The organism is Flavobacterium psychraerolatum, assembly GCF_025960985.1.
GTDB lineage: Bacteria > Bacteroidota > Bacteroidia > Flavobacteriales > Flavobacteriaceae > Flavobacterium.
In genome coordinates this window covers 1-50,994 of record NZ_JAOQMX010000035.1, presented here as the reverse complement: position 1 = coordinate 50,994, position 50,994 = coordinate 1, and the positions used below count along the sequence as shown (strand labels likewise).

The window sequence follows — 50,994 nt, the reverse complement described above, 5'->3', positions numbered from 1 at the left end:
TCTTCATGAACAATAGTCATATCTTGTGTTACATTGGTCAAAATAGTTGGTTCAAACCAATATCCTTTTTCAAATCCAGGACCTGTTGGTTTGTTACCTCCAGTCGCAACTGTTGCACCTTCTTTTACACTTACAGCTACCAAATGCTCCATCGCTTTCAATTCGGCGGCGTTTACTTTTGGTCCCATATCTGTATCTTCCAACATTGGGTCACCAACTTTTAATGCTTTTACTTTTGGAATAAATTTTTCCATGAAAACATCATAAATATCTTCGTGTAAGTACATACGTTCGTTGCAGGTACACACTTGACCACAATTGTCAAAACGAGAATGCAAAGCAGCATCTACAGCAGCGTCAATATCAGCGTCTGCAAAAACGATAAAAGGGGCTTTACCACCTAATTCTAATTGTACATGCGTTAAATTTTCGGCAGCATTACGAGCAATATCTTGCCCAACCGGGGTAGAACCTGTCATAGTAACCATTTTGGTTATTGGACTTTTTACCAAAGCATTCCCCATAGCTCTACCAGGACCTGTAAGGATATTGATTACTCCGGCAGGAATCCCTACTTTGTTCGCTATGTTTCCTAACTCTAAAGTAGATAATGGCGTTTCGGATGTTGGTTTGATTACAATACTATTTCCCGCAATCAAAGCTGGTCCTAGTTTACGTGCCGCTAGTGCAAATGGAAAGTTCCAAGCAGTAATCGCTACAATTACGCCACGAGGTACTTTTTGAATCCAAATTTGCTCGTTTGCATTGTCTGAAGGGATAATATCTCCTTCAATTCGACGTGCACCTTCACAAGCATACTCAATAAAAGAAGAGGCAACTGCTACTTCAAAACGAGCTACTTTTAGTAATTTACCTTGTTCTTTTACGATTAATTGCGCTAAATATTCAGAGTTAGCTTTAATTTCGTTAGAGAACTTATACATTAAATCAGCTCTTTCTCTAGCTGGTTTCTTTTTCCATTCTTTTTGTGCTTTATCCGCATGCGCTAATGTTTCAAGAGCTTCTTCAGCCGTTCCATTTTGTACTCTTGCCACAATCTCTTCAGTAGAAGGACTTAAAACATCAATTGTAGCACCAGAAGTAGAAGTTCTCCACTCGCCGTTTATAAATAATTGGTATTCTTTAATTTCTGCCATTTTTATAAGTTTAAATTATTTTTTATTTTTAAATCCTCTTGCTATTACAGTATCGGTTTCACTTTCATATTCTTCACCATTTTCACGCGTTAATTTATCGTAGAATTGGTTGTAATTAGAATATTTATAGATTCCGTTTCTTTTTCTAATTTCAGCACCCATTTCTTTGAATTCTTTGGCTGCTTGGTCATGGTCTCCAATCAAAAATTGGTATTTATTGGTTGAAATAACCACACCATTTTGATCTTTCAATTCTAATTTGACATAAAAATTAGATTTCACTTTTTTAAGATTATCTGTTTTTATATCAAAGAATTTTTGGGAACTGTTTTCGCCAACTTTCGAAACTTCAAAAGATCCTTTTTCTATGGTTTTTCCTTTGTCATTTTCTATTGTGAAATTGGCAACACAATTGCTGTATTCTTTATAAAAATCGTTTACAATCCAAATTTGACCTTGGAATGTTTCGTCGTTGTGCCATCTTCTTTTAGCAAAATCCAAATTGACTAAAAGTGGTTGATAGGCTGTTTTTACAAATTCGTAGGAACGTTTTGTTTGTTGGTAATTATCTACAATTCCCCATTTCATATCAGGCCAGTAGGTAATAAAGTGACAAAGCGCAACACCACTATTTTTGGGTTTGTTACGTCTAAAATGTTCGATTCCTAATTGAAAGATAATCCCTTGAGAATCTTGTGTCGCATCTACAAATTCTTGTAATGAACCTGTTTTTTCGCTGCCAAAAGCATCAAAATTTTGCGCTCTCAATCGGTCCAAATCTGCCCAATGATGTCCCCAACTTGGTCCCGGAGGCCAGATTTCATTTGCTGGAATGAATTTCTTCAAACTTTCGATATTGGGAACAGAGGTGATTGCAAACTCAGGTACAATCGGAAAATCTATTTTTTTGTACCAATCTTCCATAGGCAAATGCCCCATTCCGTAGAAATAAGCAAGTGCATGAATGGCTTCTTTTGGTTTAAAACCTGCTTCTTGCGAAGGTTCATCGGTCATAGGTGAATCGGGAACGTAAGGTAAATCTACTTCTGCTTGCAATGCTTTTCCAAGACGCTCCAAGAACATTCTAGTAAATGCAGGATCGGCAGAACGCAACATCATTTCTTCGCCACCTTCCATCATAATTAAGGATGGGTTGTTGCGTCGTTCTCTAATTACGGCAACTCCTTCGGCAATTGTGGTTGCTATAAATTCCTCATCTCTAGCCAAATTTCCAGTTCCTAGTGGAATAATATCATTCCAAACTGTAATTCCAGCTTCGCTACACAATTCGTAAAAAATAGGTAACTCAGAGGGGTGCCATCCAAATATTCGAATATTATTCATGTTTGCTTCTTTGGCAAGCTGAATTAATTTTCGGTATTTTTCGTCAGAGGTACGACCAGTAAAAATGTCTGGAGGTCCGCCCCAACAAGCCGATCGGATATATATTTTTTTACCATTAATGAGCGTAGTTCTAGGAAAACTCACTTCATCTCTAGTAAAACCAGGATTCCATTCCATTTTTACTTCACGAATACCAAAAGTTGTTTCTTTGTAATCGTGGTTGATTTTGTTTTCTGCCAAGGACAGTTTATTGATGTACAAATTGGGTTTTCCTAAATCCCAAGGCCACCATAGTTGTGCATTTTTTATAAAAATGTCTTTCTTGATTGTTTGTTTTCCGGGAGCAATGGTCTCGGTAAATTCTGTTTTGATTACTTCAGACTCAAAGTTTTTACCTTGAATAGTCGAAGTAAACGTCATTTGTTTGGGTTGCGAATCTGTATTTTCAACTTCAACCTCTAGCGTTACTTTTGCATTGTTGTTGTCCTCGATTTTTGGTCGTAGGTAAACATCTTTAATTCTTGTTTTTCCAGTATAAACCATTTTGATTGGTCTATAAATTCCAAACGGAATTAAATCTCTCCAATAATCGCCAAACCAAGGTGTTTTTCTACCTGCAACTTTGGCGTTGACTTGTGGGGGAGGAGCCAATCTAATCATTAACATATTAGTACTAGCTAAGTTTTTTTTGCTGCTGCGAATGTATTTATTTACATCGAATGAAAAACGTGAAAAAGCACCTTCGTGACTTCCCAAGTAATTTCCGTTCAACCAAATATCGCACGCATAATCAATTCCGTCAAAATCAATTCGAACCAATTGATCTTTTAAATCTTGAGTAACATTGAATTGTAGTGCATACCACCATTCGTAGTGCATTACCCATTGTGCTTTTACGCTATTACGTCCAAAGTACGGATCCTCAATAGCACCTATTTTCCATAAGTCAGTGTACACATCTCCTGGCACTTGTGCAGAATTCCACACTAGTGTCTCAATATCTTCTGGTGGTAATTGGTGTAATCCTGCCTTGACACCTTCGCCAGGCAACATCATTTTCATTTTCCATTTAAAACCACTCAAATCTTGTGATAACTGGCTGTTGTCTTTATGAGAAACTTCAGACCCGGGTTGCGCCAGGACTGAAGTTGTCATAAAAAATAGAATGCTTAGAGCTATAAAGGCTATTCTTTGTAATAATATCATTTTTTGTTATTTGATTAACGTCCCATCCATCCACCGTCAACAAGCATCGTAGTACCGTGCATGTAAGAAGCAGCCTCTGAACATAAGAATACTGTTGGTCCTGCAAAATCTTCAGGTTTTCCCCAACGACCTGCTGGAATTCTTCCTAAGATTGAAGCCGAACGAACTGGGTCATTACGCAATGCTTCTGTATTATCGGTGTTGATATATCCAGGTGCAATTGCATTTACGTTAACCCCTTTTCCTGCCCATTCGTTAGCAAAAGCCATAGTCAATTGACCAATTGCACCTTTACTAGCAGCATAACCAGGAACAGTTATTCCTCCTTGGAACGTTAATAATGAAGCCGTGAAAACTACTTTCCCACTTCCTCTAGCGATCATTTCTTTCCCGATTTCTCTAGTTAAAATGAACTGTGCGTTTTGATTTACTTCAATCACTTGATCCCACATTTCGTCTGGGTGTTCAGCAGCTGGAGCTCTTAAGATTGTTCCTGCGTTGTTTACCAAAATATCGATGGTAGGGAAGTCTTTTTTCACTGCTTCGATGAAAGCGTATAATGCTTTTCTGTCGCCGAAATCGCAAGTATATCCTTTGAATTTTCTACCCAAAGCCGTTACTTCTTTTTCAACTGCACTTCCTTCTGTTTCTAATGAAGCACTTACACCAATAATATCAGCACCTGCTTGTGCCAACCCCATTGCCATCGCTTTACCAATTCCTCTTTTGCAACCTGTAACCAAGGCTACTTTTCCTTTTAAACTAAATGTATCTAAAACGCTCATATTTATTTATTTTATTAACCAGATGAGTTATTTAAGAATTTATATGTCGTTTTCGCCTTTTACATATCCGAAATTTGCTAAAATTCCTCCATCAACGTATAAAACCTGACCATTTACGAAATCTGCTGCTTTTGAAGCTAAAAATAAAGAAGCATTTCCAACATCTTCTGGTTCTCCCCAACGGTTTGCAGGTGTACGAGTCATTACTAAATCGTTAAAAGGATGCCCACCAACACGAATCGGCGCTGTTTGTTCAGTTGCTATATAACCAGGTCCAATCCCATTTATTTGTAGACCATATTTTGCCCATTCACAACACATATTGGCTGTTAATAATTTTAAACCACCTTTTGCTGCTGCATAAGCTGAAACATTTTGACGACCATAAACACTCATCATAGAACACATATTAATGATTTTACCGTGTCTTCTTTTAATCATTCCTGGAGCTACACGTTTTGCTAAAATTAATGGTGCAACTAAATCAACATTAAGTACTAATTCGAAATCAGCTATTGGCATATCTAAAATGGGTACACGCTTGATAATTCCTGCATTATTAACTAGAATATCAATAGGTCCAACTTCTGCTTCAATTGTACTAATTCCTTTATCTACACCATCTTCACTACATACATTGAAATTAATCGTGTAAACCTCAATACCTTCTTTAGCGTATTCAGCCTTACAAGATTCTAATTTTGCGTCATCAATATCGTTTACACATAATTTTGCACCCGCTTTTGCTAGTGCTTTTCCACATGCCATTCCAATTCCGTGAGTTCCACCTGTTACAAGTGCAACTTTACCTGATAAATCAAATAATTCTTTCATATTTTACTTTTTATTTTTTTTTAAAGTTGACAATCCATCAATACTTTCAATCCTTCTGGGTTTTTGTCAATGTTTTCAAAAACTTGTTGGATGTTGGATAAAGGCTGAACGTCTGTAATCATTTGTTCGAAAGGCAATTCGTTTGCTGTGATTAATTCGATTGCTTTTTCGTAATCTTCTTTTTCGTACACTCGCGCACCGATTAAGCTTAATTCTTTCCAGAAAAATTTGAATAAATCCACTGGTTTTTTCTCTCCGTGTATTGCTACCATTAAGATTCTACCACGAATTCCTGCTACTTCACACATAATGTCAAGTGCTGGTTGAACACCTGCAACTTCAAAAACAACATCGGCTTTACGACCTTCTGTTTTTCCTTTTACATATTCAACTAAGTCAATTTTGATAGGGTTTACAGCATCAAAACCTAATTCTTTAGCTTTTGCAATACGGTTTTCGTTAACTTCAGAGATGATAACCTGTGCTCCAGCATCTTTGGCAACCATAGCGACTAATAAACCGATTGGACCACCACCTAAAACCACAGCAGTTTCACCTTTTACCAAGCCACTACGACGTACATCGTGAGTTGCAACAGAAAGAGGCTCAATTAAAGCAGCTAATTTTAAGTCGGTATTGTCTTTTAATTTGTGAAGTGTAAAAGCTGGAACATTCCAGTATTCTTGCATAGCACCTGGGCTATCGATTCCGATGAATTTTAATTCCTCACAAATGTGATTAAATCCTTTATCAGATGCTTTTGCTTTGCGGTCATCCAAAGGGCGAACAACAACTTTATCTCCAACAGCATATCCTGTTACGCCTTCACCTACAGCATCAATCGTACCTGACATTTCGTGTCCAATGGTTTCTGGAATACTCACACGTTTGTCCATCATTCCATGGTAGATATGCACGTCAGTTCCACATACACCTACGTAGGCTACTTTGATTCGTACTTCTCCATTTGCTGGATTTTCAATTTCTTTGTTAATTACAGTGAAGGTTTTATTCCCTTCATAAATAGTTGCTTTCATCTTTATATTTGTTTCAAATAGTAAACTTGTTTCTTATTTGAACAAATATAAGACTTATGAACGAAAGTAACTTACTTTAAAAGTGATTTTTTATTCACATTTGAAACAAGTTTCGTTAATAAAAAAAGGAAATAAAAAAAGTACCTAAAAATCTTAGGTACTTTTTACTAATTGGTTTGTAGTTGTTTACCTTTCGATATAACCAAGTTTAGTAGATATTTCTAAAGCATACTTAGCGATTATCTTTCCTTTTTCCTCAAATTCCGAATGGGGTAACCGACCATGAGGAGCTGTTATCCAAAGACAGGCAACAGGACTACCTTGCTCATTAAAAACAGGAGCGCCAATGCAATGGATTCCTTGAATATCTTCGCCGTTATCAATGGCATATCCTAATTCTCGAACAGATTTTAATTGTTCTTTAAATTCTTTTTTGGAAGTAATGGTATTCTTGGTGAATTTTTCAAATTTAACCGAACTCAAAATGGCATCTACTTCTTCGTCTGGAAGAAAGGCTAAAATTGATTTTCCACCAACCGAGCTGTGCAAATGGAAACGCGTTCCCAATTCAACAAAAAGTTTTACAGGATAGGAGGAGGAGACTTGTTCTAAGATAGTACCGCTATTACCAAGAACTACGCCCAGCATTACTGATTCTTTCAACTCGTCACGTAACGCTCTCATGATATCAATCGACAATTCGACAATACTTTGCTCATTCATTGAAGAAATCCCCAAGGTTAACATCTTTCTCGAAAGCGTGATTTTTTTGGTGGTTTCGTTCTTTTGAAGATAGTTTTTAAAAATCAAAGTATTGGTTATACGAAAGGCACTAGATTTGGTTACGTCCAAAGTCTGAAGGATTTCAGACAAAGTAAGTCCTTTTGGGTGCATTGCTAATAATTCTATGATTTGTAATCCTCTTTCTAAATTTGGAACGTTATAGTTTGATTTTAAATCTTCTTTTTCTTGAGTCATTTGATTGTGTACTAGATAGTGTGCAAAAATAGTTTTATTTATTTGACTTTGAAAAAAAAATATATTTATAAAATAAGTTTGATTTTAACTAGTTTATGTATCCTCTATTCTGGTTTATAAACTCTAATCCAGTCTACGCGCATGGTTGATCGAGCATCATCCAACACGGATGGATCAGTAAAGTAATTTATGCCTTGTGATTGTCTCCAGGGTTGGGATGCGGCCGAAATAATTAAATACATATCCTTGGTAAGTCCAGTTCCACCAGCATAATTATTAGGGTCAATTTGGTTGATTGGCGTTGTTCTTACTAGTACACCATCTACATAATATTTTAATGTAAAAGGATCTAACCATAATACTCCATAATTATGGTAATCGTTTGCCCATTGTGTTCCCTTGCCATCAGCATAATAGGTTTCCAAACCAGATGGCTGGTAATCCTGAAATGGTGTTCTTATGAAGACATGATGACTTAAGTGTAAACGTTTGAAGTAGTAATCATTCGTTTTATCGCCATAAGCTTCTAGATTGTCAATTTCCTGAGTTGAGTCTTCGCTGAGCATCCAAACAGCTGAAGCTAATGACGATTCGCTAATTTTCACTCGTGCTTCCATATACATTGGATAGCCGACTTTAGTTTTAGAAGTAACTATTCCTGTTCGAATTATATCTCCAGTTGATTTTTTTTCGATGGTAGCTTTGTAGACTAATTCTCCACCAGTAATGGTTGATTGAGAAGCAGAATATACAGTTGGAAGAGCTCCTGTCCATCCATTAAAGAAACGGTCTTGCCAGTTGGTGGTAAAATCGGCTGTTTTTCCATCATAATTAAACTCATTGGAGAAAACAGGTTGAATAACCCAACTTTTATTGTTTCCAGCACTTGGTAGAAAACTAACTTCGCTTGGTTTTTTGGCAGTTGTCAGTTGTTTTTGATCACCATAAAAAGTTACGGAACCAGCTACAAAATAGGCTTTTAGGTAATAGATTTGGTTTTCTTTTAATCCTGTCAAAGTGAGATCAAATGTATTGGAAGTACTAGTAGTTATTTTTTTATTGGTTGCTGTAGTTGGGTTGGTGGTTTCTCCCCAGCAGATTCCTCTTTCGGTAATTGTTAAATTGTCATTTCCTAAAGTAATGGTTCCTCCTGTTTCAATTTCAGAATATAAAGTTGCGCCCACAGGAGTCTTGGTGCTAATGGAAGTAGCTTTGGGAGTCGGCGCTGGTGCTTCGTCTTTTGTACATGCAGCCGCTATGACAATAGAAAAAGTAATGAACATTAGTGTTTTGAAAAATTTCATAGTTTGGTGGTATTGGTGTTAATACATATTAGTACATACAAATGTAGTTTAAGTAGCTATGATTGTGATAAAAAGCAACTAGATATAAACTAAACAATAAAGCGGAAACTGTTTTTAAGTTGTTTTTTGTTAGTGGTTTATGTTTTTTTTTTTAACATTAAAGGTATGGATTGATTCATGTTGTTAAAAACAATACTGCATCACTACACTTCCCTAAAAGATAACTCCTCTTTTTGAATTTACTTTTAAAGTATATCCAAAAAGAGGAGTTATTGGTGAATAATTGAATTATTCTATTTATGCATGTTCTCTGCTTTCTCTGTTTTTCCGTTTACTGATTTTTCACCAGCAGCAACGTGCGTTGTTTTTCTTTCAGAAGAGAAACGCATGATGCTTTGGTAATTCCAGTTATTGTAAATATGCGTTAATCCCCATCTCAAAATCTCAGTTGGCTCTTTTTCATTATCTGCTGTTCTGTTCAATCCAATTGCATGGGGTGCATCTTTGATAGAAGCTTTTATTTCGAAATTAATTCCATCAGGAGACCATTGAATGGTATTTTTTTCAGGTCCGTCGGTTGTGATTAACGAAGCGATTCCGCCGTTGTAAGGCCAAACGCAAATTTCGTGTCCACTATTACTGATAGGGTTATATGGGGACTTAACATAAGGTCCAAGTGGGTTATCTGCTATGGCAACACCATGACGGATTTGGCGACCACCAAAAGTCATTTCTTCACCCATTTGCTCTCCTTTGTAATACAAATAAAATTTCCCTTTAAAAGGCAATATACATGGGTCATGTGTTTTATGGCTGTCAAAATCTCCTTTTTTCTCGACCATGAAACGATTGTCTTCTGTACCTTTCCATACACCATTTTGAGCAGGTGCAATTACGGGAGCATCCAATTTTTCCCAAGGACCGTTTGGTGAATTAGACCAAGCCATACCTACTTTTTCTTGAACACGTACATTGTAGATTCCTTCAACTGTTTGGTAGCACAGGTAATATTTACCATCCCATTTCATGATTTCAACTGTAAAAACAGAACGGTCGTCATAAGAACCTTTTTTTCCTCTAGGAATTGCAATTCCTTCTTCTTTCCAAGTCCAACCATCTTGTGAAGTTGCGTACCAAATATCGCAACGATCCCATGGGAAAACTTTTTCGTTCGCCATATCGCCACCAAATCCCTGTGTTGGACCAGTACTTTTTGTGTACCAAACATAGTATTTTCCGTTTTCTTGGATAATAGCACTAGGATCTCTTCTAACGACACCTTCTTCGTAGGCTAAATCACCTTTTAGGGGTTGTAAGCCACCAAATTCGATAAACCATTCGTTACCTAAATCTTTAGGCCACTTTAGTGCTCTTTTGGATGCTGCACTTAAGTGATTTACATCCATAATACCTAGTTTATCTTTATATTTTATGGCATCAGCCTTTAGCTGTTTTTCTTCCTCTTTTTTACATTCTACAGATTGACCTACTGCCGATAGTGTCATTCCAATTGTGAGTAGTCCAAAGACACTTTTCTTAATTGTATTCATAATTGAAGTTTGATTAGTATTACAATATTACTTAATTTTTACTAGTTAATTTGATTTTACTGGTGAAATTAGTTTTTTCTGTGAAATTTATTTTATTGTTTTCGAAAAGAACCTCTTTTAGCTCGACTGTTGCGTTTGTAGGTGCTCCTTTTTTCGATTGAACAATAAGCAAACATCTTCCTTTTGAGGTGGTTATAGTATTTGATTGAAAATCCTGAACATTATCGACTTCTCCATTATCTACTCCAAGTATTTTTACGTTTCCATCAATCGAAAATGTGATTGTTGGATTCACTGTTTTTACAGGGTTATTGTCTTTATCAACTACTTGTGCTACGATATGTGCTACATCATATCCATCTGCGGAGAGACTAGTCTTGTCTGTTGTCAATTGAACACGGTAAGCTTCTGTTGGCGTAATTCTTTCAAAGGTAATTTGCTTCCCTGACTTGCTACCTTTGGCAGTTAACTTTCCAGCTTGAAAAGGAACGGCCCATTTATAAATACGATCATCAAAATCGTTTAGTCTTTTCTTTCCTAATGATTTATCATTCAAAAACAATTCGACTTCATCACAATTCGAGTAGATTTCGACAATTGTCTTGTCTCCAGATTGGTACTCCCAATGTTCGTTGACATCATGCCAAACCCAAAGCGCAGTTTCCCATCCATTTTTCTTTTTTTCTACAGGCTCTCCTGTTTGTTCATCAATTTTATAGATTGATTTATTCAGTCTTTGTGTGGCAATATATAATTCAGGAGCATCATTCCATAATGATTTCATCATGTGGTAGGATGGTTTTTCGAATCCAGCATAATCTAATATTCCACTATCTATTCCTTTTTTAGGCCATTGTTTATTGGCTTCGCCCAAATAATCAATACCTGTCCATAAATAAGTTCCAGAAATAAAAGGACGTTCAATAATGGCTTTCCATTCGTGCCATTGTGCTACGTTTTCAGTACCCATTATTGGTAATTCAGGATAGTTTTTATGTCCATAATCGTAAACTACTCTGCGGTAGCTGTAACCAATCATGTCTAATGCATCTGCATATCCTGATTCATAACTTGATGACGGAAGGATACAGTTAGCAATAACATATCTAGTGGTGTCCATTTCCTTAGTCCACTTTGCCAGTTTTTTAGCAGTTTCACCAATGTCGTATTTCTCCCTAGGAAGGGTGCGCAAGTTTTCTTGAATTTTCTCAATAGAATTAGGTGGAAGTGACCAGAAATAATTTCCGCTCCAATCCATATTATCAAAGAAACCAGTGGCTTTTGCATTTCGTTCGTATGTCCATTCAATTTCATTTCCAATACTCCATTGGATGATGCTTGGGTGGTTTCTATGTGCTAACATGGTATTTTTTAAATCACGTTCTGCCCATTCTTGAAAATGTTCACCGTATCCGCGGGTAATCGCGTCTACTGATTGTTCTTTCATGTTTTTACGTTTGTCTTTTGGATTGTCCCATTCATCAAAAAACTCATCTTGAACCATTATTCCCATTTCGTCACAAAGCGAAATAAATTCATCTGAACCTGGATTGTGAGAGATTCTGATTGCATTTACTCCAGCTTCCTTAAGTTTTTCAAAGCGTCTTCTCCAAACTCCTTCTGGTACAGCAGCTCCTACAAGACCAGCGTCATGATGCAAACAAACCCCTTTGATTTTCATGTTTTGACCATTTAGGTAAAAACCAGTATTCGCATCAAATTTGATAGTTCGGATTCCAAATTTAGTCTGATTCTCATCGACTGTTTTTCCGTTTTGTACAATTTTAAATTGTGCCGTGTACATACTAGGACTCACTACATCCCATAATTTTGGATTTTTTACAGTGGTATCGATGTTGAATTTTGTTTCTTTCTTGGAACTAACTTTTCCTTTTGTGGTTTGTTCGGCTACTTTTTGCCCTTTACCATCAAGTATTGTTATGATGATGTCAAAAGTCTCATCCTTATCAAAGTTGTTTTTAACCTTAACTTCTAAGTGAACTTTGCTTTCTTGCAAAGACACTTGTGGAGTTGTGATATAAGTTCCCCAAATAGGAATATGTAGGTTGTTTTTGGTTACTAACTTTACATTTCTGTAAATACCAGATCCAGTGTACCAGCGGCTATCTACATATCTTGAATGGTCTACTTTTACCTTAATTTGATTGCTGTTATTGTTTAAATAAGCACTTAAATCATAAAAAAATGGAGAATATCCGTATGGGTGTTCGCCCAATTTTTTATCATTTAGCCAAAGTGTACTGTTATTATATATTCCGTCAAATAGAATATAGGTAGTTTCATTTTTGCTAGGTTTTACTTTAAAATCTTTTTTGTACCAACCAATACCTCCTAAAAGATATCCTGTTGCACCTTCTCCTTTTATAGAGTCAAAAGAAAAACCAACACTCCAATCATGTGGGAGGTTTACATTTTTCCAACTGTCATTGGTTGTGTTTTCTAACTTGAAATTCCAGTCAAAATTAAAATCTTGAGTGTTATTTTGAGCACAAGCACAAACCGTAATTAAATTAAGAATGCCGAGCTGAACTATTTTTTTTACGGAATATTTGGACTTTTTTTTCTTCATGATGATAAGTATATAATTTGTAATTGTTGGGTCTAATGTTTAGTTCTTATGATTGTTTTTATATGTTTAAAAAGGAGTTCTAAACTGAATCATTAATTGTTTTTTATGTTCCTAAACGAACTGAGCTTATTATAATTTTGTTCCAGATAAACTTAAAGTTTCTAGTAAAAAGGGGTTTATGGTAAATTGATTATTATGTTTATAACTGAGATTTTGATATAAAAAAGGATTTTAAAATAGTAAATATGAAATTGTGTATCATAATTAATGCGAATATTTCTGTGATACAAATATCTTATAAATATGGTTCTTGGTTTTTAATATCGACTAGACATAAACTGAACATTGGTGTTTTTTGGCAATTTTTTACTTTTATTAACTAGACTGTAACTATATTGTACTCTTTTAGAATTGTTCTCGTATCGTTCGGTTCAAAATCATTGACTATTTATAAACCAAATTCCAAACCAACTAAATATTATTTAATATGAATAGAAATACTTTTTATAAGTTTTTGAATAAATTTTGTATTTCAACAAATACAAAGTTTATTCTATTGACAGTCTTTTTATTTACGTCTTTTCATTTTTACAGTCAGGAGCATAGTGCTACCAATCCTTACCTAGAGAAGGCAAATGAAATTAAATATACTAATTATAAAGGGGCTATTTATCATTATAAAAAAAGTATCGAATACAATACTGAAAATAAGGACACCGTAAATATTATTTTAAACTTACGTGATATGTCCGACTTGTACGCCCACAGATTAGATTATGGTAAAGCTTATGATGGCTATTGGAAAGCACTTTTTTTAGCGGATGCTTCCAAAGATGATTATTCGAAAGCAATGATTTACCAAGGTTTAGGTTGGTTGTTTAGTTACTATGATAGGGATATGGAAGCACTCCGTTATTACAATAATTCATTAAATCTTACTAAGAATAATAAAGGCTTAGGGGAAGTGAAGAAATTTGAATTAATGATTCAAGATTATTTTTCTATTTTGAATTTATATCGTGTTAATGGGGATTATGTAAAATCAAAAATATATTTGGATAGTTGTCAAATTATACACAATAAACTTAATAGAGGGGATAAAAATTATTTCGTGCGAGTCGAAGCGGCTTTTCTGAAGGCAGTTGATAAAAAATATGATTCAGCTTTGGAGGGTTTACAAGAATCCAATCTGTATTTTGAAAAAAACGATCCATCGTATTTAATCATTATTAACTATTTGATTGCTGAAGTACACCGACTAAAAGGTGATGTAAGTCAAAGTATATTGTATTATGAAAAATCGTTGACTTTCTCTGGGAAATATCACAGCCATGAGAATTATATCATCATGGATCATGAGGCTTTGTCTAAAACGTATGCAAAAACTGGAAATTTCCAAAAAGCTTACCAGCATTCTAACTTAGCTAGCCAATTAAATGCGGAAGTTTTTGGGAAAGGGAGTAAAAATAGTCAACATTTGTTTGAGATTAATGATAAATATAGGGTTCAAAAACAAAAGGAACAAGAGATTTTAAACAAGCAACGTATTGAGCAATTAGAAAGTGAAGAAAAAGTGTGGTTCTTGAAATCCATCTTATATACTATAATAATACTCTCATTAGTTTTATATGGATATTTGTTTGTAAGAAGTATAAGAAGAAAGCATAAGGCAGAGAACAAATCTATTGCCGAGAAGCAGGAAATGGAATTAGTGAAAAGTAAAGCCATTTTAGAATTAAAGAATAAGGAATTAACTAGTTCTGCTTTACAATTAATAGAGAAAGAAGAGTTTATAGAAAGGTTGAAACTTAATTTGACAGATGATAAGGATGTTGATGTGCGGACAATTAACAAAATGCTGAAAACAATTCAAGGATCACCTAGTAGCAACTGGAAAGAATTTGAAGCCCGATTTACGGCTGTTAATCAAAGTTTTTATACCAATCTAAAAGAGAAATATCCCGAATTAGGACAAACAGATTTAAAGATTTGTGCACTTATAAAATTAAATTTTTCAAGTAAAGATATGGCTTCACTTCTAGGCATTTCATTTGAAAGTGTGCATACGTCACGTTATCGACTTCGCAAGAAATTTAAGTTGGATAGGAATGATAATTTAAATGAATTCATAGCTGATTTTTGATCCCTATAAAAGTCCTTATTTGCAAAAAGCTTCGATTTACTGTCAGTAAGTCGGAGCTTTTTTTATTACATATGTTTTTTTAAATACCAGAATTTGGTTTTAAGTCGAGATCACTTTAGTGCATCAATAAAATATTTAAAATATAGTTTGTTGTCACGTCTAGTTGTGTGAGTTTAACTGTTTTTTAAGGGACTTTAGCTCATTTTTGTTAGTTGTGTACAGTTTTAATCAAGTTGGTTTTTAGTTGTGTTTGGTGTTGAATATATAATTTTGCGATGTAATAATTGCGATATCAGGAATATATATTGGTTTTGATTGAGTAATTGTTAGAACAACTAAAGACAAATTAATTAACCTATTTAAAAATTTTTTATGAAAAAAAAGAATGGATTTTGGAAAAAAACATTTCCAATAATGTTTTTTCTTCTATGCTTTTGTGTAATGAATGCACAAAGAAAGGTGTCTGGACAAGTTAAAGATGATACGGGATTCCCATTACCAGGAGTTTCGGTATTGGTTTCTGGGACTAAGATTGGTGTGATTTCAGATATTGACGGTAAGTATGCTATTATGGCAAAAGATACCGATGCATTAAGTTTTTCTTATGTTGGTTTTAAAACACAAAAGAAAATAGTGGGTTCGGCTACCCAAATCAATATAGTATTAGCGACAGACTCCAAAGTACTTGATGAAGTAGTAATCAATGTTGGTTATGGTAAGCAAAAGGTAAAAGAAGTAACTGGAGCTGTAGTCCAAGTAAAATCTGATATTATTGATCGCGCTCCTGTTTCGGATATTAGTGAAGCAATTCAAGGTCGTGTTGCTGGGGTAAATGTACAAGCAGCGAGTGGACGACCAGGAGAAGCAGCAAATATTCAAATACGTGGTGTAGGTTCCTTGTTAGGAAAATTAGAGCCTTTATATGTAGTTGATGGTGTGCCTTATGAATCAAATCCGAACATTGCTCCTGATCAAGTTGAGACAATGGACATTTTAAAGGATGGTGCGGCTGCGGCTGTTTATGGTGTTAGAGCATCTAATGGTGTAATATTAATAACAACCAAAAGAGGAAAACCTGGTAATGTATCAGTGAATTTGTCTACTTATACTGGAATTCAAAATATTTATTCAGGTACGCCATTAATGAATACGCAACAACAATTGTTTGCAGATTTTACGGTACAACCGGTATTGAATGGTGGTAATCTTCCGGGGTATTTTATATTAACCCCTGAGTTATTGAACTATGATACCAATTTTGTGAAGGATGTGCAGAATAACAATGCGATTCTTAGAAATTATAATTTAGGAATCTCAGGTGGTACCAAAGATTTGTCTTTGAATTTTAATACTAGTTATAACGATCAAGATGGAGTTTTAATTAATTCTGGATTTGACAGATTAAGTTCTAGACTGAATGCTCAATTTACTAAAGGAAAATTTAAAGCATTCGCTACTATAGGCTTGACTGAAGAAAATAGACAACAAGAGCCTTTCGGTTTGTATGAATATAGTATAGGTCAAAAACCTTGGCAACTGCCTTTAGGTGACTTGAGTATTAGTGGAGATAATGTGGTAACCATTCCTGTTGACAATACTATTTATTTTGGATTTTTAGCAAAACAATTGCAAAACACCGATGAAAGAAAAGTATCCTCTTCAAATATTGCAGTAAATTTAGAATATGAATTTTTAAAAGGGTTGACTTATAAAATAAGTTTAAGTAAAAATAAATATGATTATCAAAGAAAATTCTTTATTCCATCGTATTTAATTTATGGATTGGATGGAAAGTTAAATGCTACGGCATCAACTCTTCAAGCGCAACTTACAGAAGAGTATACGTTTACTGAGAGAAATGTGATTGAGAATATGTTGAACTATAATGTAAAATTTGGAAAACATAGTCTAACAGCAACTGCGGTTTCTTCTTATGAAGATTTTAATTCGAAGCAATTAACAATTGGTGCTATTGGTTTCCCTACAAACGATACCCAAGAAATTGGGCAAGGTCAACAATTTAAATCGCCAACTAGTTTTGTAAACACTTATACTTTGGCAGGATTATTAGGTAGATTTCAATATAGTTATGATGAACGTTATTTATTCTCAGCTAGTATGCGTAGAGATGGTTCTTCAAAATTCTTAAACAATCGTTATGCTACTTTTCCTTCCGTATCTGCAGGATGGAATATTTCTGAAGAAAAGTTCTTTAAAAATTCATTTTTAGGGAAAAATGTTGGAAGCCTAAAATTAAGAGCTAGTTATGCACAATTAGGAAATCAAGACGTTCAACCTTATACGGCAACTTCTCAAATTGAAACGGGTGTTAATTATTTATTTGGTTTGAATGAAACACTTTCTTCTGGATTAATTCAAAGAAGATATTCTAACCCAGATTTAAAATGGGAGACCAGTACTTCTAAAAACATCGGTATTGACTTGGCAATGTTTAGAAACAAATTGACATTCAATGCAGATATTTATAGTAATGACAAACAAGATATGTTATTACCATACCAGACACCACCTTCTGCGGGTACATCACAACCAAATGCGGAAACTGTTTACAATCCTATTTTTATCAATGCTGGTAAAATGACAAACAAGGGTATTGAGATCGCATTAGGATATAAAAATCAGCTAAATAATGGATTGAAATATGATATCTCATCCACATTTACTAAAAACGTAAATAATATTGTTGATTTGAACGGGATTGACAGAGGGTACCCAAATGGTAGACCAACAGTTTCTTTAGGAGACGGAATCGATCAAACTACTTTTTTTGCTGTAGGTCATGAAGCGGGAGCTTTCTTCTTATTACAAAATGATGGTGTAATTAAAACGAATGAGCAATTAACGGAGTACAAAAAAATTAATCCAACTGCTGTCAAAGGAGATATGATGTATAAAGATGTTAGCGGTGCAAATGGTGTTGCAGATGGTAAGATCGATGAAAATGACCGTGTATATTCAGGTTCAGGTCAAGCTGCCTTTGAAGCTGGTTTGAATATTGACTTAAAATATAAAAACTTTGATTTATCGGTACAGTCTTATTTATCCTATGGTGCTGAATTATTTAATGGTGCGCGTTTCTTTGCTTATACACAAGGAAGACATTTAGACCAATTTTCACAATGGTCTCCACAAAACCCAAACTCTGATATTCCAAGTTTTAAAAATAGTCAATCCTCTGAAAGTATTAGAGCTAGATCAGATTTTTGGTTAGAAGATGGAACTTATTTGAGAATTCGAAATATAACAATTGGTTATTCATTACCTAAAGAATTACTAGAAAAAGTTAAAATTGGAAGTTTAAGGTTTTATGTGACTGGATTTAATCCTTTTACATTTACTAAATATACTGGTTATGATCCTGAAGTGGGGGGTAACGGGATAAGTACAAGAGGTGTTGATAAAGGAAATTATCCTGTGGCTAGAAGATTCGTTCTAGGAGCTCAAGTTAAGTTTTAACAACTAATTAAAAAAAAATGATACAATTTAAAATAAAACAAAAAGCATTGTTCATTACCATAATGACATGCTCCATTTTATCACTATCTAGTTGTGATGAGAAAGATTTTCTAACGGTAAATAACCCTAACTCGGTAACTGAGGCTACATTTTGGAAAACGCCTACACAGTTTAATAGTGCCTTGACAACTGTATATGCTGCTTTGCAATTTCAATCAATAAGTGGTAGTGGTTTGCCGGATGAAGAAGTAAGAGCGGATATTGCAGATACCTTTACTTTTTTCAGGCCATTGATTTATAGACAATTAACGTATACGGATAATAGTCCACAAGTGGTAAGTAAATGGAGTGAATTATATATTGGGATTTTCAGAGCCAATCAAGTAATTGGTCAGATCGAAAAGGTTGATACTTCGACTTTTGCGCCAAATGAAAAGGAAAATATTTTAGCTCAAGCTAAATGTTTAAGAGCTTTTTTCTATTTTCAATTAATTCACACTTATGGTAAAGCGGTGATTCGTACAGAGGTTTCTACTACCGATTTTAATAAAAAATTGAGTAGTATTGAAGAAGTTACAAATACAATAATTATTCCAGATTTGAATTATGCTAGACTAAATTTACCACCATCATGGACTGGTTTAAATATTGGAAGAGTAACTTCTGGTACAGCTACTTCCTTACGCGGAAAAGTATATTTATACGATAAAAAATGGGATCTTGCTGCCACAGATTTTAAAGAAGTAATTGACTCGAATGTTTATACTTTAACGCCTAAAATTTTAGACAATTTTACAGATCAAAATGAATTTAACTCAGAATCAATTCTTGAAGTAGCTTATAGTTCTACAGCAAGTCCAGGTGCTAGTGGAAACAATGTTGATGATACTCCATTTGCATCAGGTGCTGAGGCAAATGCTGTTGGTTCACAATATGCATCCATCGGAGGATTTGGAGGCTTTAATACGGTTATCTCCAATTATTATTTACATGAATTATTTTTAAGTGACGAAGTAGACACCAATAATGCTGTGAATGCACCTGTTGGAGGAGTTACCAACAAGCAGTCTAAAAGACTTACCGCTTCTATAGCTCCAAAAGATTTTGAAGGAACCTATTTTGGTGTAACCAATACCAATACTCAAGTACATACTTACAGAGGTTTAGGATTGACTGCTATAGTAAAAAAATATACCAACTGGTATCAAGGAACGGCTGAAATAGCATTAAATCGTAGTGGTATTAATTTTAGACATATCCGTTTGGCAGATGTTTATTTGATGTATGCAGAGGCTGTATTAAATGCAAGTACGCTACCTGCTGGTGTATCTGATCCTATTGCAGAATCAATAAAATATATTGATTTGGTGAGAGAAAGAGCTGGGGTTAAAACTTTAAAACAATATTTAGCCGCTAACAGCAATACGTTTCCTCAACTTAATATTAGTAAACAAAGGTATATAACTCAACCTATGGTGGCTCCTACAAAACAAAATTTAATGACGCATCTTCAAATGGTGGAAAGACCATTGGAACTATGTTTTGAAGGACATCGTTGGAAGGATTTAGTACGTTGGGGAATTGTAAAAGATGTGTTTACAACTCTGGGATCTAACTTGAGTTGGAGAAGAGATAATTTTGCTACCATTGTAGGGAAAGCACCATTGACAATTGAGGGGTCGGTTAATTTATTAGCATTAACAGCTGTGGCAAATTATCAGTCTTCATTTCATGACTATTTCCCGATTCCTGCAACTGAATTGCAATCAAATAAAGGGTTATAAATAATTTTTATAAAATAAAAGATATGAAAACAAATTTCAAAATAGTTATAGCGGTTTGCATTGCCATATTTGGTTTGCATTCTTGTAGTGACATATACGATACAATCAATTTAAATGAGGCTAATAGTAGAGTAATCGCAACCTCACAAATGAATTTTGCAAATACTATTAGAATAGGAACTAGTATTACTCTTGGGGACCTTTCTTCTGGGGTAGAATCTAGATTGTGGACTTTACCAACTGGAGTTGCTGATATTGTTGATTCAGATAATGATGTTACTTCAACTGCTGCAAATGTCAAAGCAATATTCAATGTGGTAGGTGTGCATGATGTTAGATTACAACAAGTTTTTAGCGATAATGCCTTCACTGTATTAGAAAATACTGCCAAAGGGAAAGAGTTAGATACCATTTTTCAGGTTACTGTTCTTCCTCAGATTAAAACGGTCCTAAAAGTGAATGTTTTGAATTCGAATGGAACTGTGGGAGCTCCATTAAATTTGAGTAATGGTGCGAAGAATCAAGTTACAGCAGGAAGTGTTGTTCGATATGTAGTAGAATCTGCAGAAGGTGCTCCTGCAAGTTTTACTTGGACTACAGGTGCTACAGTGGTAACTTTATCTAATGATAAAAGAACTTTAGATGTTCGATACAATAAAGTAGGAAATTATAATTTTGACCTTCTGGCTAATACGGCTAGACCATTTGGCGAAGAAAAAACTAGTTTTTCGGACTTAATTACGATTATCCCTTCTACTGCTCCAGTAACGCTTCTTGAAGTTAAAAAGAAAGATGGTAAAATTTCTCTTGTTTTTAGTAGAGAAATTGATCCCGTTTCAATTAAAGCGAATGAGTTCTCGGTTACGTTAACAGATAAGAATAATGCGAGTCTTTCATCTACAATCGCTTCTGTTACCCGTGATGCAGTAGATACGAACATACTTATTATTACTTTGAACGGTCGTACCGTTTATGATGATGATAAGGCTTTTGTTTCTTACTCAGGAATAAATTCATTAGTAACAAGTGATGGTGTTTTTTCTGCTACTTTTTCAGCAAGAGAAGCAGCTGCTAGTGGTGTGAATGTATTAATAGGAACAAATTATGACTATAGCTATGAAACAATTGGAATAGCAAGTACTAACTGGAGACAAAACATCACTTTTTGTGGTCCGTGTACAGCAGCCAATAGTAGTTATTTGTACTCTACAGAGCAAGTACATTCAGGAAATAAGTCATTAAAACTAACGGTTAAAAACGGTGGTGTAGCTGCTTTGTTGAATACCAGTGACGGAACTGATGTTGGGGATATTACCTTTCCTGTAGTAGCTGGAGGAACATACGAAGTGGGAGCGTGGACGTACCTTCCTTCGACTAATACTTTTGGAACTAGTTCTGTTGAAATGAGAACATTTATAATAAGTGGAGCAACTCAAGTAGATCCAGCATTAGAATTTGCTACATTTAATTCAAGTTCTCCAACTAATCAATGGGTTTACGGAAAAGTAAACGTAGTGATCCCAAATGGAACGGGTAAACTTGTATTCAGAACCAGAAATAATATAGGGGGAACAACTCCTGTAACAGTTTATATGGACGATATTACAGTGAAAAAATTGAATTTAAGACCATAATTGTTTTTAGTTTAAGTTAGTTTGAAAAGGCGGTTACATTACAAAATGTACCGCCTTTTTTATGTCTTATTTTTTTCGAATAGAAGAAGCTCGAATATTCAACTCCCCATTCAAAGTAATTGTCCGCGGTTTAAAACTGCTGGTTCTTCGCCTAAATTAGTGGAAATTAAAATTGGGTACAGCGACATTACAAGAAATGCTATTGCAATTAAAATAAGAAATCCAGAGCGTATAAATATTTAGGTACATTTAAAAATTAGTAAAATGAGTATTAAAATTAACAAATTAACAACACTGCTTTTTATAGCAATAGGACTTTTTACCGCAATAGGTATAGCACAGAAAAAACCGAATATAGTTCTCATTGTTTCTGATGATGCAGGCTATTCCGATTTTGGTTTTCAAGGCAGCAAAGTCATGAAAACACCTTATTTAGATCAATTAGCAAAACAAGGAGTGAGATTTGAGCAAGCTTATGTTACCGCTGCAGTTTGTGGCCCTTCAAGAGCTGGATTGTTAACTGGAAAGTACCAAGAGCGCTTTGGTTTTGAAGAAAATAATGTGCCAGGTTATATGGTTAAATCATGCCTAGCGGATGATGATATGGGATTGCCATTAGATCAAAAAACTATTGGAAATTATATGAAAGACTTGGGCTATACAACCGCTATTTTTGGTAAGTGGCATATGGGAAGTAATGATGAATTTCATCCTTTAAAACGTGGTTTTGATACTTTTGTTGGTTTTAGAGGCGGGGCTCGTAGTTACTACAAATACGATCCCGATGATAAAAATGTAAAGACCGAAAATCGGTTGGAACGTGGTTTTGGAAACTTCCAAGAATCGAATGAATACATGACCGATGTTTTGGCAGATGCCTCTATTGCCTTTATAGAAAAAAACAAAAACAATCCGTTTTTCGTCTATCTCGCCTTCAATGCTGTTCATGCACCATTGGAAGCAGACAAAAAAGATTTGGTCAATTTTCCGGAATTAACGGGTAAACGCAAATCCTTGGCCGCTATGACACTTTCTCTTGACCGTGCCTGTGGTCGAGTTTTTGAAACATTAAAAAAATTAGGATTAGACAAGAATACGATTGTTATTTTTACCAATGATAATGGTGGTCCAACCGATTCTACAACCGCAGATAATTTACCTTTGAGTGGTATGAAGGCGACTTTGTTGGAAGGCGGAATCAGAGTGCCTTTTATTATGAGCTGGCCAGGCGTCTTACCCGAAAATATAGTTTATAACAAACCCATTTCTACTTTTGATTTATTGCCAACTTTTTACAAAATAGGAGGCGGTAAAATTATGGATTTAAAAGATATTGACGGAGTGGATTTATTGCCTTTTGTTTTAGGTAAAAACACCAATTTACCTCACCAAGAATTATTCTGGAAAGGCGAAGTTGGATCAGCAATGCGAGATGGAAATTGGAAATTACTTCGTTTTCCAGATCGTCCTGCAGAATTATTTGACGTAGAAAAAGATATTTCAGAGATGCACAATCTAGCCGATCAAAACCCAGAAAGAGTAAAAGAAATGTACAAGAAAATATTTTCTTGGGAACAAACTTTAGAACGTCCCTTGTGGATGCTCAAACGCAAATACGAGGGAGATGCTATCAAAAGAATGGACGTTTACTGGAAAAAAACTGAATGAAAATCTGATAAAAATGAAGACTGATTTTACATTAAAAAATAAAGCAATAGTAGTTACTGGAGCAGCTGGAGTTCTAGGGGGAGCATTTGCACAAGGAATACATGAAGCAGGTGGAATAGTCTGTATTCTAGGGAGAAACAAAATAGTTGCAACACAAAGAGCCAAATCAATTGTAGATGCTGGAGGAACAGCGATTGCTCTGATAGCTGACGTAACCATTGAGAGCGATTTGATTCGAGCACGCGATCTAGTACTTTCTAAATTTGGAAAAATTGATGGCTTAGTAAATGCAGCTGGTGGAAATATGCCAGATGCCGTGATTCAACCAGAACAGGATATTTTTAAAATGAATATGGGCGCTTTGCAAGAAGTCATGTACCTTAACTTATTTGGAACCGTTTTACCTACTCAGCTATTTGGCGAAGCAATAAAAAATAGTGCTAAAACTGGGAGTATTGTCAATATTTCATCAGTGTCAACCGTTCAAGCTTTGACAAACCTATTATCGATGTCAGTCCAAATACTGAAGCTCTTGATCCCTTGATGGTTAGTAATCCGTCTATTACGCAAAGACCCGACGGAACCTATTTGATGGTCTATAAAGCAGTAGGGAAAAAGAAACCCGGGATTATGGGTGGTCCCGTAGTGCATTGCATAGCTACATCCCAAACGCCAACAGGTCCTTTTAAAAAATATGACAAACCAGTTTTTGTTACTGAAGGATATGATTTTCCTGTCGAAGACCCTTTTATCTGGTACCAAAACGGAAAATACAGAGCCATTCTCAAAGACATGCATGGCGCTTTTACAACAGCAGGTAGGGGATTGGTTTTATTCGAATCGAATGATGGTTTTGATTGGTAATTATCTAAGAACGCTTTGGTTTCTACGCTAGAAATTAAATGGGAAAACGGCACAGTTCAAAAATTAGAGCACCTAGAAAGACCACAATTGTATATCGAAAAAGGAAAACCAGTCGCCATACTATGTGCAGCTGATATCGTTGATGATAAAGGCGTTTTGCAATCATATAATGTTCAGATTCCGATAAAGTAATTTTACTTAAACGATAAAATCGTATCATTTTCGAAGCATTAATTCAAAAATGGAGCACCAAATAGAGGTGGAAGTTATAACAAAAAAAAAACCAAGATGTGAGTCTTGGTTTTTTTTTGTTTAATCTATAGAAAGTACTTATGAGGATAGAGTAGTAAACCATGCCCTCATTAAAGCTACTTATTTTTTTAGCATTGCTTTGAACCAACCACTTCCCCAAGCAGCGCTCCAAATAATATTTTCATTGACTGGGTCTGGTTTTACATCCACCATTTTATTTGGCTGTCCGATGCCTTTATTGATTTTTGACCAGTTTTTTCCAGCGTCTTTGGTTAAATAAATTCCAGGATTTCTAAATTGGCTTTCTCTATTACCCACTTGTGCAGGAACCGTTACCAAAATAATATTGGAATTTGCAGGAGAAACTTCTGTTTGCCATACATAAGGTGCAATAAAGAATTTGCTCCATTTTTTACCATTATCGGTACTTTTCCAAACACCACCAGTTTCAGCATCACCATTGCGATACCCTGCAGACAAGAACATATCGCTTGTCTTTCTATCAATAAACAAATTGTTTACCCCTTGAATTTCTGATGGGATATTCATTTTTTTCCAACTTTCGGCTTTATCTGTTGAAACGTATAAACCATCTGGCTCATTTCCTGAAAACTTGTTCAAACAAGCATAAAGAACATTGGAGTTTTTAGGATCCATAATAATTCTTCTAACGCTTCCTTTTTCTGGTAATCCATTATTATGTGGTTCCCATGTGTAACCTGCATCAGTGGATTTGTAAACACCAAAACCACCTTTTGTCAAAACTTTTTCGTTTACCGAATTACCAACTTCAGAAATTGTTCTTCTAATCGAACAGAAATACATGTTGTTTGGGTCTTTTGGGTCGATAGTCAATGAATAAGTCATTGCAAGACCTTCGTACGAATTATTTTTTCCTTCGAAAATGGTTGAAATATCCTCCCAAGTTTTTCCGCCATTCATTGTTCTTCTTAATTTTCCTCTATGTTCTTGTCTCCAAGCTATAAAGTAAATAATATCCGGATTATTTGGATGCACCGCAACAGTTGATATGGAATGTGCTCCATCATTTCCGCTATGATCGTGAACTTGTCCTTCAATTTGTTTCACTGCTACAGCATCTTTGTCTGGATAATCGCCAAGATCTGCAGTCTCCCACAAACCATGTTCACCACTACATAATAAGTATCTGTCTTTTTTTCCAGTTTCTAGCAACATAAATCTTCCTGGTAAATCACTATCACCACGACCTACCCACGCATTGCTACCTGGTTTGGTTTCATAATCATCAATTTGTTGCCAGCTTTTTCCGTGGTCTGTAGAGCGTTGTGTTTGTTGACCAATTCCAATAAATACATCACCAACAGAATTTATAGCCAATAATCTATTTCCGAATGCAGTTTCGCTTAGTTCTTCATACGAACGAGCAACATGAGAAAATTCTACATTGGCACCAGTTGGATTCCCTTTGTCTTCCCAGTATTTTTTGTCCTTATTTGTTAACCAATATTGTCCGGCACGAGCACAAATCACCCATGTTTTTCCACCATCAACCGTTTTCCAAGCATCACCAGGTCCAAAAGTTTTATCATGACGTTGGTTTTCAACTAGGTAAATTTCGTCTTTATTGATAGGATTTACCACGATTCTATTAAATGCAGAATAAGTGTTTTCTGGAAGTTCAGGATATAAATTTTTGGCATTTACACCCAAAAAGAAACCTATGTTTTTAAAATAGTTATTCAGGTGAGCACCGTAGGTTATTTTATTGAAGTTCACACCAAGATCACCTGTAATGTTGTTCCAACTTTTACCGCTATCTGTACTTTTATACACGCCACCTTTAGTAGAAATACTTTTACCGTTCGGTTCATAAACGGTTTGTTCCACCATATATAATACAAATTCTTTGGTTTTTGCATTGTAATAGGAAGTTAAATCTCTTGGTAATTTATTTGGCAGCCCTTTATTTGCGGCTTTCCAATCATCTCCACCATTAGCACTTGTAAAAACGCCAAAATTGGTAGCAATAATCATTTCATCTGGCTTACTTGGATTGATGATAATACGAGCAACATCTAATTTTTCATTAATATTATTTGCTATTTTATCCCAACTTTTACCACCGTTTTTAGTTCTTAAAATATAACCATATTGAGCTCTATCGTGATATTTACCGTGAAGATTTTTCAGTGATCTGTGGTTATCTTTTACATTCCATAAATCTCCTGCTCCAATAAACCAAATAGCATCATTTGTTGGATGGATGGCCAATTTAGTATGTGCATTGCTTCCTGATTTTTTTTCTCCAGGTATGGTATAAATTAATTTCCAAGTTCTTCCTCTGTCTTTTGTCTCAAAAAGCTTTCCAGCACGTTCTAAAGCCAAACCAAAATCTGGATTTTTGGTAGAAAAAGTAATATCGTGAACGCGTTCTAAATCACTACCATCACCATCACTATCTTTTATGGTTTGCCAAGATTTTCCGTTATCCCATGAACCATAAGCGACATGCATATCAGGGCCCATGAACATAACATTTTTATCTGTTGGATGGCACCAAAACTCTTCATTGTAACCTGACATTCCTGGTCCAAAATTCTTCCATTCGACAGAAGGATCGGATATAACTTTTTCCTCTTTTAATTTTTTAAAATATTTTTTATCAATTTGGGCCATTGATAAAAACGGAATTAAGAAAATAAAACAAACTTTTTTTTCATTATTTTACAAATTTATTTAGAGGTGCAAGGTAGGATATTAGTGGTCTGCGTACTGATAGTTATGTGCTAATAACTATAACAAAAGATTTTTATTCCTATGAATGGACCTGTTTTTGAGCTTAACTTATAGAAAAATAATCCAAAATATAGCATCAGTTTTTCGAACCTTTAGAAATTTAAACTGACGAAATAGTTTCTGTTTTACCAATAAAATAGGATTATTTATTCACCATAAATGCATTCCCACTAGATATTAACTGAACAAAGAGACCAAATAGTGTGCTTTGTCATTTTGTAAGTTGGTATTGAAGGATAATAGTTTGATATTTGTTATGTAGTGGTTGTATATTATAGGAATGATTAACAATTTAATTTCAGTCAAAAAGCGCCAGAATAACGAAATTTGAACATTTGTAGTACTTATAAAACCATTTGGAGCTACTTTGCTGCCTTTTAATAACAATCTTTGCAATGTTAGTTTTAGTTAGTTTATTATAATACTCGTCCACTCATAAGGGGCGAGTATTACTTTTTTTAATTTAAAACGATATCATGAGATTTAGCTATTTTACTTTATTTGCAGTGTTATTTGTTTTAAACTCAAATAGTATAACTGGTCAAAAGAACATCAGTAATAAACCCAATATCGTTTTCATTTTTACAGACGATCAAACTTATACATCAATTCACGCACTTGGTAACAAAGAAATCCAAACTCCTAGTATGGATGCTTTGGTTCAAAACGGAACCACTTTTACAAATGCTTATAATATGGGCTCCTGGAGTGGTGCCATCTGTGTTGCTTCGAGAGCGATGTTGATTACGGGTTGTTCGGTATGGAAAGCAAATGAATTTATCGAAAAAAATAAAAAAGCAGATACAGCACCCGAAACGTGGGGGAAGCTCATGGAGAAACAAGGATACGAAACGTACTTAACAGGTAAATGGCATGTCGAAATTCCTGTTGGAAAAGTATTTACACACACCAAAGATGTTCGTGGCGGAATGCCAGCAGACGCTTGGGAACATGGGAAAATGGTTCGTCAATTTGATTCGATTTCCAAAATACCCGGAGCCAATGCTAGAGCGTTGATGCCTAACGGTTACAGCCGTCCAGAGAGTAAAAACGACCATTCGTGGTTGCCTTACGATACTTTAAAAGGAGGACATTGGAAAGGTGGAACGCACTGGAGTGTTGTTTTAAAAGACGATGCGATTGCGTTTATTGATCAAGCAAAAACCAAAAAAGATCCTTTCTTTATGTATTTGGCATTTAGCGCACCACACGATCCACGCCAAGCACCAAAGGAATACCAAGAAAAATATCCTTTAAACAAATTAACGATTCCGAAAAGTTATTTACCAGAATATCCTTTTAAAGACGCAATTGGTAATGGACCAAGTTTAAGAGACGAAGCGTTAGCTCCTTTTCCAAGAACCGAATTTGCGATTAAAACACATATGCAAGAGTATTATGCAAGCATTACTTATGCCGATGAGCAAATAGGACTTATACTTGATGCCTTGAAAAAATCGGGAAAAATGGACAATACCTATATCATTTTTACCGCCGATCACGGTTTGGCAATGGGACGACACGGTTTAATAGGAAAACAGAGTTTGTTTGATCATAGTATCCGAGCTCCTTTTGTGGTGGTAGGGCCAAACATTCCTAAAAATAAAAGAATAGACGAAGATATTTACCTTCAAGATGCTATGGCAACGTCATTGGAATTGGCTGGAGCGGTAAAACCAAGTTATATTGATTTTCATAGTTTCTTAGATTTGGCAACTGGTAAAACCAAAAAAAGTCATTACAAAGAAATTTACGGAGCTTATCTAGATTTGCAACGTATGATTCGAAAAGATGGATACAAATTATTGGTCTATCCAAAAATCAATAAAGTATTGTTATTCGACTTGAACAAAGACCCAGAAGAAATGAACGATATCGCTGGACTTCCTGCGAACAAAAGTAAAGTGAGGGCTTTGTTCCAAGATTTACTCAAAGTACAAAAAGAAATGGAAGATCCTTTGGATATTTCCCCAATTTATAAAACATTATAACTAAAATTAAAACCATTGAAAACGAAAATCCTTTTAGTAGTCCTATTTTTAAGTGTTGGGTTGTTTGCGCAACAAAATGATTGGGAAAATCCCGCTGTGAATCATATTAATAAACTCGAAGCGAGAGCTACATTCTATTCGTATGAAAATGAAGCTTTGGCTAAGCAAAATCTTAGAGAAAAATCAGTTTGGTTCAAATCATTGAATGGTGATTGGAAGTTCAATTGGGTACCAAAACCCGCTGATGCTTCAACAACTTTTCAAGAGTTAAATTTTAATACTTCTTCATGGAAAACCATTGATGTGCCTTCGAACTGGGAAATGCGTGGGTACGGAATTCCGATTTATACGAATTCGACTTATCCATTTTTTAGTGATTTTCCGTTTATCAATCACAACGATAATCCTGTTGGCCATTATGTGAAATCTTTCGAAATGAATGATACTTGGAAAGACAAGGATGTGATTCTACATTTTGGAGGGGTTTCTTCTGCTTTTTACGTTTGGGTAAATGGAGAATTTGTAGGCTATAGCGAAGACACTCGTTTGCCATCTGAATTTGATATTACCAAACATTTGAAAAAGGGACAAAATAAAATTGCCGTAAAAGTGTACCGCTGGTCAGACGGTAGCTATTTGGAAGCACAAGATCATTGGCGTATGAGCGGAATAGAGCGTGAAGTGTTCTTGCAAGCAGTGCCAAAAGTGAGACTGTCTAATTTTGTTGTTCGAACAGACCTTGATGATAAATATGAAAATGCTACGTTGCAAATTCGTCCAACGTTTGAAGCTAATATTGTCAATAAGTACATTGAGAAAGTAGGACATTTTGGCGACGATCCGTTGCACACTACGGTTGATGACTGGACTTTATCGACACAATTATTAGATGCAAACGGGCAAGTTGTAGGCGGTAAAAAAACAATCAAATTAAAAGAATATTTTGGGGAAAATTATCCACAAAGAGACAATGTAAATTTTGCTATGATCGAAACAGAGGTAAAATCACCTCGGAAATGGTCTGCAGAAGATCCATACTTGTACACCTTGTTATTTTCTGTTCAAGATGACAAAGGGAATGCGATACAGTTTACCAGTACCAAAGTAGGTTTTAGAGAAGTTAAAATTGATGGCAGAGGTCGTTTTTTGGTGAATGGAAATCCAGTAAAAATGATTGGAGTGAACCGTCACGACCATAATATGATCAATGGTAAAGCGGTTTCTAGAGCCGATATGGAAAAAGATGTGCAATTGTTGAAGCAGTTTAATTTTAATGCCGTTCGTACTTCGCATTATCCAAACGATCCTTATTTTTATGATTTGTGTGACCAATACGGAATCTATGTTATGGACGAAGCCAATCTAGAATCTCATGGTATTCGAGGAAAATTAGCCAACCAACCTCTTTGGGCAGCGGCTTATTTAGAAAGAGCGATTAAAATGGTACAACGCGATGTAAATCATCCGTCGGTGGTGATTTGGTCGTTAGGTAACGAATCGGGGATGGGACCAAACCATGCTGCTATGTCGGCTTGGATTAAGGAATTTGACCCAACACGCTACGTACATTATGAAGGAGCACAAGGAGACCATACAGATCCTCGTTACCAAAAGAAGTTTAATTCAAAAATGGCCAATCCTACAGATCCAAAATGGGTTGATATGTTGAGTAGAATGTACCCGACACCTCAGGAATTGCAGGATTTAATGGATCAAACCAGTTTTGATACTCGACCAGTGGTGATGTGTGAATACGCACACTCAATGGGGAATTCAACTGGAAATATGAAAGAATATTGGGATGTGATTTATAAAAATGACAGAGCTTTGGGAGGTTATATTTGGGACTGGATTGATCAAGGTGTAGTAAAGAAAGACAAAAACGGTAAAGAATTTTTTGCCTATGGTGGCGATTTTGGAGATACACCCAATTCTGGTAGTTTTTGCATAAACGGAATTATTACTGCCGATAGAAAACCAAAACCAGCTACTTTCGAATGTAAATATGTAAATCAACCTGTGGTGATTTCAGCAACAGATGCTTCAAAAGGGAATTTCACTATTTTGAACCGTCATCATGCTGTCGATTTATCTCAATATGATTTGGTTTGGACTATTACCGAAAATGGACAATCAATTCAAGTTGGAACGATTCCAAGCTTGAATACCAAACCGTTTGCTACGGAAGCATTTGCTGTTAATTTCAAGAACATAAAATTCAAAGAAGGTGCAGAATACTTTATTACCATTCAAGGAAAACTAAAAAACAATACAGTTTGGGAGTCGAAAGGCTATGTTGTTTTCGAAGAGCAATTCGAAATTAATAATCCTAAGAAAAACGAATCGGATAAAGAAGTAAAAGCATTTTCTTTAGATACCAAAGAAACGGCTCTAGAAGTGGTTGTTCAAAACAAATCGATTGAAGTGGTTGTGAATAAAAAATCAGGTTTCGTAACCAAATTAAATACCAATGGAGTAGAAGTATTGGCAAGTCCATTAAAGCCAAATTTTTGGAGAGCGGAAACTGAAAATGATGAAGCCTATCGTAATGCCAAGAAATTGAAATCGGAATTGGACTGGATGAAAGCAGGAGAACGTTTTGAAGTACAAAATGTAAAAGTAAATACTAACGATGATAAGAATGTCGTGGTAACGGTAAAAGGTGCTATTGCCAATCCAAAATCGGACTTAACATTAACCTACACTATTCAAGGAAACGGAAAACTAAAAGTAGATTACACCGTATCAATTGATACTAAAGCGCCAAATGTTCCTAAAATTGGGATGCAGTTTGATACCAATAATCAATTGGCAAACCTTACTTATTTTGGAAAAGGGCCTTTCGAAAATTATCAAGATAGAAACGTCGGGTCAAAAGTAGGCTTGTATTCTGGTAAGGTGAATACTCTGGACCAATCCTATATTTACGTAGAAGATTATGGTAATCGCACAGACACAAGATGGTTTCAATTAGTAAATAAAGCAGGTAAAGGATTCATGGTAAATCAAGGGGATAAACTACTTAATTTTAGTGTTCAGCCATATGCTACAATGAATTTACAAGAAGCCAAACATACTAATGAATTGATCGAAAGAAATGTATTTACAGTTAATGTTGATTTAATTCAAATGGGAGTTGGAGGAGATGATACTTGGTCGAAAAGAGCAGAATCTCACCCTCAGTTTTTAGTTAAACCAAACACCTATAGTTATTCCTTTTATATTAGTTCAAAATAAAAAATTATGTCAAAATCACATTTTCTAGTTGCCTCTTTATTTGCATGCAGTGCTGTTTTTACAGTCAATATGTATGCGCAGAAACAAAGCAATCAAAAGCCAAATATCATTGTTGTTTTAACAGATGATCAAGGTTGGGCTGATGTTGGTTTTAATGGAGCCACAGATATTCCAACACCCAATTTAGATCGAATAGCCAAAGAAGGAGTGATTTTTTCTAACGGTTATGTGTCGCATCCGTATTGTAGTCCTTCCCGTGCGGGATTAATTACAGGGCGTTACCAAGCCCGTTTTGGTCACGACTGTAACATTGCAGAAGATGGTTTGAATAACCCAACGGTAGGAACGCCTTTGTCAGAGAAAATGATTCCAGAGGCTTTAAAGGAGCAAGGATATAGAACAAGTGCGATCGGAAAATGGCATTTGGGAGATCATCCCTCTCTTTATCCAAACAACCAAGGGTTTGATTATTGGTTTGGTTTTCCTGGTGGAGCAATGAACTATTGGGGAGAAGCCAAAAATGAGATTCAAACGATTTATCGCAATGGTGTAAAAGTTCCTGAAAATGAATTGACCTATTTGACCGATGACTTTACAAATGAAACAATCAAATTCATCAATCAAAAAGACAAAAAACCATTCTTTATTTATTTAGCTTACAATGCACCTCACGCACCAGATCATGCGACAAAACAATATTTAGAAAACACCAAACATATTGAATTTGGTGGGCGTAGCGTGTATGCTGCAATGGTAAACGGAGTTGATAATGGCGTACGTAGAATTGATTCGACCTTGATTGCCAATAAAATGAAAGACAATACTATTATCGTTTTTTTAAGTGATAATGGTGGTAGAACCGAGTTGGCAGACAATCGCCCAAATCGTGGTCACAAAGGAATGTTGTTTGAGGGCGGAATCAAAGTTCCCTTTTTCATCACTTGGCCAAACGGTTTGAAAGCCAACCAAAAATATGAAAATGTAATATCATCTTTGGATTTGTTTCCAACGTTCTTAGATGCCGCTGGAGTTGATTTCAAGAAAGAAAAACAATTGGACGGAACAAGTTTATTGCCTTACATCACAGGGAAAAATAGCGGAAAACCAAATGATTTACTTTTCTGGCGCTCGGTTGGTGGTTTCGAATATGCTGTTCGAAAAGGAGATTACAAATTGTACAAAAGCGCATATAAAAACAAAACCTTATTATTTGATCTCAAAAAAGATGCGCTAGAGCGTTACGATATCGCAGACAAAAATCCCGCTATAATTGCAAAATTGGAAAAAGAATACACAGCATGGGACGCCAAGAACATGGCACCAGGTTGGGTAGATCCACATGCAGAACACGTAATCAAGGAAGAGAAAGAGCTTCAAGCAACACGCCAAAAATCACTTAGAAAAAAATAATTTAGAAAAATAGATCTTGGATTTCTTTAAATACTTTTTTTATGAAAATGAATTATACTAGACTATTTTTAGTACTAATTACAGTGCTTATCTTAAGTTGTAAATCAAAGAAATTAATTGTCAATGATACAGCAACTGTTGAGGAGTGGGTAGAATTATTTAACAAAAAAGATTTAACCGGATGGGATATTAAATTTACCGGTCAAGAGCTTAATGAAAACTATAAAAACACCTTTGTTGTTGAAGATTCGATACTAAGAATTAAGTATAATGAGTATGATAATTTTAGTAATAATTATGGTCATTTATATTACGACAAACCTTTTTCATACTACAAATTAATCTTTGATTATAGATTTACAGGAGAACAAACAAAGGGAGGAGCAATTTCAAATATTAGAAATAGTGGTGTCATGTTACATTCTCAATCAGCCAAAAGTAATGAGTTTGACCAACAATTTCCTGTTTCTATAGAACTTCAACTTTTAGGAGGCCTAGAAGAAAATGTGGCAAGGCCAACAGCAAATGTATGTACACCAGGGACTGTTATTGTTATGGGAGATACTATTAACTATAAGCACTGTATCTCATCAAGTTCCAAAACGTATTATGGAGACCAATGGGTGCATGCAGAAGCCATTGTGTTAGGAGGAGAGTCTATTACTTTTATAGTTGAAAATGACACTGTTTTAAAGTTTAAAAAGCCTCAAATAGGGAGTTTAGATAAAAACAAGTATTATGGAGGTGAAAATTGGAAAAAATGGGGGATTAATAAACAAATATGGGGTTCTAAAAGTGGCAACATTTTGAGTGAAGGCTATATTTCTTTACAGGCAGAAAGCCACCCAGTTGATTTTAAAAATTTAAAAGTTTTAGATTTATGCGGTTGTAAAGATCCTAAAGCAAAAAATTATAAGGCATATTATATAAAAAACAAACCAGAATCTTGTATATACTAAAATAGGTTCCTTGGTTTTGTCCCTTCCTGAAATAGCGATATTTTTGAAGAGTGACAGTAGATTATGGCATGATTTCAATATGTACCAGTTTAGTGTCTATTTCATTTCTTTTTAAACCATTAACTTCAAATAAAGCATTGAAATAACTGTTAGGTTCCGGAAGTTTTTCTAAGAATTTGTTCAAAGAATCAGTATTTGTAAAAAGCTTTAAAGCTCCTATTACTCCAATATCATGGTTGGAAACTACAAATAAAGTATGCTTGCCATTTTTCAATCTTTGGTAGGATACCATTACATATTCTTTAAAATCAACATCTAGTAGTTTAGATTTGTATTCTTTTACCTCTTTTGCATCTTGATAAGTAAATCCATTTAATTGTGGGGTAAAGCGATTGCTATTCTTTAAAAATAGTGACTTACTTGTGGTCATCGTTTTATATTGACCAATATAAATTACATTGTTGATGGCATAGTCTTCATATTGGACTTCAGTTTCTAATTTTAAGTTAAAAGTACTATTGAATTTGTTGAACCATAGATCTAAATAATGAATTCCAAAAGGAGCCATTTTACTCATCATAGTAAATCTCGCCTCTTTAAGATTTTTTTTAGGATGCACTTTTTTATATAGTTCAAATTGCTCTATTGTATTAACATCATGATACAACGCAAAATGACGATCTTCCTTGGATATGTTTGCCACAACAAACTTATCTGCAATGACACACAAAGTTGAATTGTTTTCAGTAAAAGAATTCCATATGTTGGTAGGTTTATTCCATTTTATAATTAAAAAAGTAAATAATCCAAGAATAAAAATCCCCCCAAAGAGTACAATAGATTTTAATGATAAACGAATGTTGTAATATTTTTTAGATAATTTTATTTGTGGTGGAACCTCTTTTTTATTGAAAGCTAAATTGTATTGTCCCTTTTCGATATGAAAAACAATAGCTTCATCTTTACCCGAATTAGCATTGTACTCCACTAATTTTTTTCTGAGATTAAAAATGTATACTCTGACCTTACTATCGTTTTGATCCGTTTCGTACTTCTCTTTTAAGACATCGATACCAATTGTTTGTTCCTTAACATCATTTCCGCTCAAAGCTTGGTCAATTAGGTACCGTAAAATTTTAGTTAATAAGCTAGAACGTTTAAATAACTCATCATTCTTGATTTTTTCAAAGGCATTTTCAATTTCGTGTTTTTCAAAATAGGAATTCATTATTTGAGTTATTGCTTGGTTTACAGTGGTTTGTTAGTAATTGTAACGCAATTGTAACGGTTACTTTTACGGTAAATATACTAAATAGTTTGTCTAGTTAAGATTTGGAACTAATTTTATATTTGAATTCTTATGATTTAAATTTACTTAAATTTGAGAATTAAACAAACCAAATAACTATGACTTATTTAGAAATTACAGTATCAAAAAAAAATATTAAGATTGCTATTAAAGATAGTATCGCAATTTTACTTTTTTCACTTGTGCTTTTGTCGTGTGCTCAAAATAAGAAAAATATTTTAGACGAGTCAAAACCCATCAAAGTAGATGTCATTGCACCGGAGCACGGAATGGCAGATCCTCATGCGTGGGTACAAAATGATTCTGTGTATGTGATTTGTGGTCACGATGAATCTTGGGAAGGGAAAGGTTCTTTTCGAATGGATCGCTGGGAAGTTTGGTCTACTGGTGATTTGGTCAACTGGAAAAAGCAACGTGAAATTTTACCTTCGCAAACCTATATTGGCAATCAACCCAATTGTTGGGCAGGTGATGTTACCGAAAGGGACGGGAAATACTACTGGTTTTTTTCGAATAGAAATACAGATACCGGAGTCATGGTTGCCAATAGCATTACTGGGGAATACAAGGATTTATTAGGAAAGCCATTGTTGCCAAAAGGGATTGTACCTGTGCACCCTTATGATCCCGAAATTTATATTGAAGATGATGTGTATACCATTTGTTTTGGTGTGAATACCTATTATATGGCGACTTTGTCCAAAGACATGAAATCTTTGACAACCGAACCAAAAAAGATTATTGTACAAGATTCTAAAGGACAAATAGTAAGTACAGACGACAAATCTACTTTATTCAAACGAAATGGATGGTATTATTTGGTGTATGGAAGCAGATATGCCATGTCTCGTAATTTATATGGTCCTTACGATTTTAAAGGTGCTTTCTTAGAAGGTGGACATACCAGTTTTTTTGATTGGAAAGGACAAAAATATGTGCTGCAAGAAAATCATGATATCAGTGCTTTTTACCGTGGCGCTAGTTTAAAACCAGTAAACTTTAATGCAGACGAAACCATCATTGTTCCAAAAGACGATAGAATGTATCCTTCACCAGGAAGACCATTTGAGTTTAAAAATAGTACGATGGGTTGGTCAGCTGTTAATGGAACCACCACTTCTTTCAAAGACGGTAAGTTAATTGGAACTCTTTCTTCCAAAAATGCAATGGTTCAAAGTGCACCTTGGCTTTATACCAGTTCTAAAAATTGTTCGAAAATAACAATCAATATTAAAAACAATAGTACTGCTACAACGCTTAAACTAGCTGTATTTTCTCGTGATGAGAAAGAAAATAATTTTTGGGCAAATGGAACAGGACAAGTTGATTGGAAAAAGCAACAATGGGTAGAGATTCCGATATCGAAAAACGATTCCAAATTTAAAAGTTACACCATTAATTTGTCACAATTTCAAAAGGTAAAAAATCGCTTGATGCAAATTGCATTGCAACCAACTGTAAATGCTTCTTATGGAAATTGGGAGATTGAGGATGTTATGATTGATTAGATCTATGCAAAAGAATTTTTCATGCTTCAGTTAATGAATGCAATAATAGGTAAACGTAAAAATAAATAACAGATGAAATCTAGTAGCAAACAAAATTACTTTTTATATTTTGTATTATTCTTGTGCAGCCATGCCATGGTTGTAAATGCGCAAGTCAAACTGCCCAACCTTTTTGGGAGCCATATGGTGTTGCAAAGGGAACAGCAAAATCTTGTTTGGGGTACCGCTTCGAATGGTGAAAAAATCACTCTTACGATTGCTGGTCAAAAGCACGAAACGACCGCAGACAAAAAAGGAGATTGGAAAATAAAACTGAATCCAATGCAAGCGGGTGGCCCTCATACTATGATTATCGAAGGGAAAACCAAAATAGTTTTTGACGATATTTTAATTGGTGAAGTCTGGATTTGCACCGGACAATCCAATATGGCCATGACACTTGATGGTGGTCCAGGACAACATTTGGAAGGGAGCAATGACGCTATTTTGAATAGTACCAATCCAAACTTGCGCTTTTTTACGGTTGGCAATTCCGTTAGTGATACGCCAATTGATAATTGTAAAGGAAATTGGGAACTTTCACAACCAAAGACGGCAGCAGAGTTTAGTGCCGTTGGTTATTATTTTGGGCAACGATTACAGCAGTTTTTGAATATTCCCATTGGTTTAATTTCCAGTAATGTTGGCGGTACACCCGGACAAGCATGGACACCCAAAGAAATTATAGCATCCGATTTTCCGGAATTCAAGAAAGATTGGACCGAAAAACAAACCACACAATCAGCTAGTGCTTTGTACAACGGTATGATTCATCCTTTGATTCCATTTACGATCAAAGGGGCAATTTGGTACCAAGGAGAAGGAAATAAATCAGCCCCAGAACAGTATTCGAGATTGTTTCCAGCGATGATAAAAAGTTGGAGAGACAACTGGAAACAGGGAGATTTTCCGTTTTATTTTGTACAATTAGCACCTTATGGAAATCAAGGCGAAAACTGGGTAAAATTACAACAAGCGCAACTCAAAACGATGTTGACTATTCCAAATACGGGTATGACGGTGATTAATGATGTTGGAGATGCATCTCGTATTCATCCGCCACGAAAAAAAGAAGTAGGACAACGTCTAGCCTTATGGGCACTGGCAAAAACCTATGGTGTAGAAGGAATTTTACACTCAGGACCTATTTACAAATCCATGACTATTGAAGGGAACAAAGCCCAAATTTCATTTGACAATGCGCCGTCTGGAATTACTAGCTTAGGAAAATCGCTAAAATATTTCGAAATAGCGGGCAGTGATCACATTTTTCAACCTGCCCAAGCCAAAATCACCAAAGCCGGTAAAATTCTAGAAGTGTGGAGCGACAAAATTAGTCAGCCCGTCTCTGTTCGCTACGCTTGGGAAAGTTATGTCGAAGGATGTTTGTTTAATACAGCATCTCTTCCGGCTTCTGCTTTTTGTACTGATGATTGGGATGTGATTTTCAAACAATAAAAACAATAAGAACAATAAGACAAATAAAATTAAATAAATATTAAAATGAATAATAAAGCAATTTTAGTATTGTTACTTTTAGTAACAGGAATTAAGTTCGGTTTTGCACAACAGCAACAACCAAATGTACTTTGGGTCTTAACGGATGATCAGCGTTTAGATGCTATTTCAACATTTAATAAAATGTTGACAGGGAAGAAGGAAAGTAAATTAGGCTATGTAGAATCTCCAAATGTAGATCGTTTGGCTGAAATGGGAACTACCTTTATCAACACCTATTGTCAAGCGCAAGGTTGTGCTCCTTCACGTGCATCTATGCATTCGGGAAGGTATCCTTTTCGTTCTGGTGTTTATCAGTTTGAGTATTTCAATAATAACACAGATAATTCATATCCTTTGTTACCAGAACAAATGGCTAAATTAGGATATCAAACCATGCACGTAGGGAAATTGGGTGTTCGAATTAGAACGCTTAAAAACGATAAGTCAATGAATTATTCCATCTATCAAACGGATATTGATTCAAAAATAATTGAAAATGAAGGTTTACCAGAATGGGGGAAACAATCTGTTGTAACAGAAATAAATGGTAAAAAATTGGTGAAGCCAATGAAAAATATCACTTTTCTTAAAGATAAGGATGGAACATTTTATTATGTATCAGAAAAGTTAGAGAAAGATAATCCACAATTTGCTGGAATGGCAAAAGAAGCATACGAAAAGTATAATCTTTTTTATGAATATAACACGAAGAAAAAAGAGAAACAAACTGTATTTGGTCCAGGAATAATAGGAGGGGTTAGTCCACAGCCCGAAGGTAAAACCCGTGATGGTTATTATACTTCAAGTTTTATAGATTTTTTAAAAAATGAGAATAAAAAATTTAATGTTGGGAGCGCTAGTTTTAATGGAGTTAATAATTCACAACCATTATTTGCTCACATTGGATATGATTTTCCTCATACACCAGTTTTGCCTCCTGATAGCTATCGTAAGCGTTTTCAAAAACACAATTACTCTATTCCTAAATTGACAGATGAAGAATATAAGAAAATGGCAAAAGCTTTCCAAAAGCGAGTGAATGGCAGTTATTCTGATGGTTTTACAGAAGTAGAAAAGCAAAAAATGGTGCAAGATTATTATGCTTTTTGTGCTTATGGAGATAATTTGATTGGTCAATCTGTTGATGCTTTTATTGAGTATAGTAAGAAAAATAAGCAACCTTGGATGATTGTTTATGTTTGTGGGGATCACGGTTGGAAATTAAATGAACATGGATCGATAGCTAAAAATACACCTTGGGAAATAGACAGTCACAACCCAATTATTGTTGTCTCTTCCGATAAGAAAAAATTCCCTGCGGGTAAGGTAGTTACTGATTATACTGAATTTGTAGATATTGCTCCCACTATTTTGAATGCTGCAGGTGCCAATATTCAGAAAAGCGAGTTCAAGTATTTAGATGGATTGGACTTAGAAAAAATAGCGTCTGGTAAAATTCCAGCTCGTGATTATGTAATAGGTGAGAGTCACCATAGTATTGGTCCAAGAGCATATATTAGGACAAAGGAGTATATGTTTTCTGTAGCAACTCGTCCAAATTCGAAAAGAGGAGAAAATATGGATTGGGCTATGAAAGCGACATACAAAGAATTGGATCCAGCGTTGTATTACACGGCAAAAGATCCAGATGAAATTAACAACCTTGCTTTTGATCCAAATTATCAAAAGGTTGCTGAAAAATTAAAAAAGAAATTACTTGATATTGTAATTGGTGACGGGAGAGCTGAGGTAAATTGGGGAGGAGATAATTTTGGGAAAAATACTAACGCAATTGGAACTGAAGTATATAGAAGCAACTTTGCTCCTGGTGCACACGATTATAAACTAAATCTCAAAAACTAAAAAGGTATAATTATGAAATTTTCAAAAATATTATTAAGCATTGTCCTTTTTCCTTTGCTTTCAAATGCACAAAATCAAAAACCCAATCTGATAATTATTCATACCGATGAACACAATTTCAGAACCCTAGGTTGCTACCGTGATATTTTGGCAGAAGACCAAGCTTTTGTTTGGGGAAAAGGAATTAAAGTAGACACACCCAATATTGATCGATTGGCCAATGAAGGCTCTATTTGTAATAATTTCTACGCTTCCTCACCAGTTTGCACTCCGTCAAGAGCCTCTTTGGTTTCGGGTAAATATCCTATTGCAACGGGTTCTTATCGAAATGATATCCCGATGAAAGAAGAGGTGATTACCTTTGCAGAAGTGTTGAGAAAGCAAGGATATGCAACCTCTTATTTGGGAAAATGGCATTTGAATGGCGATGGAAAACCTGAATTTTCGCCTAAACGACAGTTTGGTTTTGATGACAATCGGTATATGTTCAACCGTGGACACTGGAAAGCGTTGGATATGAAAGAAGGAAATCCAGATGTTTACGGTAAGTACAATGCCAAAACCGAACAGCAATTTGTAGACCTAAAAACAATAACGGCAGAAAATTATACCACCGATTTCTTGGCTACCAAAACATTAGAAATTCTAGAAAGAGACAAAAACAAGCCTTTTTGTTTGATGGTTTCTATTCCTGATCCGCACACGCCAAATACGGTTCGCCCTCCTTATGACACGATGTATAAAGATTTAAAGTTCGAAAAACCTAAAACCATGCTGACTCCGTTGGAACAAATGCCAAGTTGGGCTGGCCTTTCTGAGGAACGAGCAGTTAGCGGATTGGTGCAAGGCGAAATGCAACGTTACTTTGGAATGGTAAAATGTATTGACGACAACGTAGGTCGCATTCTTGATTTTTTAGATAAAAATAATTTAACCAAAAATACCATTGTTGTATTTACTTCCGATCACGGTGATTTGATGGGAGAACATCATAAACACAACAAAGGAAACCCCTATGAAGCTTCGGCTAAAATTCCTTTTGTTTTGCGCTATCCAAATAAAGTGAAAGCTGGAAAAGTGATTCGAAAAGCCTTGACAACTGTCGATTTTACACCTACAATTTTGGGATTGATGGGAGCGCCACAAATCAAAAACACCGACGGAATCGATGCTTCAGCTGATTTCACCTCGGCTAAGAAAGAAGTGATTGATGATCGAATTACTTATTTTACAAGTGCCAATCAAAGCTGGATGACTGCCGTAACCCAACGTTATAAATTGGTAGTTTCAGACAAAGACAAACCTTGGCTGATAGATTTAGAAAAAAATCCAAACGAAGACATCAATTTCTATACGGATCCTGCATACAAAAAAACGGCTGAGAAATTGCAAACAGAATTGCTGAAACAAGCCAAGCAATACAATGACCCCGCATTTTCTATTCACAAAAAGAATTTTATTCTTCAATAATTATTTTTTAGTACTATGAAACTATCATTAAACTCCATTTCCGTTCTTTTACTTTTACTTTCATTTTGTACGGTAAAGGCCGAAGTGAAACTACCTTCTATATTTAGTAATCACATGGTTTTGCAACGCAATCAGCAAAATCCTATTTGGGGTAAGGCAGGTGTAGGCGAAAAAGTAACTGTTGTAATCAATGGGCAAAAACATAAAACCACCACAGACGAAAATGGAAACTGGAAAGTGAAATTAGCACCTATGCAAGCAGGTGGACCCTATGTTTTAACAGTGCAAGGCAAAAATAAAATCACTTTCAAAGACGTTTTAATTGGTGAAGTATGGGTTTGTGCGGGACAATCTAATATGCAGTGGAGTGTTGTTAATTCTAATCATTCAGAGGTAGAATTAGCGGCTGCCAATTATCCTAATATTCGATTATTCAGTGTTCCATTGGTAGCAACGCCAGAACTTCAAACAACTATCGCAGATACCACTTGGTACGCATGTACGCCAAAAAGTATTCCCGAATTTTCTGCTCCAGGCTATTTTTTTGGAATCAAATTATACCAAGCATTAGGAATTCCGATTGGATTAATAAATGCTTCATGGGGATCCTCGTCTTTAGAAACCTGGGTTCCTCGTGATGCGATGGAGAAAACCAATGATTACTCCGAATTACTAGAAGACTGGGATTTGGCTGTAAAAGAATTTACCGACGAAAAATTGGTTGAAGTGACCAAAAAGTACGAAGCTTGGGAAGCGGCAGGAAAACTGGGTAAAAAAATGCCTCCGCCAAGAGATATCCGTATCGGACAAAATAGACCCGCCAATGCTTTTAATGGCGTAATCAATCCTATTTTAGGATACGGAATAAAAGGTACTATTTGGTGTCAAGGCGAAAGCAATGTTGGTCGTTCTTTTCAAACGAGAACCTTATTTCCGTTATTAATTAATAGTTGGAGAGAAAGATGGGGGCAAGGTGATTTTCCGTTTTATTGGATACAACTAGCCGATTTTGGAGAGGCAAAAGAACAACCTTCTGAGAGTAATTGGGCAGAACACCGCGAAGCACAAACACAATCGCTTTCTATTCCAAAAACGGGAGAAGTTGTTACTTTCGATTTAGGAGAAGAAAGAGATATTCATTATAGAGACAAGCAAACGGTTGGAAACAGATTGGTTCGTCATGCATTAGCAAATGAATATGGTTATAAAATGGAAGCGAGTAGCCCAAGATATCTTTCTATGGAAAAAAAGCAAGGTTCCATCATCATCACTTTCGACCATATTGACAAAGGATTGTACGCATTTGATAACGAAGTTGTAAAAGGATTTTCCATTGCAGGTGACGACCAAAAATTTGAATGGGCTACGGCAAAAATTATTAGCAAAAATCAAATAGAAGTAACTGCAGGCAATATCAAAAATCCCGTGGCTGTTCGTTACGGTTGGGCAAATAACCCAGAGATTAATCTGTATGATTTTAACGGATTACCAGTGACTGGTTTCCGTACAGATGACTGGAAGGTCTCTACACAAAATGCCAAAAAAGCTTCGAGACGCTACTAGTACTGCATATGATTACAAAACAAATACAATTATAACTGAATTTTAATTTCACTAGTAAAATAGTGATTTTAGAGAAAGGATTAACCATTTGTATTATGCTTTAAGCCTAGGTTATCGTTCTATAAAATAGAAACCAACTAATTTTATACTCTGATTATAAAGCCAATTATTTTGTTTCAAGTAATAAATTTTAGAGAATGAATAAAAATATTTTAACCGTATTATTTATTGGTACAGTACTATTTTCTCAACAAGGGAATAGCCAGAAGTTGGATTCTAATAAAAAGAAACCCAATATTATTGTCGTTTTTGCAGACGATATTAGTGCAAGAGAATTGCCAATATATAATTCGTCAAAATGGAGTGTTGCGCCTCAAGGAGGCGATACTTCTGACCCTAAGTTTAGAGCGGTAACTCCTGTAATGGATAGACTTGCTACTGAAGGTTTGTATATGAAAACGGCATGGGGAGCAACCATTTGCTCACCAAGTAGGGCTTCGATGATGACGGGAAGATATGCCCATCTTCATAAATGGTGGCATTTGAAAGATAGAGGAAAGTTTAAAAATGAAGAAGGTAAAAACGTTACCTATCCTCTATATGAAAGTTCTCCATACACGATCGGGAAAATTGCCAAAGCAGGTGGCTATGCAACCTATTGGGCAGGAAAAACACAAATCGATGGAGTAGAAAAGTTTGGATTTGACGAAGGCTGTTTTACTCCCGGAGTAAATGACAAGGGAAATCCTTATTCTGATTTCAAAATTGTATCCCAAAAAATAAATGGCAAGCCCGTACTTATAAATGAAGATACAGGAGGTCAAGTAGACTATTACGCACAAGGAGGCTGGTACTGGAAACCTAATGTTGAGTTAATGAATTATCCCAATTCAAAGAAGAAGTTTGAGTATTGGCCAAACACGCCAGAATCCAAAGCTTCTTATGGTTTAAACACCTATGGTCCTGATGTGGAGCTGAATTTTATTCTTGATTTTATGGAACGCAAGAAAAAAGAGGATAAGCCCTTTTTTATCTATCATACAAGCCATTTGGGGCATGACGGTTGGGATTTCTTAAACAGTGATATCAATCCTGAAACCAGACAAAAGTGGCCAGGAACTCCTATTGTAGAATGGAAAAACGGAAAATATGTTCGTACCAATCCAAATGTTACGGGAGACAAAGGAAATTATGACACTCACGGAACAGTTACTGAAGGTGGAATACACAATCACGTGAAATATTTGGATTATCAGTTATGGCAGTATGTTCAAAAATTGAAGCAATTAGGAATTGAAGACAATACTATTTTGATTTTTTGTGCCGATAATGGAACAAGTGGTTACGGAAAAGGAAGCACGGTTTCACAACGTGGCCCACACATACCTATGTTGATATATGCACCTTGTTTGAAAATGACCAAAAAAGGAGCGCAAGATGCCTTGGTAGATGTAACGGATATTTTACCAACTATTGCAGAGATTACGGGAGTGAAATTACCTGATAATTATGAACTAAATGGAGAGAGTTTAATTCCGTTTTTGACAACTTCCAAACCAGAACACCGCAAATGGATTTATACTTTTCATAATGAGAAACAGTTGATCAGAAGTAAAGATGTTTTGATTGATGGTCAAGGGACGATTTATGATGTAGCAAAATATCCAGCCGATTTAATCAGTTTTCCTAAAATAAAAGAGGGAAGTGAAACTTCAAAAACCTATCAAACGGAGTATAAAGAATTAAAAGATATTTTACCACGATTTGATATGTACAAGACAGAACATGATGCACCAGTAAATGGTATTGGAAAAGTTGATCCGTTGAAAGTGAAAAAATAGTAGTAAATCATTCCTCTTTTGAGAGAAAACATTCAAATTGATAGCTTAAAAGTAGACTACCTATGAGACATAAATTATAGGTAGTTTTATTTTTTCGAAAAATTCAATATTTGAAACTAGTTTTATATATGAATTCGTTAAATTTGAATTCTTGTAAAATTTAATTAGAAATAAAGATTGGTAGATTCAAACCTACGATAGAGATTATAATAAATACAACAAATGATAAAAAGTAATTTATACAAAAAAATAAGCATTGCCTCAGTGGTTTTAATGACGATGAGTACGAATGCACAGCAAGTGGATTTTTCTTTTCAAAACAATAATTTACCAATTGAGAAAAGAGCCGAAATTTTGGTATCCCAAATGACAACGGAAGAAAAAATTAATCAGTTGAAAAATGGTGCTGCAGCGATTCCACGTTTGAAAGTGCCCGATTATGATTGGTGGAACGAAGCACTTCACGGAATTGGTAGAAACGGTAAAGCAACTATTTTTCCGCAAGCTATTGCTTTGGGTGCGACTTTCGATCCTGTTTTAGCAGAAAGAGTAGCTTCGGCAATTTCTACAGAAGCACGTGCAAAATACAGTATTTCTCAAAAAAACGGGAACCACAGTAAATATTCTGGACTAACTTTTTGGACACCCAATATCAATATTTTTAGAGATCCACGTTGGGGACGTGGTCAAGAGACCTATGGTGAAGACCCATATTTGACGTCTCGAATTGGAGTTGCTTTTGTAAAGGGATTGCAAGGAAATGATCCTAAATATTTGAAAACTGCCGCTTGTGCCAAACATTTTGCGGTACATTCTGGTCCAGAAGTCATTAGACACGTATTTAATGCAGAACCTTCAAAACAAGATTTATACGAAACCTATTTGCCAGCTTTTGAATCTTTGGTAAAAGAAGCAAAGGTCGAAGGTGTAATGGCGGCATACAACGCCGTATACGGAAAACCAGCTTGCGCAAGTGATTTTTTATTGAAAGAAACTTTGAGAGACAAATGGAAATTTGATGGTTACGTAACCTCAGATTGTGGTGCTGTTGGCGGTGTTTCGGGTAAATTAAAATATGTAGCAACGGCGGCAGAAGCGGCAGCAGTTTCTTTGAAAGCAGGAACCAATTTGGAATGTGGAACGACTTACGATCAATTGAAAAAAGCGATTCAAGAAGGTTTTATCACAGAAAAAATTATTCATGAAAGAACGGTGCAACTTTTCAAAACTCGTTTTAGATTAGGAATGTTTGACGAGTCTGGGACAGATAATCCGTATTTGAATTATGGTTTGGATAAAATTCATAGTCCTGAACACATTGCTTTGGCGAGAGAAGTAGCGCAAAAATCGATTGTATTATTGAAAAATAAAAACAATATTTTACCCTTGTCAAAAGAGATTAAAATCCCTTATGTAACAGGTCCTTTCGCTAATTCGAATGATATGTTGATGGGAAGCTATTACGGAGTGACTTCGGGAATGGTGACAATTTTAGAAGGGATTGCAGATGCAGTTTCTCCAAGTTCATCTTTGAATTATAGAAGTGGTGTTTTGCCTTTTCATAAAAATATTAACCCAAAAAACTGGGCTCCTTTTGAAGCAGGTGAATCAGATGTGACGATTTGCGTGGTGGGTTTAACAGCCGATAGAGAAGGAGAAGAAGTTGACGCGATTGCTGCCGAAAATGTAGGTGATAAAAATGATTTGAAGCTGCCACAAAGTCAAATTGATTATGTAAAAGAAATTGCAACGAAGATCAAAGGAAAGCCATTAGTTTTGGTAGTTGCCAGCGGAAGTCCAGTTTCATTGGAAGGAATTGAGGAATTATGTGATGCTGTGGTACAAATTTGGTACCCAGGTGAACAAGGCGGTAATGCTGTTGCAGACGTACTTTTTGGCGACATTTCACCTTCAGGACATTTGCCATTGACGTTCCCTAAAAACATCAAACAATTGCCAGCATACGAAGATTATTCGATGAAAGGCCGTACCTACAAGTACATGACAGAAGAGCCAATGTATCCATTTGGATTTGGATTGACCTATTCGAAAACAACTTTCGATAAATTAAATATAAGCAGTACAACTTTAAAAGAAAAACAAACTTTGACGTTACAAGTTGCCGTTTCAAACACAGGAGCTTATGACATTGATGAAGTAGTACAATTGTACATTAATCCAATGGAAGTTTCAGGTGGAATTCCGATTAAAAGTTTAAAAGCTTTTGAGCGTATCTCTTTGAAAAAAGGAGAAACAAAAACGGTGAACTTTACTATTGAACCAGACAAATTGAAAGTAATCAACGAAGCTGGAAATAGTGTTTGGAGAAAAGGTAAATACCAAGTGGTTGTTGGGAACGCTTCACCAGGAGCATTGAGCACTCGTTTGGGAGCTGCAGTACCACAAGAAGCGGTTTTAGTTTTGAAATAAACAGTTTGAATTTAAAATTATTAAATAAAAAGTATGTCTTTTAGAAAAATCCTTGTCCTGTCCGTTTTATATGTTTGCGGGAATCTACAAGCCCAAGTGAAACCTTATTCAACTCCCGAAATCGAAAAGCAAGTGGATGCTTTGATGGTCGATATGACTATGGAAGAGAAACTGGCTCAAATCATGGGAACTCGTTTGGAGGAAATCTTAGAAGACGGAAAAGTTTCTTTGGAGAAATGCCGAAAACACATTCCGAACGGAATAGGGCAGTTTTGTCAATTTGCGGCTGGACAGGCATTAGAACCAGAAAAAATGAGAGATCTAGTGCGACAAGTACAGCATTATTTAATGACAGAAACACGTTTGAAAATTCCAGCAATTTTTCATGAAGAAGCTATTACGGGTTTTGCGACCCAAGGCGCTACGACTTTCCCACAGCAAATTGGTGTTGGTTGTACTTGGAATCCCGAATTGGTCGAAAAAAACACCCATTCTACAGCAGTAAATATGAGAGCGGTGGGCGCTACTTTGGCACTTTCGCCGATGTTGGATTTAAGTCGAACTGCACATTGGAACCGCCACCAAGAGAGTTATGGCGAAGATTCGTATTTGACTTCTCGTTTGGGCGTTGCTTTTGTACAAGGATTGCAAGGGAACGATTTTAAAACAGGAGTTGCCGCAACCGTGAAGCATTTTGTTGGCTACGGAACCAATAATGACGATCCAAAAGAGTTATACGAAGAATATTTGATGCCGCATGAAGCGTGTATGAAAATTGCAGGTGCCAAAAGCGTAATGCCGTCTTATGGAGAATACAAAGGCGTTCCCGTAGCAGCTAGTCCACAAATGTTGGATCAAATTCTACGCAAAGAAGTTGGATTTGACGGCTTGGTAGTGAGTGATTATGGAGCGATTAATTTGCTGTTCAAAAAATACAAAGTAGCTACCGATTCGTTAACAGCAGGAGCAATGTCCTTGAATGCAGGGATGGATGTAGAATTGTCTTCGCCATCAACATTTCCTAAATTGGGAGAAGCACTCAAACAAGGATTAACAACAGAAGCAAAAATAAATACCGCTGTCAAACGTGCTTTGATTATGAAAGCCAAACTGGGTTTATTGGACAAAAATCCAATTATTGGTAAAGACGGAGATTTGGATTTAGACACAGCAGAAAACAGAAAATTAGCGTATCAAACGGCTAGTGAATCGATCGTTTTATTAGAAAACAAAGGGGTTTTACCTTTGAAGAAATCGGTAAAAAAAATTGCATTAGTCGGACCAAATGCGGCAACGGTTTATGGTTTGTTGGGTGATTATACCTATCAAGGAATGCAAGCCTTTTGGAAACAATCAGCTTTTGATTCGAATAATCCAAAGTTGGTGACTATCAAAGAAGGTTTGGAAAGTAAGATTGGAAAAAAAGTACAAATTGCTTACGAACGTGGTTGCGATTGGAATGATGATCTCGAAATCAAAATCGACAAAAGTGGAGCAGGAGACAGCCGACTAGACAAATTAAAATTATTGACCGTTAAAGATTTGGAAAAACCAAACTTACAAAGGGCATTAGAAATTTCGAAAGATAGCGATGTTATCATTGCAGTAATGGGAGAAAATTTATACTTAAACGGCGAAGGACGAAATAGAAAAGGAATTCGTTTACCAGGGGAGCAAGAAGCATTTGTACAAAAATTACTAGCTACAGGTAAGCCAGTTGTGTTGATCATGTTGAGTGGACGTCAAGAAGTAATCAGTAATTTTTCGGATCAATGCGCTGCAGTCATTCAAGGATGGTTTCCGGGGGAAGAAGCTGGAAACGCAATTGCAGACATTCTGTTGGGAACCGTAAATCCATCGGGGAAATTATGTGTTACTTACCCTAAAACAGAGAAAAATGTAGAGATCGATTATAAAAATGGGTATCCCGAAAAAGAGTTGGTGCATTATCCTTTTGGTTACGGATTATCGTATACAAAATATGAGTACAGTGATTTGAAAATGAAATCAAATGTTAGCAATTCCAATGAAACTTTTTCAGTTTCGTTTACACTAAAAAACACAGGAAAAGTGGACGGAACCGAAATTACGCAACTGTATGTTTCTCCAAAAAATGCAGCTTCGACTTTAAAACCGATTCAGTTAAAAGGATTTGAAAGAGTGTCTTTGAAAGCAGGAGAATCAAAGAAAGTGACTTTCAATGTTTCGCCAGAGCAAATGGCACAATACAAAAACAGTCAATGGATTGTAGAGAGTGAAGCCTACGAAATTAAAGTAGGAGCGTCAAGCACCGACATTCGTTTAAAAGGCGAAATGCAACTTTCAGGTAAAAATAAACTGCTACCAAAAGGGAGACAGGTATTTTTTGCCTCAGTAACCAAAAATTAATTAAATATTTTTTGAGGTAAGCAGTTAGTTACATATGATCTCCTTTTGACAAATATTATCTGCTTTTACCATTCTTTTGATTAAATTATTGAATATTGTGT

The 50,994-nt window shown here is 35.5% G+C and carries 31 protein-coding genes; 20 read left to right on the top strand and 11 right to left on the bottom strand.

The annotated features are described in order from the left end of the window. The 9 genes from M2326_RS12985 to M2326_RS12945 form a co-directional block, all read right to left on the bottom strand. Positions 1-1,157 (bottom strand): aldehyde dehydrogenase family protein (locus tag M2326_RS12985; RefSeq protein WP_319800846.1); only part of this gene is annotated, 1,157 nt, incomplete at its 3' end. Between the two features lie 15 nt (positions 1,158-1,172). Beyond that, positions 1,173-3,707 (bottom strand): glycoside hydrolase family 2 protein, encoded by a 2,535-nt coding sequence (locus M2326_RS12980; RefSeq protein WP_264619982.1) that lies wholly within the window; start codon positions 3,705-3,707, stop codon positions 1,173-1,175. A 14-nt stretch (positions 3,708-3,721) separates the two neighbouring features. After that, entirely contained in the window at positions 3,722-4,492 is a 771-nt protein-coding gene (locus M2326_RS12975) for an SDR family NAD(P)-dependent oxidoreductase (RefSeq protein ID WP_264619981.1), read from the bottom strand. A gap of 39 nt (positions 4,493-4,531) precedes the next feature. Beyond that, on the bottom strand, positions 4,532-5,326 hold the full coding sequence (locus M2326_RS12970) for a gluconate 5-dehydrogenase (RefSeq protein WP_108741608.1): 795 nt from the start codon (positions 5,324-5,326) through the stop codon (positions 4,532-4,534). A 20-nt stretch (positions 5,327-5,346) separates the two neighbouring features. Then, entirely contained in the window at positions 5,347-6,363 is a 1,017-nt protein-coding gene (locus M2326_RS12965) for a zinc-dependent alcohol dehydrogenase (protein WP_108741607.1), read from the bottom strand. A 186-nt stretch (positions 6,364-6,549) separates the two neighbouring features. Beyond that, a complete protein-coding gene (locus tag M2326_RS12960) occupies positions 6,550-7,341 on the bottom strand; it encodes an IclR family transcriptional regulator (RefSeq protein WP_108741606.1) in 792 nt (263 codons plus the stop codon). 104 nt (positions 7,342-7,445) lie between these two features. After that, complete coding sequence (locus M2326_RS12955) at positions 7,446-8,645, bottom strand: family 16 glycosylhydrolase (RefSeq protein WP_264619980.1); 1,200 nt, start codon at positions 8,643-8,645, stop codon at positions 7,446-7,448. A gap of 293 nt (positions 8,646-8,938) precedes the next feature. Beyond that, positions 8,939-10,195: a glycoside hydrolase family 117 protein gene (locus M2326_RS12950; protein ID WP_159086036.1), complete on the bottom strand. Its 1,257-nt coding sequence runs from the start codon at positions 10,193-10,195 to the stop codon at positions 8,939-8,941. 31 nt (positions 10,196-10,226) lie between these two features. After that, positions 10,227-12,785: a glycoside hydrolase family 2 TIM barrel-domain containing protein gene (locus M2326_RS12945; RefSeq protein WP_264619979.1), complete on the bottom strand. Its 2,559-nt coding sequence runs from the start codon at positions 12,783-12,785 to the stop codon at positions 10,227-10,229. Positions 12,786-13,272: 487 nt separating this feature from the next. Here M2326_RS12945 and M2326_RS12940 point away from each other — a divergent pair, with 487 nt between their 5' ends. The 8 genes from M2326_RS12940 to M2326_RS12905 all read left to right on the top strand — a co-directional run bounded on the left by M2326_RS12940 (position 13,273) and on the right by M2326_RS12905 (position 24,547). Continuing rightward, positions 13,273-14,928, top strand: coding sequence for a helix-turn-helix transcriptional regulator (locus M2326_RS12940; RefSeq protein WP_264619978.1), 1,656 nt, complete (start codon positions 13,273-13,275; stop codon positions 14,926-14,928). Positions 14,929-15,300: 372 nt separating this feature from the next. Then, a complete protein-coding gene (locus tag M2326_RS12935) occupies positions 15,301-18,405 on the top strand; it encodes a SusC/RagA family TonB-linked outer membrane protein (RefSeq protein ID WP_264619977.1) in 3,105 nt (1,034 codons plus the stop codon). Between the two features lie 17 nt (positions 18,406-18,422). Continuing rightward, complete coding sequence (locus M2326_RS12930; protein WP_264619976.1) at positions 18,423-20,189, top strand: RagB/SusD family nutrient uptake outer membrane protein; 1,767 nt, start codon at positions 18,423-18,425, stop codon at positions 20,187-20,189. 23 nt (positions 20,190-20,212) lie between these two features. Next, positions 20,213-21,823, top strand: a complete 1,611-nt coding sequence (locus M2326_RS12925) for a hypothetical protein (RefSeq protein WP_264619975.1) — start codon at positions 20,213-20,215, stop codon at positions 21,821-21,823. 264 nt (positions 21,824-22,087) lie between these two features. Beyond that, the gene (locus M2326_RS12920) at positions 22,088-23,491 is read left to right on the top strand and encodes a sulfatase (RefSeq protein ID WP_264619974.1); all 1,404 of its coding nucleotides are present in this window, start codon (positions 22,088-22,090) and stop codon (positions 23,489-23,491) included. Between the two features lie 13 nt (positions 23,492-23,504). Continuing rightward, entirely contained in the window at positions 23,505-24,035 is a 531-nt protein-coding gene (locus M2326_RS12915; RefSeq protein WP_264619973.1) for an SDR family NAD(P)-dependent oxidoreductase, read from the top strand. Then, positions 24,032-24,355 carry a glycoside hydrolase family protein gene (locus M2326_RS12910; RefSeq protein ID WP_264619972.1) on the top strand — a complete coding sequence of 108 codons (324 nt, stop codon included), beginning with the start codon at positions 24,032-24,034 and terminating at the stop codon, positions 24,353-24,355. Before M2326_RS12915 ends, M2326_RS12910 begins: the two co-directional genes overlap by 4 nt. 15 nt (positions 24,356-24,370) lie before the next feature. Continuing rightward, entirely contained in the window at positions 24,371-24,547 is a 177-nt protein-coding gene (locus tag M2326_RS12905; protein WP_264619971.1) for a hypothetical protein, read from the top strand. A gap of 180 nt (positions 24,548-24,727) precedes the next feature. Here M2326_RS12905 and M2326_RS12900 read toward each other — a convergent pair whose 3' ends face one another. After that, positions 24,728-27,265, bottom strand: a complete 2,538-nt coding sequence (locus M2326_RS12900) for a VPS10 domain-containing protein (protein WP_264619970.1) — start codon at positions 27,263-27,265, stop codon at positions 24,728-24,730. A 596-nt stretch (positions 27,266-27,861) separates the two neighbouring features. Here M2326_RS12900 and M2326_RS12895 point away from each other — a divergent pair. From M2326_RS12895 to M2326_RS12880, 4 genes are read left to right on the top strand one after another with little or no spacing between them, the layout of a single operon-like run. Continuing rightward, complete coding sequence (locus tag M2326_RS12895; protein WP_264619969.1) at positions 27,862-29,376, top strand: sulfatase-like hydrolase/transferase; 1,515 nt, start codon at positions 27,862-27,864, stop codon at positions 29,374-29,376. A 15-nt stretch (positions 29,377-29,391) separates the two neighbouring features. Next, complete coding sequence (gene lacZ, locus M2326_RS12890) at positions 29,392-32,613, top strand: beta-galactosidase, LacZ type (RefSeq protein WP_264619968.1); 3,222 nt, start codon at positions 29,392-29,394, stop codon at positions 32,611-32,613. A gap of 6 nt (positions 32,614-32,619) precedes the next feature. Next, positions 32,620-34,023, top strand: a complete 1,404-nt coding sequence (locus M2326_RS12885) for a sulfatase-like hydrolase/transferase (protein ID WP_264619967.1) — start codon at positions 32,620-32,622, stop codon at positions 34,021-34,023. Between the two features lie 41 nt (positions 34,024-34,064). After that, a complete protein-coding gene (locus M2326_RS12880; RefSeq protein WP_264619966.1) occupies positions 34,065-34,982 on the top strand; it encodes a 3-keto-disaccharide hydrolase in 918 nt (305 codons plus the stop codon). Between the two features lie 61 nt (positions 34,983-35,043). Here the strand turns inward: M2326_RS12880 and M2326_RS12875 are convergent, their stop codons facing one another. Beyond that, complete coding sequence (locus M2326_RS12875; protein ID WP_264619965.1) at positions 35,044-36,210, bottom strand: hypothetical protein; 1,167 nt, start codon at positions 36,208-36,210, stop codon at positions 35,044-35,046. A gap of 179 nt (positions 36,211-36,389) precedes the next feature. On the opposite strand from M2326_RS12875, the gene M2326_RS12870 reads away from it, so the two are divergent. The 8 genes from M2326_RS12870 to M2326_RS12835 all read left to right on the top strand — a co-directional run bounded on the left by M2326_RS12870 (position 36,390) and on the right by M2326_RS12835 (position 50,893). Next, on the top strand, positions 36,390-37,799 hold the full coding sequence (locus M2326_RS12870; protein ID WP_264619964.1) for a family 43 glycosylhydrolase: 1,410 nt from the start codon (positions 36,390-36,392) through the stop codon (positions 37,797-37,799). Between the two features lie 72 nt (positions 37,800-37,871). Then, complete coding sequence (locus M2326_RS12865) at positions 37,872-39,296, top strand: sialate O-acetylesterase (RefSeq protein ID WP_264619963.1); 1,425 nt, start codon at positions 37,872-37,874, stop codon at positions 39,294-39,296. Positions 39,297-39,341: 45 nt separating this feature from the next. Continuing rightward, positions 39,342-41,201: a sulfatase-like hydrolase/transferase gene (locus tag M2326_RS12860; RefSeq protein WP_264619962.1), complete on the top strand. Its 1,860-nt coding sequence runs from the start codon at positions 39,342-39,344 to the stop codon at positions 41,199-41,201. A 12-nt stretch (positions 41,202-41,213) separates the two neighbouring features. Beyond that, entirely contained in the window at positions 41,214-42,671 is a 1,458-nt protein-coding gene (locus M2326_RS12855; protein WP_264619961.1) for a sulfatase family protein, read from the top strand. 15 nt (positions 42,672-42,686) lie between these two features. Next, positions 42,687-44,234, top strand: coding sequence for a sialate O-acetylesterase (locus M2326_RS12850; protein ID WP_264619960.1), 1,548 nt, complete (start codon positions 42,687-42,689; stop codon positions 44,232-44,234). Between the two features lie 197 nt (positions 44,235-44,431). Then, positions 44,432-46,075, top strand: coding sequence for a sulfatase-like hydrolase/transferase (locus tag M2326_RS12845; protein WP_264619959.1), 1,644 nt, complete (start codon positions 44,432-44,434; stop codon positions 46,073-46,075). Between the two features lie 222 nt (positions 46,076-46,297). Then, positions 46,298-48,505 (top strand): glycoside hydrolase family 3 C-terminal domain-containing protein, encoded by a 2,208-nt coding sequence (locus M2326_RS12840; RefSeq protein ID WP_264619958.1) that lies wholly within the window; start codon positions 46,298-46,300, stop codon positions 48,503-48,505. Between the two features lie 33 nt (positions 48,506-48,538). After that, positions 48,539-50,893, top strand: a complete 2,355-nt coding sequence (locus M2326_RS12835) for a glycoside hydrolase family 3 N-terminal domain-containing protein (protein ID WP_264619957.1) — start codon at positions 48,539-48,541, stop codon at positions 50,891-50,893. Positions 50,894-50,994: the final 101 nt, after the last annotated feature.

Excerpts from the sequence above, each read along its gene's own strand:
- M2326_RS12850 (WP_264619960.1), top strand. The coding sequence starts at position 42,687 with ATGAAACTATCATTAAACTCCATTTCCGTTCTTTTACTTTTACTTTCA.
- M2326_RS12945 (WP_264619979.1), bottom strand. The coding sequence starts at position 12,785 with ATGAAGAAAAAAAAGTCCAAATATTCCGTAAAAAAAATAGTTCAGCTC.
- M2326_RS12865 (WP_264619963.1), top strand. The coding sequence starts at position 37,872 with ATGAAATCTAGTAGCAAACAAAATTACTTTTTATATTTTGTATTATTC.
- M2326_RS12920 (WP_264619974.1), top strand. The coding sequence starts at position 22,088 with ATGAGTATTAAAATTAACAAATTAACAACACTGCTTTTTATAGCAATA.
- M2326_RS12935 (WP_264619977.1), top strand. The coding sequence starts at position 15,301 with ATGAAAAAAAAGAATGGATTTTGGAAAAAAACATTTCCAATAATGTTT.
- M2326_RS12915 (WP_264619973.1), top strand. The coding sequence starts at position 23,505 with ATGAAGACTGATTTTACATTAAAAAATAAAGCAATAGTAGTTACTGGA.
- M2326_RS12930 (WP_264619976.1), top strand. The coding sequence starts at position 18,423 with ATGATACAATTTAAAATAAAACAAAAAGCATTGTTCATTACCATAATG.
- M2326_RS12880 (WP_264619966.1), top strand. The coding sequence starts at position 34,065 with ATGAAAATGAATTATACTAGACTATTTTTAGTACTAATTACAGTGCTT.
- M2326_RS12885 (WP_264619967.1), top strand. The coding sequence starts at position 32,620 with ATGTCAAAATCACATTTTCTAGTTGCCTCTTTATTTGCATGCAGTGCT.
- M2326_RS12970 (WP_108741608.1), bottom strand. The coding sequence starts at position 5,326 with ATGAAAGAATTATTTGATTTATCAGGTAAAGTTGCACTTGTAACAGGT.
- M2326_RS12840 (WP_264619958.1), top strand. The coding sequence starts at position 46,298 with ATGATAAAAAGTAATTTATACAAAAAAATAAGCATTGCCTCAGTGGTT.
- M2326_RS12965 (WP_108741607.1), bottom strand. The coding sequence starts at position 6,363 with ATGAAAGCAACTATTTATGAAGGGAATAAAACCTTCACTGTAATTAAC.
- M2326_RS12950 (WP_159086036.1), bottom strand. The coding sequence starts at position 10,195 with ATGAATACAATTAAGAAAAGTGTCTTTGGACTACTCACAATTGGAATG.
- M2326_RS12900 (WP_264619970.1), bottom strand. The coding sequence starts at position 27,265 with ATGGCCCAAATTGATAAAAAATATTTTAAAAAATTAAAAGAGGAAAAA.
- M2326_RS12860 (WP_264619962.1), top strand. The coding sequence starts at position 39,342 with ATGAATAATAAAGCAATTTTAGTATTGTTACTTTTAGTAACAGGAATT.
- M2326_RS12955 (WP_264619980.1), bottom strand. The coding sequence starts at position 8,645 with ATGAAATTTTTCAAAACACTAATGTTCATTACTTTTTCTATTGTCATA.
- M2326_RS12845 (WP_264619959.1), top strand. The coding sequence starts at position 44,432 with ATGAATAAAAATATTTTAACCGTATTATTTATTGGTACAGTACTATTT.
- M2326_RS12940 (WP_264619978.1), top strand. The coding sequence starts at position 13,273 with ATGAATAGAAATACTTTTTATAAGTTTTTGAATAAATTTTGTATTTCA.
- M2326_RS12875 (WP_264619965.1), bottom strand. The coding sequence starts at position 36,210 with ATGAATTCCTATTTTGAAAAACACGAAATTGAAAATGCCTTTGAAAAA.
- M2326_RS12855 (WP_264619961.1), top strand. The coding sequence starts at position 41,214 with ATGAAATTTTCAAAAATATTATTAAGCATTGTCCTTTTTCCTTTGCTT.
- M2326_RS12960 (WP_108741606.1), bottom strand. The coding sequence starts at position 7,341 with ATGACTCAAGAAAAAGAAGATTTAAAATCAAACTATAACGTTCCAAAT.
- M2326_RS12975 (WP_264619981.1), bottom strand. The coding sequence starts at position 4,492 with ATGAGCGTTTTAGATACATTTAGTTTAAAAGGAAAAGTAGCCTTGGTT.
- M2326_RS12925 (WP_264619975.1), top strand. The coding sequence starts at position 20,213 with ATGAAAACAAATTTCAAAATAGTTATAGCGGTTTGCATTGCCATATTT.
- M2326_RS12835 (WP_264619957.1), top strand. The coding sequence starts at position 48,539 with ATGTCTTTTAGAAAAATCCTTGTCCTGTCCGTTTTATATGTTTGCGGG.
- M2326_RS12980 (WP_264619982.1), bottom strand. The coding sequence starts at position 3,707 with ATGATATTATTACAAAGAATAGCCTTTATAGCTCTAAGCATTCTATTT.
- M2326_RS12895 (WP_264619969.1), top strand. The coding sequence starts at position 27,862 with ATGAGATTTAGCTATTTTACTTTATTTGCAGTGTTATTTGTTTTAAAC.
- M2326_RS12870 (WP_264619964.1), top strand. The coding sequence starts at position 36,390 with ATGACTTATTTAGAAATTACAGTATCAAAAAAAAATATTAAGATTGCT.